This is a genomic window from Gracilibacillus sp. D59, assembly GCF_052246695.1.
In the GTDB taxonomy this organism is placed as follows: domain Bacteria; phylum Bacillota; class Bacilli; order Bacillales; family Amphibacillaceae; genus Gracilibacillus.
This window is the reverse complement of sequence record NZ_JBQQCK010000002.1, coordinates 57672-115342: the sequence shown is the minus strand read 5'-3', so window position 1 is coordinate 115342 and position 57671 is coordinate 57672. Positions and strand designations below refer to the sequence as shown.

The 57671-nt window shown below is 36.0% G+C and carries 48 protein-coding genes, 1 pseudogene and 1 riboswitch (2 of these 50 cut by a window edge); of the genes and pseudogenes, 10 read left to right on the top strand and 39 right to left on the bottom strand.

Going from position 1 to position 57671, the window contains the following annotated elements; genetic code table 11:
• On the bottom strand, positions 1-541 hold the 5' portion of the coding sequence (locus tag ACTWP4_RS03875; protein ID WP_443127453.1) for a LacI family DNA-binding transcriptional regulator. The gene continues 428 nt to the left of window position 1, outside the view; 541 of the gene's 969 nt are visible here — the first part of the coding sequence; it begins with the start codon at positions 539-541; its stop codon lies beyond the left edge, outside the window.
• A 368-nt stretch (positions 542-909) separates the two neighbouring features.
• Between ACTWP4_RS03875 and ACTWP4_RS03870 the strand changes: the two genes are divergently transcribed.
• Positions 910-2211, top strand: coding sequence for a voltage-gated chloride channel family protein (locus ACTWP4_RS03870; RefSeq protein ID WP_443127452.1), 1302 nt, complete (start codon positions 910-912; stop codon positions 2209-2211).
• Positions 2212-2307: 96 nt separating this feature from the next.
• Positions 2308-2919, top strand: a complete 612-nt coding sequence (locus ACTWP4_RS03865; RefSeq protein WP_443127451.1) for a DUF421 domain-containing protein — start codon at positions 2308-2310, stop codon at positions 2917-2919.
• Between the two features lie 214 nt (positions 2920-3133).
• Here ACTWP4_RS03865 and pckA read toward each other — a convergent pair whose 3' ends face one another.
• From pckA to ACTWP4_RS03835, 6 genes are all read right to left on the bottom strand, one after another.
• Positions 3134-4705 carry a phosphoenolpyruvate carboxykinase (ATP) gene (gene pckA, locus ACTWP4_RS03860; RefSeq protein ID WP_443127450.1) on the bottom strand — a complete coding sequence of 524 codons (1572 nt, stop codon included), beginning with the start codon at positions 4703-4705 and terminating at the stop codon, positions 3134-3136.
• A gap of 262 nt (positions 4706-4967) precedes the next feature.
• Entirely contained in the window at positions 4968-6461 is a 1494-nt protein-coding gene (locus ACTWP4_RS03855) for a tripartite tricarboxylate transporter permease (protein WP_443127449.1), read from the bottom strand.
• Positions 6462-6476: 15 nt separating this feature from the next.
• The gene (locus ACTWP4_RS03850) at positions 6477-6935 is read right to left on the bottom strand and encodes a tripartite tricarboxylate transporter TctB family protein (RefSeq protein ID WP_443127448.1); all 459 of its coding nucleotides are present in this window, start codon (positions 6933-6935) and stop codon (positions 6477-6479) included.
• 108 nt (positions 6936-7043) lie between these two features.
• Positions 7044-8090, bottom strand: coding sequence for a tripartite tricarboxylate transporter substrate-binding protein (locus ACTWP4_RS03845; protein ID WP_443127447.1), 1047 nt, complete (start codon positions 8088-8090; stop codon positions 7044-7046).
• 367 nt (positions 8091-8457) lie between these two features.
• A complete protein-coding gene (locus ACTWP4_RS03840) occupies positions 8458-9132 on the bottom strand; it encodes a response regulator (protein WP_443127446.1) in 675 nt (224 codons plus the stop codon).
• Positions 9132-10730 (bottom strand): ATP-binding protein, encoded by a 1599-nt coding sequence (locus ACTWP4_RS03835; RefSeq protein ID WP_443127445.1) that lies wholly within the window; start codon positions 10728-10730, stop codon positions 9132-9134. Before ACTWP4_RS03835 ends, ACTWP4_RS03840 begins: the two co-directional genes overlap by 1 nt.
• 275 nt (positions 10731-11005) lie before the next feature.
• Here ACTWP4_RS03835 and ACTWP4_RS03830 point away from each other — a divergent pair, with 275 nt between their 5' ends.
• Positions 11006-11536 (top strand): hypothetical protein, encoded by a 531-nt coding sequence (locus tag ACTWP4_RS03830; protein ID WP_443127444.1) that lies wholly within the window; start codon positions 11006-11008, stop codon positions 11534-11536.
• Between the two features lie 144 nt (positions 11537-11680).
• On the opposite strand, the gene ACTWP4_RS03825 is transcribed toward ACTWP4_RS03830, so the two are convergent.
• The 5 genes from ACTWP4_RS03825 to ACTWP4_RS03805 form a co-directional block, all read right to left on the bottom strand.
• Positions 11681-12880 carry a DUF819 family protein gene (locus ACTWP4_RS03825; protein WP_443127443.1) on the bottom strand — a complete coding sequence of 400 codons (1200 nt, stop codon included), beginning with the start codon at positions 12878-12880 and terminating at the stop codon, positions 11681-11683.
• A gap of 760 nt (positions 12881-13640) precedes the next feature.
• On the bottom strand, positions 13641-14630 hold the full coding sequence (locus tag ACTWP4_RS03820) for an aldo/keto reductase (RefSeq protein ID WP_443127442.1): 990 nt from the start codon (positions 14628-14630) through the stop codon (positions 13641-13643).
• Between the two features lie 245 nt (positions 14631-14875).
• Complete coding sequence (locus ACTWP4_RS03815) at positions 14876-16108, bottom strand: endo-1,4-beta-xylanase (protein WP_443127441.1); 1233 nt, start codon at positions 16106-16108, stop codon at positions 14876-14878.
• A 507-nt stretch (positions 16109-16615) separates the two neighbouring features.
• Positions 16616-17080 carry a competence protein ComK gene (locus tag ACTWP4_RS03810; RefSeq protein ID WP_443127440.1) on the bottom strand — a complete coding sequence of 155 codons (465 nt, stop codon included), beginning with the start codon at positions 17078-17080 and terminating at the stop codon, positions 16616-16618.
• A 23-nt stretch (positions 17081-17103) separates the two neighbouring features.
• Positions 17104-17373: a helix-turn-helix transcriptional regulator gene (locus tag ACTWP4_RS03805; protein ID WP_443127439.1), complete on the bottom strand. Its 270-nt coding sequence runs from the start codon at positions 17371-17373 to the stop codon at positions 17104-17106.
• A gap of 264 nt (positions 17374-17637) precedes the next feature.
• On the opposite strand from ACTWP4_RS03805, the gene ACTWP4_RS03800 reads away from it, so the two are divergent.
• A complete protein-coding gene (locus ACTWP4_RS03800; RefSeq protein WP_443127438.1) occupies positions 17638-18048 on the top strand; it encodes a (deoxy)nucleoside triphosphate pyrophosphohydrolase in 411 nt (136 codons plus the stop codon).
• A 148-nt stretch (positions 18049-18196) separates the two neighbouring features.
• On the opposite strand, the gene ACTWP4_RS03795 is transcribed toward ACTWP4_RS03800, so the two are convergent.
• The 4 genes from ACTWP4_RS03795 to ACTWP4_RS03780 all read right to left on the bottom strand — a co-directional run bounded on the left by ACTWP4_RS03795 (position 18197) and on the right by ACTWP4_RS03780 (position 25221).
• The gene (locus ACTWP4_RS03795; protein ID WP_443127437.1) at positions 18197-21016 is read right to left on the bottom strand and encodes a DEAD/DEAH box helicase; all 2820 of its coding nucleotides are present in this window, start codon (positions 21014-21016) and stop codon (positions 18197-18199) included.
• Between the two features lie 217 nt (positions 21017-21233).
• Positions 21234-22103, bottom strand: a complete 870-nt coding sequence (locus ACTWP4_RS03790) for a phosphorothioated DNA-binding restriction endonuclease (RefSeq protein ID WP_443127921.1) — start codon at positions 22101-22103, stop codon at positions 21234-21236.
• Positions 22104-22132: 29 nt separating this feature from the next.
• Complete coding sequence (locus ACTWP4_RS03785; RefSeq protein WP_443127436.1) at positions 22133-23401, bottom strand: hypothetical protein; 1269 nt, start codon at positions 23399-23401, stop codon at positions 22133-22135.
• Positions 23398-25221, bottom strand: coding sequence for an AAA family ATPase (locus ACTWP4_RS03780; protein WP_443127435.1), 1824 nt, complete (start codon positions 25219-25221; stop codon positions 23398-23400). The genes ACTWP4_RS03785 and ACTWP4_RS03780 overlap by 4 nt, the downstream gene beginning before the upstream one ends.
• A gap of 493 nt (positions 25222-25714) precedes the next feature.
• Positions 25715-25813, top strand: a riboswitch (purine riboswitch).
• A gap of 64 nt (positions 25814-25877) precedes the next feature.
• Here ACTWP4_RS03780 and ACTWP4_RS03775 point away from each other — a divergent pair.
• Complete coding sequence (locus ACTWP4_RS03775) at positions 25878-27074, top strand: MFS transporter (RefSeq protein ID WP_443127434.1); 1197 nt, start codon at positions 25878-25880, stop codon at positions 27072-27074.
• A gap of 232 nt (positions 27075-27306) precedes the next feature.
• Here ACTWP4_RS03775 and ACTWP4_RS03770 read toward each other — a convergent pair.
• From ACTWP4_RS03770 to ACTWP4_RS03760, 3 genes and pseudogenes are all read right to left on the bottom strand, one after another.
• Positions 27307-28081 (bottom strand): annotated as a pseudogene (locus tag ACTWP4_RS03770) (aldo/keto reductase); the annotation flags it as partial.
• A 334-nt stretch (positions 28082-28415) separates the two neighbouring features.
• Positions 28416-28583 (bottom strand): aspartyl-phosphate phosphatase Spo0E family protein, encoded by a 168-nt coding sequence (locus tag ACTWP4_RS03765; RefSeq protein WP_100358452.1) that lies wholly within the window; start codon positions 28581-28583, stop codon positions 28416-28418.
• Positions 28584-28972: 389 nt separating this feature from the next.
• Positions 28973-29215, bottom strand: a complete 243-nt coding sequence (locus ACTWP4_RS03760; protein ID WP_443127433.1) for a helix-turn-helix transcriptional regulator — start codon at positions 29213-29215, stop codon at positions 28973-28975.
• Between the two features lie 152 nt (positions 29216-29367).
• On the opposite strand from ACTWP4_RS03760, the gene ACTWP4_RS03755 reads away from it, so the two are divergent.
• On the top strand, positions 29368-29772 hold the full coding sequence (locus ACTWP4_RS03755; RefSeq protein WP_443127432.1) for a helix-turn-helix domain-containing protein: 405 nt from the start codon (positions 29368-29370) through the stop codon (positions 29770-29772).
• A 253-nt stretch (positions 29773-30025) separates the two neighbouring features.
• Here the strand turns inward: ACTWP4_RS03755 and ACTWP4_RS03750 are convergent, their stop codons facing one another.
• Together ACTWP4_RS03750 and rlmH are read right to left on the bottom strand one after the other, a co-directional pair.
• Positions 30026-31474 (bottom strand): carbon starvation CstA family protein, encoded by a 1449-nt coding sequence (locus ACTWP4_RS03750; protein WP_443127431.1) that lies wholly within the window; start codon positions 31472-31474, stop codon positions 30026-30028.
• Between the two features lie 114 nt (positions 31475-31588).
• Positions 31589-32068: a 23S rRNA (pseudouridine(1915)-N(3))-methyltransferase RlmH gene (rlmH, locus tag ACTWP4_RS03745; RefSeq protein ID WP_443127430.1), complete on the bottom strand. Its 480-nt coding sequence runs from the start codon at positions 32066-32068 to the stop codon at positions 31589-31591.
• A gap of 159 nt (positions 32069-32227) precedes the next feature.
• Here rlmH and ACTWP4_RS03740 point away from each other — a divergent pair, with 159 nt between their 5' ends.
• Positions 32228-32587 carry a Lin0512 family protein gene (locus tag ACTWP4_RS03740; protein ID WP_443127920.1) on the top strand — a complete coding sequence of 120 codons (360 nt, stop codon included), beginning with the start codon at positions 32228-32230 and terminating at the stop codon, positions 32585-32587.
• Positions 32588-32607: 20 nt separating this feature from the next.
• Positions 32608-33600 (top strand): L-glyceraldehyde 3-phosphate reductase, encoded by a 993-nt coding sequence (gene mgrA, locus ACTWP4_RS03735; protein WP_443127429.1) that lies wholly within the window; start codon positions 32608-32610, stop codon positions 33598-33600.
• Positions 33601-33632: 32 nt separating this feature from the next.
• On the opposite strand, the gene ACTWP4_RS03730 is transcribed toward mgrA, so the two are convergent.
• From ACTWP4_RS03730 to ACTWP4_RS03670, 13 genes are all read right to left on the bottom strand, one after another.
• Positions 33633-35351 (bottom strand): methyl-accepting chemotaxis protein, encoded by a 1719-nt coding sequence (locus ACTWP4_RS03730; protein WP_443127428.1) that lies wholly within the window; start codon positions 35349-35351, stop codon positions 33633-33635.
• Between the two features lie 116 nt (positions 35352-35467).
• The gene (locus ACTWP4_RS03725; RefSeq protein WP_443127427.1) at positions 35468-36583 is read right to left on the bottom strand and encodes a hypothetical protein; all 1116 of its coding nucleotides are present in this window, start codon (positions 36581-36583) and stop codon (positions 35468-35470) included.
• Positions 36584-36585: 2 nt separating this feature from the next.
• Positions 36586-37314, bottom strand: a complete 729-nt coding sequence (locus tag ACTWP4_RS03720; protein ID WP_443127426.1) for a M15 family metallopeptidase — start codon at positions 37312-37314, stop codon at positions 36586-36588.
• A 217-nt stretch (positions 37315-37531) separates the two neighbouring features.
• Positions 37532-38308 carry an AraC family ligand binding domain-containing protein gene (locus ACTWP4_RS03715; RefSeq protein ID WP_443127425.1) on the bottom strand — a complete coding sequence of 259 codons (777 nt, stop codon included), beginning with the start codon at positions 38306-38308 and terminating at the stop codon, positions 37532-37534.
• A gap of 25 nt (positions 38309-38333) precedes the next feature.
• Complete coding sequence (locus ACTWP4_RS03710) at positions 38334-38909, bottom strand: LysE family translocator (protein ID WP_443127424.1); 576 nt, start codon at positions 38907-38909, stop codon at positions 38334-38336.
• Positions 38910-39132: 223 nt separating this feature from the next.
• Positions 39133-40092: a mannose-6-phosphate isomerase, class I gene (gene manA, locus ACTWP4_RS03705; RefSeq protein WP_443127423.1), complete on the bottom strand. Its 960-nt coding sequence runs from the start codon at positions 40090-40092 to the stop codon at positions 39133-39135.
• A 319-nt stretch (positions 40093-40411) separates the two neighbouring features.
• The gene (locus ACTWP4_RS03700) at positions 40412-41647 is read right to left on the bottom strand and encodes a S1C family serine protease (protein WP_443127919.1); all 1236 of its coding nucleotides are present in this window, start codon (positions 41645-41647) and stop codon (positions 40412-40414) included.
• An 18-nt stretch (positions 41648-41665) separates the two neighbouring features.
• Entirely contained in the window at positions 41666-42463 is a 798-nt protein-coding gene (locus tag ACTWP4_RS03695) for an MBL fold metallo-hydrolase (protein WP_443127422.1), read from the bottom strand.
• Positions 42464-42465: 2 nt separating this feature from the next.
• A complete protein-coding gene (locus tag ACTWP4_RS03690; protein ID WP_443127421.1) occupies positions 42466-43419 on the bottom strand; it encodes a two-component system regulatory protein YycI in 954 nt (317 codons plus the stop codon).
• Positions 43400-44758, bottom strand: a complete 1359-nt coding sequence (locus tag ACTWP4_RS03685) for a YycH family regulatory protein (protein ID WP_443127420.1) — start codon at positions 44756-44758, stop codon at positions 43400-43402. The genes ACTWP4_RS03690 and ACTWP4_RS03685 overlap by 20 nt, the downstream gene beginning before the upstream one ends.
• Complete coding sequence (gene walK / locus ACTWP4_RS03680) at positions 44755-46581, bottom strand: cell wall metabolism sensor histidine kinase WalK (protein WP_443127419.1); 1827 nt, start codon at positions 46579-46581, stop codon at positions 44755-44757. Before walK ends, ACTWP4_RS03685 begins: the two co-directional genes overlap by 4 nt.
• Before the next feature lie 6 nt (positions 46582-46587).
• Positions 46588-47292 (bottom strand): response regulator YycF, encoded by a 705-nt coding sequence (yycF, locus tag ACTWP4_RS03675; RefSeq protein WP_443127418.1) that lies wholly within the window; start codon positions 47290-47292, stop codon positions 46588-46590.
• A 184-nt stretch (positions 47293-47476) separates the two neighbouring features.
• Positions 47477-48883, bottom strand: a complete 1407-nt coding sequence (locus ACTWP4_RS03670; protein WP_443127417.1) for a peptidoglycan DD-metalloendopeptidase family protein — start codon at positions 48881-48883, stop codon at positions 47477-47479.
• A 553-nt stretch (positions 48884-49436) separates the two neighbouring features.
• Between ACTWP4_RS03670 and ACTWP4_RS03665 the strand changes: the two genes are divergently transcribed.
• On the top strand, positions 49437-49616 hold the full coding sequence (locus tag ACTWP4_RS03665; protein WP_443127416.1) for a hypothetical protein: 180 nt from the start codon (positions 49437-49439) through the stop codon (positions 49614-49616).
• Positions 49617-49953: 337 nt separating this feature from the next.
• On the opposite strand, the gene ACTWP4_RS03660 is transcribed toward ACTWP4_RS03665, so the two are convergent.
• From ACTWP4_RS03660 to ACTWP4_RS03640, 5 genes are all read right to left on the bottom strand, one after another.
• The gene (locus ACTWP4_RS03660; RefSeq protein ID WP_443127415.1) at positions 49954-51243 is read right to left on the bottom strand and encodes an adenylosuccinate synthase; all 1290 of its coding nucleotides are present in this window, start codon (positions 51241-51243) and stop codon (positions 49954-49956) included.
• A gap of 706 nt (positions 51244-51949) precedes the next feature.
• On the bottom strand, positions 51950-53311 hold the full coding sequence (gene dnaB, locus ACTWP4_RS03655) for a replicative DNA helicase (protein WP_443127414.1): 1362 nt from the start codon (positions 53309-53311) through the stop codon (positions 51950-51952).
• Positions 53312-53629: 318 nt separating this feature from the next.
• Positions 53630-54076, bottom strand: coding sequence for a 50S ribosomal protein L9 (rplI, locus tag ACTWP4_RS03650; RefSeq protein WP_443127413.1), 447 nt, complete (start codon positions 54074-54076; stop codon positions 53630-53632).
• The gene (locus ACTWP4_RS03645; RefSeq protein WP_443127412.1) at positions 54073-56052 is read right to left on the bottom strand and encodes a DHH family phosphoesterase; all 1980 of its coding nucleotides are present in this window, start codon (positions 56050-56052) and stop codon (positions 54073-54075) included. The genes rplI and ACTWP4_RS03645 overlap by 4 nt, the downstream gene beginning before the upstream one ends.
• Before the next feature lie 27 nt (positions 56053-56079).
• Complete coding sequence (locus ACTWP4_RS03640; protein ID WP_443127411.1) at positions 56080-57012, bottom strand: YybS family protein; 933 nt, start codon at positions 57010-57012, stop codon at positions 56080-56082.
• Between the two features lie 347 nt (positions 57013-57359).
• Between ACTWP4_RS03640 and ACTWP4_RS03635 the strand changes: the two genes are divergently transcribed.
• Positions 57360-57671, top strand: partial view of an HAD family hydrolase gene (locus ACTWP4_RS03635; protein ID WP_443127410.1) — the start only. It continues 468 nt past the right edge of the window; 312 of the gene's 780 nt are visible here — the first part of the coding sequence; the start codon lies at positions 57360-57362; the stop codon falls past the right edge of the window.

Here is a 57671-nt window from a genome sequence, read left to right as displayed (position 1 = left end):
CATTAATATGAATGATGTTTCGACAGCCTTTGTTAATTAATAACTGGGTGGCTTGCCTTCCACCATCATAATTGTCACTTGAAACAACAGGAATATTTTCCGACAAATAACGGTCAACTCCAACAACTGGCAGAGTTGGTATATCATATTCCTTTACGCCTCGATTATGAGCTCCAGCTATGATTCCATCCACTTGATTTCTTTGAAGCATCCTCAAATAACTTCTCTCTTTATCTTCTTGCCCTTGACTATTACACAACAAAATCTTATATCCTAAAGACGCCGCAATATTTTCTATATGAAAAATAAGTTGTCCATAAAATGGATTCGTTGTAGTAGGAAAAATAACCCCAATTAAGAATGTTTTCTTTATAAACAACGACCTTGCAACATCATTAGGAAAATAATTAAGTTGTTTCATCGCCTCATCAACTTTTTTTCTAGTCTCTTCTCCTATATATCCTCGATTATTCAAAACTCTAGAAACAGTTGTTGGTGAAACACCAGCAACTTTAGCAACATCTGAAATTTTCGGCTTCACATTAAATTTCTCCTATCGGCAATTTTTCAAAATATTTAGCGGTTACATTTAGCTGAGTCGGTGATAATCTTACCATATTTTCAATTAAAAGTGGTAACCATAAGAAAAGATAGAAAAGGTGGCTTAGTTCAATTTTGCTTCTAACAAATGGGCCAAGTACATGTATATAGAGACATGTGTCCACGTACGGTACTCTTATCCGTATTTAATCGAAAATATTCCTATTTTTCAAAGTGTGGTCTTTAACAATCTCTAGATAGTTAAAAAATAGCGGATAAATAATAAAGAACACATTCCTAATAATTTTAATACGACAGGAAACAATAGAGTGAAATCTCCCAAGAGAAAGAAAGGAGGCAAGTGGGTGAATGCTGTTAAAGTATAAGAACTTTTTTTCCATTCTGGTTCTATGGATTATTTTTGGAAGCATAATTGGTATAGTTGTAGGCTCGACAACCACTTTCCTTTTAGAGACAAACGATTATCTAGGTGATGAGATACGATTAAAAAGAGATTGGCTTATTTTCCTTCTTCCCTTTGGAGGAATAATCATAGGATACATATATATGAACTACGGAAAGGTATTTCTGAATAATACGTTGAATGACACTGCTAAACTAAATAATCTGGTAATAGACTCCGTGCATGGAAAAAAAGAGGTGCCGCTGAGAATGGGGCCAATTGTCTATTGCGCGACTTTTATTACCGTCCTTTTTGGGGGTTCTACGGGTAGGGAAGGTGCAGCTGTCCAAATGGGAGGGAGTGTAGCTGCAGCGGTCAACAAATACTTTAAGATAATCAAATTAGATAAGAAAATTTTTATGATGAGCGGTATAAGTGCTGGTTTTGGTGCTGCCTTTGGAGCGCCCATCACTGGGGCTGTTTTTGGCATGGAGATGGCTACTTTAGGAAAATTTAAATTGGAAGCATTTGTTCCTTGTCTTACCGCAAGCTTTGTTGGCCATTATATAACTACAGCAGCCTGGGGACATAAACATGAAGAATTTATCATACAAACGGTACCGGAAATATCTATTACTACCTTTATAGTAGTTATTCTTCTATCAGTTATTTTTAGCCTAATAAGTGTTTTATACTGTCAGCTGAGACATGGGATAGAAAAAATCTCTGAGAAACTTTTCAAAAAAAACCATATGAAAAGAGCTTTTTTTGGAGGAATTGTCATTGTAGCATTAACATTGATTGTTGGTTCACAAGACTATAACGGCCGGGGATTACAGATGTTGGAACAAACTTTTACAGAAGACGTTCCGCCATTTGCTTTTCTAGCCAAGCTGGCATTTACTGCGATAACCCTAGGCAGCGGCTTTGTTGGTGGGGAAGCTATCCCTTTATTTTTTATCGGGGCAACATTAGGTAATGCCTTACACACGTTCATTGATTTACCTATGTCATTTCTCGCTGCATTAGGCTTAATTGCTGTTTTTTGTGGAGGGGCTAATACACCTATAGCAGCTTTCCTGCTGGCAATGGAGATGTTTGATGGAAAAGGGTTAGAGTACTTTTTTGTTGCTTGTTTAGTCAGCTATCTATTCTCAGGACACCATGGACTATGGCCTTCTCAAAAAATATATGAGCCGAAGAGCAGGTTATATAATACTCCTCGCGCAGAAACTATTGAAAATGTTGAAAAAAAGAAGAAACTTTAATGGTTATCACTTGAAGGATAAAGTAATGGATATCATCCACAATAAACAATAGATCGTACATATATTTTTAGCAAATTTTGAAAAGAGGGGATATTGATGGATTTACATTTCATATGGAAGGCTATTGTCGTCGTTTTAGGAGGTGTCCTAATTTTGCGGTTGGCTGGAAGAAAATCAATCTCACAACTTACGGTTGCTCAGACTGTCATGATGATAGCTGTTGGTTCATTGATTATTCAACCTGTTGGCGACAGGAATATTTGGATTACAATGGTGATAACCTTTTTAATGGTAAGTACTCTTCTCTTTATTGAGTATATCGTTTTGAAATCGGATACGCTTGAGACTTTTATTTATGGTAAATCACTTATAGTAGTCGAAGACGGCCAAATTAATGAAGGCAATTTAAAGAAGCTACGATTAACGGTTGATATGCTCGAAGTACGTCTGAGACAACAAAACATTCAGCATTTTTCTGATCTAAAATGGGCTACGATAGAACCGAACGGTCAGTTAGGTTATATGTTAAAGTCTAGTAAACAATACGCTACAAAAGAGGATATTGAGATGCTCAAATCGCTGATCGAATCAAATCAATCTAATCCTCCAAATGAAGGTCCAAAAAATAAAACAAGTGTGTCAGATAATATATTTACTGAGGTTAAAAATAGAAAGCATAAAGAAAAACCTAAAGACAATTTGGATTAACAGTAAATAAAAGGTTCCAACTAAGCATGATGATTTATATTCTTGAGCAAGGTACATTCTTTAGGCTAATTGCCAAATATTTTTTCTAGCGACAAGCTGGAATCAACTAAAACAAAAAGAAAGGAGCTCAAACCTCTGTGCTCCTTTCTTTTGAAATCATTATTTCGTTTTTAGTTTTTCATTTTTTTGCTTATGAAATCCATTCACTATTTGATTAAATTTGCGGTCCTGCTTGTTTTATTTCTGGTACTACATTAGAAAAGCGTTCGAAATTGGAAATAAACCTTTCTGCTAACTCTTGTGCTTTTATATCATAAGCGTTTTTGTTTTCCCATGTATGACGAGGGTTTAATATTTCTGTCGGCACCCCTGCTATCGTTTCTGGAATAAATAAACCGAAATGAGAATCTTGATTGTAATTAACTTTTTCCAAATCACCATTAATTGCTGCCCGAACCATGGTACGAGTGTAAGTTAATTTTATTCTTTCACCGACTCCATATGCACCGCCGGACCACCCAGTATTTACAAGGTAAACACGTACATCATGGTCATCAATTTTTTTACCAAGTAACTCAGCATAAACATTAGGGTCAAGCGGTAGGAACGGTTCACCAAAACAGGTGGAAAAAGTAGCTTCAGGTTCCGTAATGCCCCTCTCCGTACCAGCAAGTTTCGATGTATATCCGCTCAAGAAATGATACATAGCCTGTTCTTTCTTCAACTTTGAAATTGGCGGAAGTACACCGAATGCATCCGCTGTAAGAAAAATAATCACTTTCGGATGACCAGCAACACTCGGGCTAACCGCTCCAGGGATGTTTTCAATCGAATAAGCAGCACGGGTGTTTTCCGTATATGTGTTAGCATCAAAATCTAACAATCTAGTTTCAGGATCAATCACTACGTTTTCTAAAACAGAACCATATTTAATTGCCCTCCATATTTGTGGTTCTTGTTCCTGAGATAGACCGATACATTTAGCATAACAGCCCCCTTCAAAATTAAAGACACCGGAATCGGACCAGCCATGCTCATCATCACCGATAAGCTGACGATTTGGATCTGCTGACAGTGTTGTTTTTCCTGTTCCTGATAAGCCGAAAAACAAAGCCACATCATCAGGACTGTCACCCATATTAGCAGAACAATGCATTGGCAATATGCCTTCAAATGGCAACAAAAAATTAAGCACACTGAATACAGATTTTTTCATTTCACCTGCGTAGGCAGTACCGCCAATGAGTACGATTCTTCTTTCAAATGAAATAGATATGAATGTTTCGGAATGAAGTTCATCCTTCATTGGATCGGCTTTTAACCCAGGAAGACAAATTATTGTAAAGTCAGATTCCTTTTTTCCTGAATCATGTTGAATGAATAATTGCTTCATGAATAGATTATGCCAGGCTAATTCATTGATTACCCTAATGGAGATCTGGTGGTTTGTGTCAGCACCGGCTGCTCCTTCAAACATAAACAGCTCTCGATCAGACATATAGGCTAACGCTTTTTTGTAGAGTGCATCAAATGTTTGCTCAGAAATCAGTTGGTTGATTTCCCCCCATTTCACCCGTTCTTTTGTAACGGAATCTTTCACAATATATTTATCCTTTGGTGACCTACCTGTAAACTCCCCTGTATAGGCATGAAGCGCCCCTTTCTCTGTTAATATTGCTTCCTTTTGCGTAATGGCCTTTTCGACTAGCTCTGATACAGATAAGTTATTGTATACCTTTTTAGAATAAAGTGCATCCATCTCATTAAGCGTCTTCATATTTCTCATTCCTTTCGTTCTCTTGTTCTATGCCATCCGGGCTCCACATAGATAAAGAGTGGTTACTTTTGAAGAAGGGAACGTTTCTATAACACTTTCACAATATACAGACAACAACACCCCTATTAGGAAGACTTTAGTAATTTCTCATTTTCAATCATCCAGCTACTCGACAGGAGTAAGCCCATTCGTTATCATACCGCTAAAACTTTATCTGATCTTCCCATCACTGCACGAACAATAGCCATAACTTTCTCATATACAATTACCTTTAACTAGCTTTTTTCTTAGACCAGATACCTTTGGCAATTGGGAAGGCAAATGAAAGCACAGATAAAATAATTAAAACGAGTGAAATATTGTTTTCAAACATAATAGAAATACTTCCATTGGAAATCGTCATCGATTGTCTAAATGATTGTTCCATCATACCACCTAGGATAAACGCTAAAATAAAAGGTGGAGCTGGGAATGCAAACATTCGCATCAAGAAACCGATGACACCAAATGCCAATAATAAATACAAGTCAAAAACACTGAAACTAATCGCATATACCCCAATTAAACTAAACATTAAGACTAACGAAATTAAAAGTGGTCTAGGAATGGTTAAAATTCTCGCGATATAAGGAATTAACGGTAAATTTAAGACCAATAGAAAAATGTTACCGATATACATACTAGCAATAATACCCCAGAAAACTTCAGGGTGATCTCCCATTAACATTGGTCCTGGTTGTAACCCTAATACTAAGAATGCACCTAGCATAACGGCTGTCGTACCTGAACCTGGAATACCCAGACTTAATAACGGTACAAACGCACCACTAGTCGCAGCATTGTTAGACGCTTCTGGAGCAGCTAGCCCTTTAACCGATCCTTTTCCAAACTCCTCTGGCTTCTTAGCAATTCGCTTCTCAGCAATATAACTAATAAACGATGCAATAGTTGCACCGGCACCTGGTAAAACACCTAAGAGAAATCCAAGTAAAGATTGACGGCCCACCGGACCACTCATTTCCTTCGCATCCTCTTTAGATATTTTTAAACTGCCAATTTCTTTTCCAGAACCTGCTGAAGATTTATGACGATTCATAACTAAATAACAAACTTCTGCAATGGCAAATAACCCTAGAGCAATGACTAGAAAATCAATACCATCTAATAAATTCATGCTACCAAATGTGAATCGACCTGTTCCTGTTTGAGGATCAATTCCAATTGTTGCAATCATGAAACCAACAACTGCTGAAATCAGTGCTTTAATCGTTGAACCTTCTGATAAACTAGCAATGGCAGTAAGACCTAGTAACATTAAAGCGAAATAGGCAGGTGGTCCAAACGATATCGCCACACTTGCTAACATCGGTGCAAAAATCATCAATAATACAACACTAATGGTTCCACCGGCAAATGAGGAGATAGCCGCAATCGATAGTGCTTTCCCTGCTTTACCCTGCTGCGCCATCGGGTATCCATCAAATGATGATGCAACAGTCCCTGAAATGCCTGGCGCATTCAATAATATAGAGGATGTTGAACCACCAAATACCGCACCATAATAAACTCCTGCCATCATAACAAGCGCTAAAGTCGGATTCATTCCGTACGTTATCGGAATCATTATCGCAATCGCACTAATAGGACCAAGTCCAGGTAGCATTCCTATAAATGTACCTACAAACACACCTAATAATACGAATAGAATACCTTCCCAACTAAAGGCCACTTCAAAACCTGTTAAAATTCCTTCAATAGCTCCCATGCTTCCCCTCCTCTCTTAAAACGGTAGTATTCCCTGTGGTAGTTTAATTTGAAGCATAAAAACAAAAATACTATATAGAGCTACCGGAAACACAATTGATACGATTGCATTCACAATATGGTTTTTATAACCTAAAAACCATGAACAAAAATAAACGAACAAAACGGTCATAATGATAAAACCAAGTGTTTCAAATAATATAATGTAGATTAAGAGTAATGCACCTACACCCAATAAGGCTTTAACATCTGTTTTAGGAATTCGACGCTTGGCCTTTTGCTCTTCTGAATCACTATCTTTAGAAAAAATTAGAGCAATCGATAATACTAATAAAACCCATCCCAATGTCTTTGGAACGGCATCAGCATCTATTGGAATATAAGGATAGGTTGGCAATTGATAACTCATATATAAATAACCTATTGATAATAGAGCTAAGATTAAGCCAATTTTACGATTAACCCCTTGTAACATTGGAATTCACCCCTTCCTAGTCAAAACCCGCTCGGAATTATTTTGATTTAACAACTCGCTTAAAGTATCAGAAGTCAACAAGCATCCTGTTGACTTCCATTAAAGACATTATTTTAATAAACCTAATTCTTCAAGAATACTTTGTAGATTCTCTTTTTCTTCATCTAAGAATTGTTTGTATTCTTCACTGCCCATGTACATTTCGTTCCAACCATAATTAGAACGAACATCAGCGAACGCTTCAGAATCACTTAACTCTTTAAATTTATTCTCGTAATATTTAACAGCTGCCGGGTCCATATCTTTTGGACCAAAGAAGCCTCTCCAGTTTACGAATGTTTCATCGATTCCTTGCTCTTTAGCCGTTGGGAATGTTGAAAGTACTTCACCGTCTAAACGTTCTTCAGATGTTACGGCAAGAACTTTAAGTTTATCCGCGCGAACTTGCTCAGCAACTTCAGCTACACCTGTTGAGAATACATCAGCACTTCCGTTTAATACTTGAGTGACACCGCCAGCATCTGGAGCAGAAACATATTTAATTTTTGTAATATCTACACCTGCTGCTTTAGCGAAGCGCACGAACTGAATGTGGTCCATACTGCCAGGAGCAGATGTACCAACAATTGTTACACTTTGCGGATCTTCTTTCATATCCTCAAATAGTTCATTTAAATTATCCCATTTTGCATCTTTAGCAACTGCAAAAGCACCGTAGTCAGCAATCACGTTTGCAATTGGAGTAAAATCTTCATGTCCATATTCAGACTGGCCATTTAATGGTACTAATAAAATTGGTGAAGATGATACGAATAAGTTGTGGTTACTACCTTCTTGTTCAGCCATGTAAGCCCAGCCGATAGCACCTCCGGCTCCTTCTTTGTTAACAACACCCATGTCTTGATCGATCATACTTTCTTCAGTTAGAACTTGTGCTGACATACGAGCCGTTGTATCCCAACCGCCACCAGCACCTGCTGGAGCAACAATTTCGATAGACTCTGAAGGTGTCCATTCACCATTGTCTTCACCTGAGTTTTCTTTAGTATCTTCGTCGTTTGCATTGCCATCATTTGATGACGTGTCTTCACTGCCACATGCGGCTAAGAACGTTAACATTAATACAAATATTAATAATGCTAATAATTTCTTCATGATAAACCCCCTAATAAATTTTAATTTTGATAGGGAAAACCCGACTTAACGAAAAAGAGCAATGCTAAGTCGAGGTATCCCCCCTCATGTTACAAAGTGTTGATTACTATGATAATTGTTAATTTTCTAAATGTAACCGTTTCCAAAACAACTCACATTAAAAACCTTAAATGTTTTTTGTTCATTTTGTTCACGAGATGAATATGTAATGATCAACTAATAAGGGGTCACGGTCTACTCATTGCCCAGAATAACCTGGGATTCATTAAGGTGAGATACAACGGAAATCTGCCAACCCTATCTGGTCAACAGTAAGTAAGTTTGGTCGGCAATTTTTTCAAAAAAAAAAAGAACCATATAAATGGTCCTAGCTCTGATAATATTTCCGTTCGGGTCTGCCAACAATTCCGTATTCTAATTCCGCTTGGCACTCACCCTCTGAGATTAAATATTCTAGATACCTTCTAGCTGTTGTTCGAGATGCCCCCATTTGACACCCCATTTCTTCAGCTGTAACACCTTTAGCTTCCTTTAGAATCTCTTTTACTTTTTTCAATGTTAAGGGATCGATTCCTTTAGGAGTATTTTGATCAGGTTCACTTGAGACTGTGCTACTTCGCCCGAAATACGTATCCAGTAACTTTTGGTCAACCTCGTCCTTTTTGTCTATCTCTTCATAAAACTGTTTGAACTTTTTAACCGTATCAACAAAACGTTCCAGAGTAACAGGCTTAATAATATAATCGAATATGCCTTTTTTTAAGGCTTCTCGGACAATTCCTTTATCAGTTCCTGCACTAATCATAATAATCCCGACGTCTGGTTTAATTTCTTTAATTTCCTCAATAATTTTAGTTCCCAATCGGTCAGGCATATAAGTGTCGAGTAAAATCAAATCAACATCCGTACCCTGTAGTTTGTCCAATGTATCGCCAGCTGTCAGTGATTTAAAGACCACTTCACAGTCTTCAATATGTTTAAGAAAACCTTCATGAATAGACGCTACACGATAATCGTCTTCCGTAATCGCTACTTTCAACATTACAAATCGTCACCTTCTTCCACTTGCTTTGGTAAGTAAACAGTGAAAACCGTACCTTCTCCTTCTTCACTTTGTACTTCAATATTTCCACGTAGTTCTTCTACAACTTCTTCCACAATAGATAATCCATAACCTCGGTCATCAGCTCCCTTAGTCGAAAACCCTTTCTCAAAAATTAGACGCTGTAGATCAGCTGGGATGCCATAGCCTTCATCGCTTACTTCAAAAATAATATCATTCCCTATATCTGTCGCAAAGAAATTAACCTTCTTATTACCACCGTCACTTACCGCTTCAATGGCATTATCTAGTAGGTTGCCTAGGATTGTTATCATTTTAGATGTATTGATGTGTTTAGGTAACGGAGATAATGAACTATTTTCATCAATGATTAGTTCTACTTTTTTCTCTGATGCCTTGCCTATTTTCCCTAAAAGAATAGCTTGGACCGTTTGATCCTCAATATATTTGAATAGTGCTTTCGTTTGGTGTTGATGTTGTTCATACTCCTCTTGAATTAAATCAATCGCTTCCTGGTAATTTCCAAGCTGTAATAACCCAGATATAACGTATAGTTTATTTGTATATTCATGTGTTTGAGCACGTAAGTCCTCGGAATAACTTTTCACTTCAGATAGAGCATTTAACATCTGTTGGATTTCAGTTTTATCTCTAAAACTAGCGACCACCCCAACCGCTTCTCCATTTTCATAAATTGGCGTGCGGTTAACGATTACTACCCGATCCCTTAGTATCATCTCATCATCTACATCTGCTTTTCCTTCATGAAGTACTGTAAACATTTTGGTATTTGGTAGAACTTCGTTAATATGTTTAAACTTCACATCTTCAGTCAAACCTAACATTTTTCTAGCTGAATAATTTAAAATCGTAATAATACCCTCAGAATCAATTGCAATAATGCCCTCTTTTACTGAGCGCAATACGGCTTTACGTTCACGATATAAAGACACAATTTCATGAGGTTCTAACCCTAAAATATCATTACGTATACTTCGGGTTAAAAATACTCCTCCGATAATCCCTAAGCCTAAAACACCTAAGCCGGTTATATATAAAACTTTCAGCCGATCATAAATCGTTCCACGAATATCTTCCAGCATAAACCCAACAGAAACAAGACCTATAATCTCACCTTGATCGTTAAAAATAGGTGCCTTACCTCGAAGTGATGGACCTAACGACCCTACGGCTTCAGATTTATAATACTTACCATGTATAAGTGCCTGATCATTATCGCCTCCGACCATTTTTCGACCAATTTTAGACTCTTGTTGATGTGAATAACGAATACTATTCTTGTTACCAACAACGATAAATTCTGCACCAACCTTGGCCCTGATTTTTTCTGTTATCGGCTGGATGACTTCAGATGGCTCATCTAATGCAAACGCGTTAATAATTTCAGGCATTAATGAGATAGATGTTGCAATACCTAAAGCACGCTCTCCCATGGTGTTTTTCGTCTGTTTCCATTCTATATAACCATGAATTCCTGTAATTAAAAAAGTTACAAATAGTAAAAGCGAGATGATTAAGGTTAGAATTTTTGTTTTTAATGAAAATTTTTTAGCCATTTTGTCTTTCCTCCGTGAAAGTGTCTATTACTTATGTACAGAATAACATGAAATGATGATTGCTATTCAATCAAATGTGGAATTAAAAGGTGGCAGGCAGAAAAATTTAAAACAGACATCCGTGAAACTATTGTTATGCAAGAAAATATATGGAAGCATTTGACCTTGCTCAGACATTAACATTTATTCACATACTTTATCGTGAATCAGCTAACACAGAGGAAGATTCCTCATCAATTCCTAAAGATGTGGCAAATGAAGCTTAAGGTGATTCATTGTTTGAATATGAACTATACTTATTAGACTTAGTAACAAACGATGTGGAGAAATTAACAAACTTAGAAAAGTCTATCGTATCCCTTGTATTTTTCCATAGCGAAGACAAAATCGCATTCTTGGAGTATACAAACTGGGCACAAGACCCTGCTGATTATCAACTGATGACGATCGATTTAACATCTCACCAAGTCAATAAAATCGAACTGGACGCACCTGTGTCAGCAGGTAAAAATCAATTAATGCAATTGATAGATCAATCAGTCAATAGCTTCACATTAGCGATTTTGTATATATTACTAGTAGGATTATTAAGTGTGTTTTGTCACTATTATTATCCTAAAAAAACCTACTTACCTTCCATCGTTAGCTTTGCTATTGCTGTCTTAACATTTTTGGGTAGTATTTTGGCAGCTACAACGATGAATCCATGGTACGGAATTGGAATCGGCATGTTAGCTACAGGAATATTTGTCTGTTCTGTTGTTGTTGTCTTGTTCGTATTTATCTTCAAACGTATTGTAAGGTGAAAAATAGATTTGTACTGGGTTTAAGAACACCTTTTGACAAAATAAACAAAGCCCCAAATCAGCTGTTACGGCTGTTTGGGGCTTTTCTATTGTGTGTTATGGCCAACTTCTGCCAAACGGTTTCCGATCATTCGGTCAACTAGCCTATCCTCCTACAATCATCCGTGCTAGTTGCCCACACAGTAAAGCTGCATAGGTTCCGACAATGTTACCTAAAATACCCATCAATAGTCCAACAGGCGCTAATGCCGGCTGGAATACCGATGCAACAATCGGAGCCGAACTTGTCCCACCTATATTACCTTGGGATCCCACCGCCACGAAAAACAACGGTGCTTTTAGTAATCTGGCAGCAATAAAGATACAAATAATATGAATGGCTAACCAAACAGCTCCCATTAGGATAAACTGAGGTGCCTGCACAACGTCTGCTAAATTCGCTTGTGCACCAATACCAGTTAAAAATAAGTATATGCCTAGATAACCTATTTTACTAGCACCATAGTATTCTAGGTTTCTTACTTTTGTAAAGGAAAGAGCAATTCCAACAGCGGTAATTAGAATAAACGTCCAAGTGGAAGTATTCATCACATCACTTTTCGGAATAAAATTCATATCTGCGAAGACACGAATAATATAAGAGCCTGCCACTCCAATTCCTAAAATTCCGAATAGCTGTGGAAGTTGTAACGGTTTAGCATTTTGTTCTATATCTGTTGCAATATCTGCATTAACCTGCTTAATAGTAGAATTATCAGCACCATTCCAGCTATTAAACTTATCTTGGAAATTGGCTAATGCGATCATGACGCCCATCCAGCTAATTCCGACTAATGTATCTGTCAAAATAATCGGACTTAATATATCATCAGGTGTATGAAATGCTTCAATCATGGCACCCATATTGGCTGATCCACCAATCCAGCTTCCAGCAAGCGCACCAACTCCACGCCAAGCTTCCTCGGGCAACATCCCTTGGAAGAGGGCAAATGCAATCGGTCCACCAATAACAACACCGAATGTCCCTGCCAAAAATAGTACAACAGCTTTCCCGCCAAGTTTAAATGTTGCTGGAACGTTCGTACTTATCATTAGTAATAACAAACCTGCCGGAAGGATATACGTACTGAGAAAACTATATAAATCCGAACTCTGCGGAATAATACCAAATGTCGTAGAAAGCATTGGTAAAAAGTACATCCAGATTAAAGGTGGAGCATATCGAAAAAATGTACGTAGAAATTTATTATCAATAGTAGATAACATAAATACAATCCCGACAATTGCGCTTAAATAAGCGAAAATCGCCATAGGATCTTGAATTAACACCATATCCTTACTCATGATGATAAACACTCCTTGTTGTTTTTTTGAAAATTTTCAGATAATTGGATAGTAAACACTTGAAGAATTTTATCACTTTTCAGCAAAAATTCAAACGAAAAATATTGTAAAGTCTACCGTTCAACGCCAAAGCATTAAAATAGGTATCTCTCTATACAGATTCCATCTACAAGCAATGGCTGCCTAATCATTCAACAAATGGAGTATTTCGATCATTACTCTCTTATACGCATATACCAACAATGTAACTTCAAAGACGCCGAATAAAGAAAAAGCCTAATCCCTCCTGTTTTTAGCGAGGAATTAGACTTATGGACTTCTACAAAGATAACTTTCTTGTTTAAAAGTGCGCCCGTTAATGGAATATCTATCTAGTATTTACTAAGAAAATAGTTTGCTTGCTTAAATGGACGATTGAATTGATAAAAATTGTCAGCTGCATGTGATTAAAAAATGTGGTTCGTACACAGAGTATGTGACTTCAATTGCTTTTTATGATATAATTTTAGTAAGAAAAGCATATAATAATAATCCGTAGCAGACACTACGGGTTATGGATAAGCGGTTCCCCTAGAGGATCGGCTATCGATTGTGATAGACCTCTCCTACTCACTTTGTCGGTTAATAGGGAGGTCTATTTTCTATTAATCATCGATTTGGCTTGCCCAAAAACAAAGGCTGGCCTTAACTAAAAGTGTTGGAATCAAGTACAATAATCCTTATAAAAATAGATTGATAACTTATTTTATAAAACCTGCCGTTATTTAGTCGGTAACGGTGCATGTGGTGAAATAAATCCTTTTCCCACTAATTCACTCCAGAAAGATTGTGGGATATCCTTCTTAATCATCTCTACATCTTCTGCATTATGTTCTGGGCGTGTTGAACCTGGGATTACAGCTCTCACAGCTGGGTGTGCAGTTGAAAATTGTAAGGCTGCTGCTTTTAAGCTTACATTATGACTTTTCGCAATTTCTTCAAGTTGTTTTACTTTATTCAATATATCAACATCGGCTTTAGCATAATTAAAATGATCTCCTCCAAGCAACACACCAGAATTGAATGGACTGCCTACAATGATATCTATACCTTTATCTACTGCTTTCGCCATCATACGCTGTAAGGCATGCTCATGCTGTAAAAGGGTATACTGGGTAGCAGATAAACATACATCAGGCTGAACTTCTTCTAAATCCATCATTAGTTCAATAGGTTCGGTTGTATTTACACCAAGTCCCCATGATTTAATCACTCCTTCTTCACGAAGGCGACTTAAAACACGAAAAGCCCCATTTCTCGCCTCATCAATTTTTGTAATCCATTCATCTCCATGAAAATCAGGGGAAACATCATGAACATAAACCATATCCAAGCGGTCCGTTTTTAACCGGTCTAAACTTTGTTCAATTGATTTCATGGTGGCTTCCTCTGTATAGTCTGTAATTACTTTATTTTGACGGCCATCCTGGAATATGCCTTCTTTTTCTTCTTTTTCATCAGTAATATAACGTCCGACTTTTGTTCCTATTAAATAATCATCTCGATCATACTTCGATAACGCCTCGCCTAAACGCATTTCTGCTAAACCTGCTCCATAAAAAGGTGCAGTATCAAAATAGCGAATTCCTTGGTCCCAGGCGGTTTGTATTGTTTCCTGTGCTTCCTCTTCGGGAACGTCTCTGAACATATTGCCTAATGGTGCGGTTCCAAGACCTACTTTATGTTTAAGTGCTTGCTCTAGCGACTTCATCAAAATTCCTCCTTGGATTATAAAGCTATATTAATATTTTTCCGCTTTGAACCTGCACTAAACATGAAGGGCTTGGATACGTGGAATGAAAACATCCAGGAGGAATAATCATTTAACGGCAAATCTTAAAAATTTATCATATGTAATTGCAGATCTTCTTCATTAGATTTCTGTGTGTTTTAGATGCTTCCTTTACATACAGTTCTTTACGCAAAAAAAAGGGACAAGAAACCCGTCCCCACGATTCACACTACCAACTGTATAGTACCTTCACTCTTATCTAATGTAAAGCTTACCTTTTTACCATCACATAAAAGGTCATAATCTCCAAGGAATCCTTCAAATGTTACCATACCGTTGTCATCTGTTTTAGATTGCTTATTTGTATACCAATCACCTTTAATTAGTTTCTTTAATACCTCATAAGATGGTTTCGTGCTGTTATCCTTCCTAACAAATCCTGCTGGAGCCCCAAGCCATGCACCATCATCACTGAAGGACCATGTTGTGATCGCTTCTACAGAAGGATGTTCAAACAAAATAGAATACATTTCTTCAACTTCTTTTGCCTGACGTTCTTCGAATTCTGGTGTAGATGGCCACTCTGGAATCTGATAATCATTTAAATCCTCTATTTCAGACGGCATCAAGTGTCCAGATGTTAATGTATTTTCTGTAAAGTGAATTGGAAGACCGAAATGTGAAAAGCGATCTAATACTTCTTCTAATTTCTCACGTCCCCAATATCCTTGATGTTGATGTGACTGAATACCAATCGCATCAATTTCGATACCTGCGTTTAAGCACCCATCAATTAATATTTCATAGTTTATCGATGTATTGAAGTCATTTAATAATAACGTCGCATCTGGATTATATACGCGTGTCTTCGCAAACATTTCTTTTATAATACCGACACGACCTAGATCTTTACTTATTTTTGTAATACCATTATCATACTTATCAAAAATCGGCATTATGACAACCTCATTAATAACATCCCACATATCGACTAGCCCTTTGAAATCTGTTACCTCTCGTTCAATTCTATCAAACTGTGCTTGCAAAATTTCCTCATTGCTCATATCGAGAAGCCACGGAGCAGTTACGGTATGCCAACAAAGTGGATGTCCCTTCACAGTTACATTCCTTTCGTTTAACCATTGAGCTGCTGCCTTTAATTCCTTCGTTTGTGGTTTACCTTTTTCAGGTTCAAACCTTCCCCAATAGAAAGGTAATGTACCAGCGTTAAATACATCTAAAAATTTATCTAGTTTTTCTTCTTGAAATGCAAGTCTGTCTGCTGGCACATTTTTGTTTGCTACATCGATTACATCAAAAATCCCGGCACCAAATAAAAATTGATGATTCGTCTGTTTCAGCTCCACGTTCTTTCCTACAACAGGATTACCTGTTTTATCAACGAGTTTAATCGTTTTGCTCGCCATTCGATGTGCCAATTTATTAGTTTGTCCCATTTTAATACCTCCAAATTCATAGTCGTGCGGCCTTGTTTAGAAAACGCTTTCTTTTCTGTATATTAAATTTTAGCAGAATACTTTTGATATAAAAACTAAGTAAGTTATAGATTTTATTGTAGAAATTAAAGGTATTGTTGCATTTACTTCGAAAAGCTTTGGAATATTTGTCCACTTTTTCAGAGCGTTTTGTGATAAATCTAAGGCCATAAACATTTCTTTCCGTACATCAAATAGCGCTTATTTAAACTTTAACAGTATCGTATACATTAAAACTCGTTGTACTCATCTACTTTACAAATATTGTAGTCATTTCAGGTGTATTTAAGCCACTTAATAATCCATCTCGTATATGATCTTATTTATGAAAAAAGACAATGATCAAGGCAAGACTTCTATTTGAACATATAATCAGTATAGAGGCTTTTGAAGAAAGTAATTGTCACTAAAAAAAGTGATCGACACGAATCGGAAAGTAGTAGAATATGTCTTTTAATGTTTTTAGCGTTATCTCAGGTCATTAGTCGTTCCATTTTCAAAAATCACTTTACACATACCAGTTCTATCATACTGTTTTTGTAACGTATAAACAGAGTCCCCTACTTGTAATTCTTGTCCATTCTTAAATTCAATAACTACACTTTCATTTTTAGTGATGATTTTTTCAATACTATGGAAAAAGAGCCAACTGCAGTTTATATTTTTTGGTGATTTGGTTGGAAAAGCATATATACCATAAGAAATGTTAATAGGTATAGGAGTTTTTTGGTGAAAAGGTAAGTGATGTGTGACAGCTTTTTTGCGACCTTCATAGGCGGCACCACCTACTAAACAATTTGATTTAATAATTTGTAGGGGAGATTCTGTGAAGTATTTTGTCGTGTCTACTTCTATTATTTTCGAGCTATAATCCATGTGAAAAGCAGGCAATATAGCCATCGTCTTATTTGTGATCTTATAATAATCTATCATGATAACCACACCCATTATCAAGATTATTTTTTCTGTTTTTCTAATTCATTATTAATCTTTTCTGATAGTTCATCTATGGAGAAATCTAATACCTTTGATAAATCTCTAATAGTGGAAAAGTGAGGATCTGGATAATACCCTCTTTCTATCTTTCCGTAGTGCTTTTCATCAATGCCTATTTGATCTGCGACATATTCTTGTGTCCACTTAGAATCTTTTTCTTTTAGTTTTTCTCTGTATTCTCTGATGCATGAGCCTAGAATAATTCCATTCATTTCTCGCTTTATCGGCAAGGACAATACTCCTCATTACTTTTTAAGCTCATTATCAATTAATCTAGGAAACTAGAACACGTGGTAGACCACGCATTAGGAAAAACATGTAACAAAATGGTATTTAAGCAATGATAAAGTCAAATATACAGAAAAAAGAGAACCTTACTTGGCTCTCTTTCCTTTGCAACACGACTTTTTTATGTACGTATATTTCAATTCCCTAGTCGATCTATCCATTCCATGCTAAAATTAAATTACTATCAAAAAAGTCGGGGGGTTCATATGAAAAAGAAGGTAAAAGTAGTAGCTGCTGTAATAGAAAACAATCAAGAAGAAGTTCTCTGTGCACTAAGAGCACATGATATGTCTATTCCAAACAAATGGGAGTTTCCTGGTGGGAAAGTAGAAGAAGGCGAGAATTTGCAAGAAGCTTTAGAACGTGAAATTCATGAAGAATTGAAATGTGACATTAAAGCAGACGATGTAATTTATGATCACACACACGAATATGATAGCTTTATTATCAATTTAATTGCATTAGAAGCTTCTATTATCTCTGGAACACCCGTTGCAACCGAACATACTAAATTAATTTGGTTGCCAAAGGAAAACCTTGATTCGATTGTTTGGGCTCCTGCAGATATTCCAGCCGTTGAAACGTTAATTAAACAGACAAAAAGAGCACATCCATAATAGAAATGTGCTCTTTTGATTACCCTACAATTCCATGCAGGTAATAATAGATTCCTTAATCGACACTACATTGAAAATGAATAAACAACTGGGATCTATTTGCAGTTTTTATTAGGCATCGTGTATCTTCTCTCCAATAAAGAGAAGACTACACTTTTTCTGTAAATTCCGTATATAGTCTAGCTGGTATTTCCTGCTCTAATTCAATCTTTACTTGGATAGGTTGTTCTCCTTCATAATCCACAGTATTTCCTTTTCCAATGTAAATGAAAGGCTCTGTTTTACTTTTTTCAATTTTCTTATACTTTCGAACAAACAAATGCAGGTTAATCCCACGTTCTTGGTTAAACATAATATTTTCTCCACGCTCAGATGACTGCTTTGTATTATTTGGTGTCTCCCATTGAAAAAATTTCTGGTCGATAAACTTATCATTATAATTAATACTATCCTTGATATCTTCTTCTTTGTGTAAATCGACAAATAGGAAATATTCCTTTCCGTTAGCTAGCAACCCCTGTCCCCTAAAGGAGCTATGTATTTTCCGGAAGTTCGATAATAATGCTGCATCCACCATTTTATATTGTTCATAGAGCTTTAAGAAAGGTACACCATAATATTTATTTCGAAATTCTTTTCTGTATCGAAAAATACCATAGTGAATAACATCTTCTATAAATTTTCCCATTTCCTCATTTTCCGTGATCAATCTTTGGAAGAGATCTGATCTCTTCAGTATGTGTTTCTCATGAATACTTAACTTGGGACGATTGTTGATCTGCACATTATCATAAAAATCTTGATTTAAACATTGGAAAGCATGTAAAACACTATCACCATCTACAAACTCTATTTCTTTCTGTATTTCATGTTGAGCCCTCTCTAATGAAATCTCATGATGTGTTAACAAGTAACGCAAAATAACAAACTCATAAACTCTCTTTAATGGCAGCATACTAGATAACTCTTTTAATACACCTTCAAAACCTTCATTATATAAAAGTAGCTTTAATTGCTCATCCTTTTCAACTTTGGCAACAAAACCTATGTATGTCTTCGAGTTTTCGATGAAATTAATTGGATCAGGCGAACCATCAAACTTTATATAATCCATTAGATATAAAGGTGCTCTGCCACTGTTCATCTTTTTGAACTCAAAATATTCTTCCTTTAAATACTTCATCGAATAAAAGTTTTCCTTATCGATTTGGGCTAGAATTCTTTCCTGAGATATTTCATCAAGTTGTACATGAGTATTACCAGGTATATTTGCAAAACCGGTAGAAATAGCTACCTTAATACTTTCTTTGTCATAATATCGATTTCCATTTAAAGCTAAGGCAATTAAGAAAGTTTTACTGTGGTTACCAATGAAATCTAGAACAGTCAAGAAATTTTTCAGCGGATGCTTTCTTAATCCTCTTCCAAGCTGTTGAATAAAAACGATAGGCGAGTTAGTCGGTCTTAACATGAGAACAGTGTTTATTGAAGGAATATCTACACCTTCATTAAAAATATCTACAGTAAAGATCACAGTTAATGGATCGTTATTGTTTTCTAACCTACTTATAAATGTGTTTCGTTTCTCACTAGAATCACTTCCATCTAGAGCAATACTATGGTAGCCTCTTTTATTAAACTCTTCTGCCATGTAAGTAGCATGATCTCTACTTGCACAAAAACCGATACACTTCCGCTTCTCTGTGTCATGACCATAAAACTCCATATTTTCGATAATGAAGTCGACCCGTTCATTCAGCTTTAACCTTTTAGTAATTTCAGTGATATCATCAATGTCCACATCACTAAGATCAATAGAATCAATATCCGTTACACCAAAATAATGAAAGGGTATGACTAATTCCTCTTCAAGTGCTTCGTGTAACCGAACTTCTAACCCTACATTATTATCAAACAAATCGAATACATTTTCATTATCGGCACGTTCTGGAGTAGCTGTCATACCTAACGTGAATCTTGGTTTAAAATGATCCATAACTTTTTGATAACTTGGACTTGTGGCATGATGTGCCTCATCATAAATAATATAATCAAAAGTAGTTGGATCAAATGCTAAATAAGATTTAGACATGGTATTAATGTTCGCGAACAAATAGTCAGCATCGCTATCTTTATTTTTTCCTGTCAATAATCCGAATGTTACACTTTCATTCGGCAGTAAAGATTCATAAGTTTCTTTTGCTTTACGAAGTATTTCCTCTCTATGTACTAGAAAAAGCAATCGTCTCGGCTTTACATTTTTCACATCAAAAGCAGACATATAGGTTTTCCCAGTACCTGTAGCTGCAATTACCAACGCTTTATTCTCACCAAAGCTTCGCAGTCTTTCCAAATTCTCGATAGCCCGTCGTTGCATATTGTTTGGTACAATATAGTTCCCTTTTTCAGCGACGAATTGTTGTTGAGTTGTAACAATATGTTCGATGCTTTGTAATAGCTCTTCATAACGTTTTATAAATTCAAAATCAGCAACTGTACTTTGTTCCCATACAGAGTTATATTCTTTTAATACTTGTTTCACAAACTCATCATTATGCTTAGAGATGATCTCCACATTCCACTCTACATTACTCTTTAATGCACTTTGAGTTATATTAGACGAACCAATAATAATTTTATAAAAATCTTCATATTCAAAAATATAAGCCTTCGTATGAAAACCTATTTCTCTTTCATCCGTGACAAATACTTTTAAATCAATATTTTCAAAGGTATTAATTTTTAATAAAGACTTGGTGTCTGTAAAATTCAGATAAGTCGAGGTAATGATTTTACCTTTTATTCCTTTCTTATTGGCTTGTTTAAGCGGATCTAACAGAAGTTGAAGGCCACTGAAATTAATAAAAGCTACGCTGAAATAAAAACGCTGACATTCTTGTATGCTTTGTGCTAGCTCTTTTAATAGATTTCCGGTATTGTTATTTGTGATTAATCTTTTGTCGATCATTGAGCCACTCCTTGTTGTGATTTGAGTTTTTTTAGTGGAATAAATATACTTTTAATTTAAAAACTTGCTAACAATTAGAATTGCTCATCCTTCATATTTTCGGTATCTTGCATAAGTGATCCGTCTCTTTACGTGGTCACTGTCTTTATAAATGGTTTGACCTTTTCTTCAATACTTTTTCTATCACTTTGCGTAGTACCAAACGACCATTAAAAACTTATATAATATCCTCCACATCCCCCTTATACACTTCTTTCACATGCCAATAAATAAATTCTTCCTTCGGGAAATAGCTTTGCTGTGTTGGCTTGCGAATGGATTGCTTGTCATATCGCTTTACATAATCATAAAATGTTTTATTTCCTACCGCTTGCTCTGACACATGTATTCTATAATCAGCTGTAACAGCAAATACGCCTCGGTCAAATAATTGATGATGCAGAGAACATAACGCTAATCCATTCTCTTCTTTATCAGGTCCACCAATATTGTGCCACTTGATATGTGCCGCCTCAATACCAATCAGTTGTTGATTAAGCTTTACTTGAAACCCACATATTGCACATTGATGTTGATAGGCATTGAGGACTCTTTCTCTAAATTCCGGATCTCTTTTTCTTCGACGATAGTACGTTAATTGTAAGTCAACTGCTTGTAAAATCTCATTATGTAACGTTTCAGGAAAATGCAGCTCTAATAATGGATTAGCGATTTGATCAATTAGGGCACGATCTGTTTCTAGAAGGTGATAGACCTCTTCTGTAAATCCACCTGATACACTATAATCAATCAAAGCTTTATTAAATGAACTACTCATAAGTATAGGTTTATCTAATTCCCAAATGCCATCACGTTCTAATCTAACAAAAGGTTGTTCCGGATGATAAGATTTACGCTTCGGGCCATATTCAATCAGTAATTCTACTAATTTTGGCCTAGCATTAGCGTATAAAAAGCGTTTCTGACCTGTTAACTGCCATTGACCTAATGCATATAAAATAAGCAGTGGCTTATGCGGTGCACGTTGGTCGCCTTTTTTCCACACTACCAAATTCGATATGCGCTCTAATAATTCAGACTTATTGATAGATAATACCTCCTCTCGTCAGAATTAGATTACTTCCTCTTACTCCTACTTAAAACTTCAACCATCCCAAAATCACTATCATCAAACTCCACCTGATCTAAACATAAAACCCCTTGTACATTCACTTCACTACTCAACAAGTATCTTCCCTTACGATCCTTCACCAAATAAAGATACTCAACAAGCTCTTCTAACCCAGTAGTTGCATACTCAATCCTTGACGTATTCTTAACCTCACCAATAGTGAGCTGTGTTAATTTATTTGTTGATCTTTCATAGGTTTCTATAAGAAAATCTGGTCTCCCTTGCCATAGATTACTAGTAATATTACGCCCAAATATATTTTTTGCTAAGCCTTTTGTTGTTTCTAAAGATTGATATTTTTGTTGAAGATAAGGGTGTTGACTGCCTTCGATTTCACTAATTGGTACATGAAAGATAACAGAGTCAGATCCAGTGGAATCATGATACAAGTGATGAATATGGGAAGCATCCTCCCATGTTGCTACTTTATTCTGTCCACCATCCATTAGGTGTAGTTGACTTTTGTCTGTATGTTGCTTAATAATTTTTATAATCCAATATAATTCAAATAACACATCTTGATTTTCAGGTGCGATAAAGGTTTCACGTAGTAAAATTTTTAAATCATCTTGGTTGTACTGTCCATGGGTTATTTTGCGATAGGACAATAATAATCGTGCTGCTTCTCGATATAATTTATTTCTATGATTCAAAGTTTTTTGAACAGTGCGATCACTAACATACGCCTGATTTACCCGTTGCAAATAAACATTGTGTTTAAATGCATATTCTATATTCGATTTTAATTCTTGCCATCCTGAGAACCATGCTGCTTTTTCAAACCCTTTAAGGTAAGAATCTTTAAAAAGAAGTTTGTAAAGAATCCCTAGTAATTCCTTCAACACTAGATTCTCTGGTGTATCGTAAGACCGAACACTTTCATTTGTTGTAAATATTGTCCGATCTTTATAATTTCTTGCTAAACGACTCTTCATCGTTTCCGACCAATCAATTTGCCCTTTTACTTCCCCCATATTTGTTTCCTTGTGCGTAACTGTTGTGGTTTTAAAATGCTTGAGTAAAAAGGGTAATCTTTTTACAAAGTGCTTTGTTTCAGATAATAAAAGAAAACGTATTGTTAATAATTGCTGCAGATTAGAAATATTGACATTCATCTTGGATAAGAATGAATGTATTCTTACATTGCCTGATTTCAAATATCCATGAAGATATCCCGAAATCTCCTCTAGTATTTCATCTTCTTTTCCACTCATTCCAGCCCACCAGCTTCAAAAAAATCACTCACAAAATCATGTAGATATTCTTTGTCCATGATAATGTCCGTTTGTTCATCTATCTTGGTAATAAACTCATTCATCTTATATAATGGTAACCCTTCAAATTGTGGCAACACATATAAGATAATCGCTGAAGTAAAATCATCATTAAACTGTGTATGCTTGGCTATGTCCGAAACAATAGCAGGTCCAATATTTCGATAGTTATTAATCAACTTCCATATGATCGTTAAGGTATCAACATGTGGATAAGTATCCATGTTCCAAACATTTAAATATTGCTGAATTAAGTCTGACGTAATATTTTTCGGTATAGTCACAGGGATAAAAGCGAAACGACGCATAAATGCATAACTCATTTCATATAAGGATGCCTTATCAACCGTATTCATTGTTGCAATAATTCGCCAATCATTTGGAATGACATAGGTATGGCCATTTGTTTCAAGCCCATCTTCTTTGCCTTCTGGTTTAATAATGATAGAACTACCGTCTTCCGACTCAAATGGTAGTGCTACTTCATCCCCAGTTAATACAGAGAACAAAGAACCAAACGCTTTATCGATATCCGCTCGATTTATCTCATCAATAATTAACCATTTATTTGTAGGCTTATTGGTATTTGTATCCTTGACACACTTCAAGAAGATACCCTCATTAAAATGTAAATTACCTTCTTTATCTGGCAGATACCCACCGATCGTTTCATACGTTGACCAATTAGACGATGCTGTTACCATTGTTGACTCCACCCTATACATGTCGCAAATCTTGCTCGCTAGCTTCGATTTACCTGTGCCTGGAGGTCCAGTAAGAATAATATGTTTTCCGTTCTGAATAGCTGTCATTACTTGATCAAGTAGAAGTTCAACATTTTCAAATACTAACCCTTCCAATTTATTTTCAACACTATCAAAATTCACACGGGAGGTATTGATTTTCTTCTCATCCATTTCTTTATTCCTTATTTTTGGTTCTGGGGTAGGCTTTTCCTCTTGCCAAACCTTCGCAATTTCAGGCATTCTATAAAAATTAATTTGCTCATCTGGATAGTGTTCTTGCAGCTTTTCTCTAATCATCAACAACTTTTCATCTGTATCTTCAACAGATGAATCCGTTATATAATTGGAATAGGCCTTTACAATTTTCTCCTTATGCCCCCAACTAGCAATCGATTCGAAGTAATCCGGTAACAATAAGTGTAAAAATATATGTAGTGCTTGCACTCTCTTACCAAGCCTTTGTCGTATTTCATCAGCATGTCGTTTCAGTTGTTTAGGATTATGTAATATATCTTTTCGAATATCTAATGAAAATCCTTTTAGCTTCTCCACTACTAAAAACAGAAAGGATACTTCAAAATATTTACTAGTATTATAGAAAGTTCCCGTAGCTCCAAGGCCATCTTTTAATGCACCAAATACTTTCCACGAACGATCAAACTCTACTCCTTTCCATGAAGCGATCATTTCTAGCTTTTCTATCTTTGTTTTAAAACTAACTGATTTTCTATATGGAAACATATAATAGATATACAATAACTCAATAGCAAATTTATAAACACTCTCGGATTCATTTTCTAGTTGTTTTTTTAACTTGCTATCAAAACTATCTCCTGATGCATCAGGGTTCTCTATAAAGATAGCTCGAAAACGATTCATATTTTGCTCTGTCCAAATATTTTCTCCGTCCCATATAATAGACTTACCATCTAATAAACACTCATCTTTCCATTTCTCAGCTACATCATAGATTTTTTGTCTGTCATCTGTATGATTTTCATAGAATATCGCCATTTTTACACCCTTTTTGTTTATCATGATATAAAACAAATAAAACTATTTACCTATAATCAATATACCAGAAAATTGGATATAAAAGTAGTGATACTACATCTGTATATTTTATACTAATTTCTATAATAAAAAAGGTGTCTAATGTGAGACACCTTTTTGACATCTTGCTTAACTATAGAATGACATAGGAGAGTACTTCTCCTATCTACTATACATTTCAGAATCAACTTACAACTTTATTTCTTTTCATTTACTTAGAAGCCTCCAGAATCTAACCGAACATTCACTCTATTTAATAAATGAACTATTCATCTTCTCATTGGATATTCCTAATGAAAAAATAATAGAAATAGCTGTCGCTTGTATTGAAAATGCTACTAATAAAATTCTATATGCCATACGTTCCCATCACATGAACCTATCTAATAATTGGGAGTTCCCTTATTTACCACTTGAAAAATTACCAAATTGCTAGTAAACTATTCAAAGTGTTTATAAATAAAATAATACAACCTGTATAACCTCAGAATATGGCTTGAGGGTCTCTACCAGGAACCTTAAAATCCTGATTACAGAAAATGAATGATTCGTTTTCTGTAATCAGGATTTTTTTATTTCCTAAAAATATTTTTACTAGAAAGGACGTAAAACAGAATATGAATGTAAAAGTTTTTATATTAGCATTATCCACTGTAGCGGTTGGACTGGTTGAGTTGATTGTTGGTGGCATCCTTCCAACTATTGCAGATGACCTAAATATCTCTTTAAGCTCAGCAGGACAACTTATCACGATTTTCGCACTTATTTATGCTATATCCGGTCCTGTGCTATTAGTCTTAACTAGCAAAATGGAGCGTAAGAAATTATATCTCTTATCTTTATCTGTTTTCTTCATTGGTAATATCATGACCTATTTCAGTCCGAATTTTACCTTTATGATGATTGCAAGAGTTATCACCGCAATGAGTACAGCGCTTATCGTGGTACTATCCTTAACGATAGCTGCCAAAGTTGTTGCACCAGAACACCGAGCGAAGGCTCTGGGTCTGATTTATATGGGTATTAGCTCATCACTTGTTATGGGTGTGCCACTAGGAATTTTGATCTCTGATAAATTCGGCTGGCGTGTTATTTTTCTTGGGATAGCAATTTTATCTGTAGGCTCGTTTGTACTTATTTCCATCTTTATAGAGCGAATATCTGGAGAAAACACCGTTCCACTTTCACAGCAATTAAAAGCAGTAAGCAGCTTAAAAATAGGTAGTGCACATCTTGCGACTATGTTTATGCTAGCAGGACATTACACACTTTACGCGTACTTTACTCCATTTTTAGAAACGGAGCTTCATCTAAATTCTAGTTGGATCAGTATCTGTTATCTATTATTTGGAATTGCAGCAGTAAGTGGCGGAGCATTCGGAGGGACTCTTTCCGATTCAATTGGAGCTCAAAAAAGTATCATTGTCGTCATTGTTTCTTTTGCTGTAGTGTTATTCATCTTACCATTCACTACTTTTTCGCTTATTGTGTTTATTCCAATTATGATGATTTGGGCAACATTAAGCTGGAGCCTAGCTCCTCCACAACAAAGCTATTTGATTCAAACAGATCCTGCTACATCGGATATTCAGCAAAGCTTTAATAATTCAGCCTTGCAAGTTGGTATTTCGATTGGATCAGGTTTTGGTGGTATTGTGTTAAGTCAAACCGGAACTGTAGCTCATACGTCTTGGTTTGGTGGAGTTCTTATTATCGTATCTTTAGGGTGTGCGGTTTTTTCTTTAACAAGGAAAACGACTGCAAGAGAAAATAATGGTGCGACCATAGCTTTTCAAAAACAAATACATGATTAACCAGAAGCAAAAATAGTAGACAAGAACAGAATTCCCCTTTGCGAATAGGGGATATTCACTAGTTCTGCTCTTCAGGTCTGTTATCTTAATGAACTTCTTTTTATGACTTACATCGGGTGCATTTATACTTCAGTAATGCACCCGATTTTTAATAAGTGCTTAAAGGTGACAAATCTCTCCTCGAAAAAACTTCGTTATCTAGTTGGCAATGGTGCTCGCTGAGAAATAAATCTGGGTGTGCCGTTGAAAATTGTAAGGCTGCTGCTTTCAAGCTTACATTATGATATTCTGCAATTACTTTTAATTGCTTTACTTTATTTAATATATCAGCACCAGCTTTAGCATAATCAAAATGATCTCCTCCAAGTAACACACCAGAATTAAATGGACTTCCTACAATGATATCTACACCTTTTTCCTCAGCTTTTGGCAGCATGCGCTCTAAGCATGCTCATGCTGTAAAAGCGTGTATTGATTGGCAGATAAGCAGACATCAGGCTGAGCTTCTTCCAAATCCATCACTAGTTCAATAGGTTCGGTTGTATTGACACCAACTCCCCATGATTTGATCACCCCTTCTTCACGAAGGCGACTTAAGACACGAAAGGCGCCATTTCTAGCCTCATCAAACTTTGTAATCCATTCATCTCCATGAAAATCAGGGGAAACATCATGAACGAAGACCATATCCAAGCGGTCGATTTTTAACCGGTCTAAACTTTGTTCAATAGATTTCATGGTGGCTTCCTCCGTATAATCCGTTATGACTTTATGTTAACGACCATCCTGGAATATGCCTTCTTTATCTTCTTTTTCATCAGTGATATATCGTCCAACTTTCGTCCCTATGAAATAATCATCACGATTATACGCTGATAACGTCTCACCTAAACGAATTCCGCTAAACCTGCTCCATAAAAAGGGGCAGTATCAAAATAGCGAATCCCTTGATCCCAGGCGGTTTGTATGGTTTTTTATGCTTCCTCTTCGGGAACGTCTCTGAACATATTCCCTAATGGCGCGGTTCCAAGACCTACTTTATGTTTAAGTGCTTGCTCTAACGATTTCAACTAAACACCTCCTTATCATGAAGTTATAATATTTCATTTTCCACTTATACTCTGCACTAAACATGAAGACTTGGATATTTAAATGTTAAAACGTTTTAGGAGGAATAATCGTTTTAAGTTGTAACCTTACTAACTTCTAGATAAGCTTGAACACTTTATTCTATGTATATTGAAAGGCAACCCACGATTGTTAGAGGAAAAATGTAGTAGAGGGTTATAAAGTTCCTTGACTTTGATGATAGATATCACTTATCTAAAATACCTTATATTTCTATTTCATTAATTTTTGATAAATTTTTATTTGTTCATCTAATAATTCACTATATTTTAAAGTAGAGGGGGCTGTTAATCCCTCTCGTAATCCTATGTCTACTAATTTTTCTCGCATTAATTCAATTCGTTCTAATAATGAGTCGACATCGACTTCACTATTATTCATATGGAAACCTCCTTATTCAACTGTACATATTGATTTGAATGAATTGGGAAAGGAAAAATATAGTAGGAATATTTCGTGGAAATACATCAAGTACCTAGTAAAGCGAGGAGAGAGTCAATATTTTGTCTTAATCTTTTGGTATGTTCAATCTCCTAATTAGGTTCAACTATTTATTCCAACCTGCATCACCTTGTAACCCATCATTAATTCATCAACGCTATTAATCAGAACAATAATTTAAATATACGAATGAGATTCAACAAAAAATCTTCATAGTTATACGTAAAAAATCCTCCTTTATGTTAGTGCTCAAATCATGTCCTTATTTTCCTGTTTATCTTTAAATTTAGCTTATATGCATCTTGAAATAATTGCATATCTCATAGCTCTCACCGCCTTTTCAAATTCCGACTTGGATTACTGGACATTTCGTTCAAGCTCTCATTATAGAAAAGCTCATCAACCGTACAATTTAATACATCCGCGATTTTTTTAGCCAAATCAACACTAGGTGTTCTTTTTCCTTGTTCAATTTTGTAATAATAAGATGTTGAAATACCAACCCTTTGTGCGATTACATCAACTTCTTTATAACCTTTACTAATTCGAATATGCCTTAAGTTTCTTCTCATAGAATCACCTTCTTTATTAGACGCTATGTCCTGTTAAATAATACTATAATGGACATTACGTCCAAAATCAATCCCTTTTTCCCCATTTTGTCTAAATATATTTTGTGTTTTGGACAAATAGTATAATATATGAGTTATATGGAGGCTGACTAATGAGTAAATTCAGTAATAGATTAAAAAACATTAGATTAAAAAGGAATATTTCTAGAAAAGCATTAGCTCAAAAGGTTGATCTATCTTACTCGACTATTGCTAAGTATGAAAATGGAGAAAGAGAACCAGATATTTCTACATTAAATAAATTAGCATTATCTTTGGAAGTATCAGTTGATTACTTGGCAGGAAAATCTAATAATGAAAACAGCGACGATTCCAACCCAATTTCAGAAGTCAACTGCCTTCTTAAAGAGTTTGGCATAGAATATTCGGGCTTTCACGATATCGATCGTTGGAAGGCCTTGGGACCAGAGGAATTAAAAGAACTGGAGAATTACTTTAAATACATCACAGATATGGCTATGAGAAAAAAAGAAGAAAACGATGATGATCCAACTTAGACTATAAATAAAATTACTAACCTTCAGATAAAGAATAGACAAGGGTAATGATTATAGTTAGCTTTTTGTTTCTTAATTACGAAAACAATAAGAGATTATGTTACAGAATCTAGCTTGGGTGAAAACTGTTCATTCACTAGCTGTATCTCTCTAAAACTGGCTTATAAAAAGTAGCACCATTCTATATTTAGAGTGGTGCTACTTTTGTTATGGCTTACCGTTATGTTCTAAATGGAGTTAGCAATGCCCAGCACTACCCTACTTTCAGCTCCGAATCTTCATAATTGCTGGCTCTTTTATGTTTAATAAGTTGCGATACAAACCAAGCGAGTACAGCCAACCAAATAACCATTCCTAAAACTAGAGAAATACCATAGTCCAGATTAAAGCCTTCTGGTGCATAGAAGAAATACGTACTTACTACCGCTGTCATGAACAAAGCCGGAATACTGCAGATCCAATGAAACTTGTTATTTTTCACTAGGTACATGGCTGCCGTCCATAACATCACCGTAGCAATAATCTGATTCGATCCACCAACATAGCGCCAGAGGAAGCTATAATCAATCGTAGTTAAATATAGCGTTGTTCCAGTCACAATTATGATAAGGAAAGCTAATTTCCCTTTCCCATTAAAGTCTTTTTTCGTCAGTTGAGTCAATAATTCTGCAAGCATCATTCTAGAGGAACGCAATGCCGTATCACCCGTGGTAATTGGGAGAACAACAATACCTAAAATGGCGATGAATCCACCAAATGCACCTAACGTTGTTATACTGATTTCATTAACAACCCCAGCTGGACCTCCTGCTGCTAATGCTGTTTGCAATGCACCAGTACTACCAAAAAAGGTCATCCCTGCTGCTGCCCAAATCATAGCAATAACGCCTTCTCCGATCATTGCTCCATAGAAAACTTTTCTACCTTCATTTTCTTTTTTTAATGTTCGAGCTAAAATGGGACTTTGTGTACTATGAAATCCAGAAATCGCTCCACAGGATATGGTTACCATTAATAATGGCCAAATAGGCATTTCCCCAGGGTGTAAATTACTTAATGTTAAATTCGGGATCGGATGATCAAAGAAGAAGAGCATTCCAACACCGATTGACACGGCCATGAAAATTAAGATTGCTCCAAAGATAGGATAGACTCTTCCGATTATTTTATTAATTGGTAGAATCGCTGCAAGTATAAGATAAGCAAAAATAATCACCAACCAAGTCGTAGAGTTAAGTGGTGTTATTTGCGTAAGTAACTGCGCAGGTGCTGCAGTAAATGCTGCTGCCACCAAAACCATTAATATGATCGAAACAATCGTTGTAACGAATTTCATTTTACCGCCCAAATATTTACCGACAAGCGTCGGAAATTGAGCTCCATTATGTCTAAGCGATATCATCCCCGAAAAATAATCATGTACCGCCCCAGCAAAAATACAACCTATAACAATCCATATAAATGCGACTGGGCCATATAGCGCGCCCATTATTGCACCAAATATCGGTCCGGTTCCAGCGATATTCAAAAGCTGAATTAAACTCGCTTTCCACCAACTCATTGGCATATAATCAAGACCATCATTGTTTGTATAGGCAGGTGTTGAATTCTGGTCATTAATGCCAAAAATCCTTTCAACCACCTTCCCGTAAACAATGTAGCCAACAATTAACAATACAATAGATGCTATAAAAGTAACCACCGCTGAACCCTCCTTTTATTTGAAAAGTAAATATTATAATAATATAGTATGGGAGGAAAAAGCAATGGTCTTTTCAAAATTTTCAGATATTTCCTACTTTTTTTAGAACCTCATTTACTTGTGATACGGTTCCCCCTTCACAATCCTAAACCCCCGATAAACCTGCTCCAACAAAACCAACCGCATCAACTGATGAGGAAACGTCATCTTAGAAAAAGACAGCTTATAATCACTCCGCACACACACTTCCTTACTCAACCCCAACGAACCACCAATGACAAAAACAATTTTACTCTTGCCATGAATCATCAATTGTTCTATTTTTTCGGCAAATTTCTCGGAGGTTGGCGTTTGTCCCATTATTTCCAGGGAAATAACGTACGCATCTGGGGAAATTTTCGACAGGATTCGTTCGCCCTCTTTTCGTTTTACTTCCTCTTGTTCCGCTTCACTCATATTTTCTGGTGCTTTCTCATCTGGCACTTCAATTATTTCCATATTGGCATAAGCGCCCAATCTTTTCATATACTCTTGTATACCCTGTTTTAAATATTTCTCTTTTAACTTTCCTACCGCTACAATCGAAATCTTCATGTGTGTCATCCTTCCGAAAACTATCATTATTACTATTTTACCAAATCCATTAACATGATACGAGTTGTTCTTAATTGATTTACTAAGCCTTTTACCTTAACATTAAAAAAGGGGATGTTTACACCTTTGTCTCTATCCTTACTATTTGGAGGCGATTTCGTGGAAAAAATCATATTTATTGAAACAGGAACTGGAATAGATGTACATGGACAAAATGTGACCAAAGCCTGTCTTCGTGCTGTTGAAAATGCCATTCACTGCAATTCCATGCCAGGAATTGCAGAATACCTACCAGAAAACAACCTTCACAACATGAAAGTCAATGTTAGACTAGCCGTTCCCATCGATAAAGAAAAAGTAGATGTGGAACTAGTTAAACAAGAAATACCATATGGAACAGTGACAGTTGAAGTGATTGATGGCGGTATGGCGACCACATCGGGTATTGTTCTCGAAGAAAAAGAAGACAAGAACGATCTGATGTATATTGTCAATGCAGCTGTAGAAGTAGGCTATTAAAAATATTAGGGAGGAATTTTATGACGTTTATTGCTAATCCAAAACGTTACCATGAAATACCGTATAACCGTTGTGGTAACTCAGGTATCAAGCTCCCGGCCATCTCCTTTGGCCTTTGGAACAACTTTGGTGGAGAGGATACATTAGAGAATCAGCGTAGAATGTTAATGAAAGCATTTGATTTAGGTATCACTCATTTTGACCTTGCTAATAATTATGGGCCACCTCCAGGGGCAGCAGAGAAAAACTTTGGACGCATTCTCAACGAGGATTTCTCTCAGTACCGCGATGAAATGATCATTTCAACAAAAGCGGGCTTCAGAATGTGGGATGGGCCGTATGGAGATTGGGGATCTCGGAAATATTTAATCTCAAGTCTTGATCAAAGCTTACAACGCATGAACCTCGACTATGTGGATATATTCTACCACCACCGTCCTGATCCAGAGACACCTCTTGAAGAAACAATGGCCGCTCTCGATCAAACCGTCCGACAAGGAAAAGCACTTTATGTCGGCATCTCCAACTATAACGCTGAACAAACAAAGCAAGCGATTGACATATTAAAAGCACAAGGTACACCTTTTATCATCCATCAAGCCGCTTATTCCATGCTTGACCGTACTATAGAAAACGGTTTAACAGATGTACTAGCTGAACATGGTATTGGCTGTATCGCCTATGTACCCTTAGCACAAGGGCTATTAACAAACAAATACTTAAATGGGATTCCAAGAGATTCCCGTGCAGCAAAGGAATTTATTCCATTTTTAAATGAGCGTGATGTTTCTTCTGATAAGCTACAGAAGATAACAGCATTAAATCATATTGCACGGGAACGTGGGCAATCCTTAGCACAAATGGCACTCGTCTGGGTATTACAAGAAAAATCCGTTGTTTCTGCATTAATCGGTGCCAGCCAAGTTAGTCAGATCGAAGAAAATGTTAAAGCATTAAATAATACTACTTTTACACAAGCAGAGCTTGATGCGATTAATGATATTTTAAAGTAGAAGAACTCGAGTGAATTTTCACTCGAGTTCTTTTATACCTTGAATTCGGCAACTTTTTGATGTAATTGTTCACTAGAGTTGGTCACACGGTCGAGTCCTTGATCTACTTCCTCTACCGTTGCATTCATCTCCTCTGATACAGCTACCAACGATTCGGCATTTGTTACATATTGCTCTGTCGTTTGCTTCATTTCAAGGATAAACGTTAATACTTCTTTTAACCTGGAGGTCATCGTTTCGGCTAGTGGGACAATATTATTACTTTGTTGTTCTATTTTTTCTGTCACTTCACTCATAAAGTAAAAATGTTGCTGAGAATCATGTAGCAAATCTTTTGTTTCATGTGTTTGTTGTCTTGTTTGATCGATTTGACTGTTCACTTTCGATTTTTGTAATTGAATCGATGCGATCATTTCACTTATTTCCTGGGCAGCATTCTTGGACTGATCTGCTAATTGGCGAATTTCATTTGCTACTACACCAAAACCTTTTCCATACTCACCCGCTCGTGCTGCTTCTACTTGTGCATTTAACGACAATAAATTCGTTTGTCCGGCGATTTGATCAATTGTTTGGACGACCTGATCCATCATTTTCATCTTCTCTTCTAAATAACGGAGTTCTGTTACAGATGCTTGCATACTTTGATCCATCTGATCTGTTTTTATTTGTATATGTTCCATTTCTTCTACACCAGCTAATGCTTTGTGGTTTGCATCGATACTTAACTCATTCATACCGATTGTCATGTTCTTTACTTTATCCAGCATTTGATCAGCATCGCCTAAATAATCTGCTGATTTTTCTATCCCTGCTAATTGTGTATGGGATTGTGTTGCGAATTCACTGACAGAAGCAGTTACCCCTTCAATCCCACTTACAGTATCCTTCATTTGTAGTGTGAGATGCGTACTAGTGTCGGTTGATTCCTTACTATGGTTAAATACCGTTAAAAAAACGGATTGCATGGAATTTTTTAAGAAATTCATACTTTTTGTTAAACGTCCCAGTTCATCTTTGCTTTTATGTGTTAATTCAGGCATTGTCAAATCACCATTTGCCATTCTGTCTACATAATTAGCAATTTGAATAATAGGTTTTCGTATATAATTTTGTGTTAGAAAACCTAATATACATGCTAACAAAATAGCTACGATTGCAATAATGATACTTGATTGAATCGCTTGTTCACTTCTATTAACTGAGGAATCTGTTTGTGCTGAAATATATGTATTCAATTGCTCCTGCATATGAGACATTTCCTGTGTGGAACGTTCGAAAAAGGCAATACTCTTGTATAACTCATCCTGTGCTACCGTTGTTTCTTTATCTTCGGCAGCCTGGATTACACGATCTGCCACTTGCTTATACTGTTGCCATGATTGAAGATAATTTTGGTAACTATCCAGCATTTCCTGACGTTCAAGGTTATCGATATATGTCTCTATTTGTGTTAGGTCTTTTTCAAGTAAATCAAACGAGCCTTGTATTTCTTTTTTAAAATTATTTAACGAAACACTCATGGTAGTTGTCGATATTTCCTGCAATGTATTGTGGATCTCATACATTAATGTATAGCTGTCTGTAGCCGTTTGCAACATAGGTAAATGTTCCTCATCGATAGCACGATTGCTTTCTGAAATAAGTTGAAAACGGGTAAAGTTCCACGTACTGCTTGCAAGAAAAAGGATTAAAAATATCACAAAACTCAAAAATATTCTTACCTTCAATGGTATTTTTCTTTTTCTCAATTTGATTGTTCCCCCTTCTATGGACCCATGACCATTTTACATAATGTCACATAGAATAGGAACATATACTGACATTAATTAACACTAACTTTACATTGAGAGAAAAGGAGACCTTGTTATTTTTGTCTCTGATCGTTCCATACGAATACAACTCCTGCACGTGGTAATATCCAATCATGGATATCAATTTTTATCGTGTCATTCGGCAGACGAGTGATTGACTCCGCTTCATTTAAGAATGGAATTGCTTCTACATCCATCTCATTTTCCAAATGCATGAACATGATTTCAACATCTTCGGTAGGCTCTGAAATCATCACGATAAACTTCTTTTGACTTTTTAGTTGTGGCATTTGAAAACGCAAGTGTACCTTGGATAAAGCTCCCGCTGGTATTTCTTTCGGAATATCTAATAATAAATGAAAGCCTTCATGTCCTTCGTTATTTACTACACTGTAAGATATCGGTTGTCCATTAATTTCGATCGTGAACTGTAAAAATACTTGAACGAATTCTTCCAGTTCCTGATCAGATAACTCCTTCAGTAATGCATTATGCTCATCATTCACCCATAAGTTTTCACGGAATAAAAACTCTGCCCGCTGATATAACCCATCGAGAGTACTTTCTTTATAGGAGAAACCGATGCGTACATCATTACTCTGCTGGTAGTTTGTTAAATCCCTTTCAAATGATAAATCCTGTCTGATGCAATAATAAGTATCTTTATTAAATACAAATTGCTTGTTCTGATTTACCTGATAGGTCATATCAGCCTTTGTATCCAAATAGGAAATATAATATTTAAACCGGTGCCGATACTGATAAGATTTGGTTAAATAAGAATGGATTAATGTTTCATACAGCATATTACCGACCGTTTTACCTAAAATAGATTCTGTCGACTTTTGAATAAATTGCTTCTTGGATTCAGTCGAAAACTTATCAATTACTTCCTGATTTAACATCATCGTTTCTGTCATTTTCTCAGAAAGTTCACGGTCTTTATGTTTTTGAGTGAAATAATCATAAAGAAAATTAAAAAGTACCAATGGAATCATGACACTGACTAATGAATTAACAATATCAATATAAAGACGATCCCACGAATAAATACCTAACAAAACATTGACTAAAATAACGATAAATAATAGTAATAAGACGACGAAAAAGAATAGAATACTGATATTTTTAAAGGACCGCGTCAGTAAAGTGTTATCCTCGTTTTTCACAATCATTCCCCCTTAAATTGAGCGACACCGTATATGGCAGCAGGTTTCTCTGTATTTTGTGCCCACCATTGATTCCCATAGTCAAAATGCCACCATTCCTGATGATAGTTGGTGAATCCTTGATCAATCAAAATATGGTATAACATGCGACGGTTTGCTAAAATCTCTTCTTCTTGCTTAGTTAACAGGCTTGTCTGTTTCTTCTTCTCATAGTAAGCGGTATTAGCTTTTGCAGAAAAGTCATCAAATGCTGTGCCGAAATCCAATAATGTATCTTGATCATTTCTAATCGTTAAGTCGACGGCCCCACCGGTAATATGGGGAGCTGGATGTGCGGCATCTACAGATGGATATGACACAAATTGCTCTGTTTTTTCCTTCCAATCCGCTTCTGAAGCTTGCGGGTATTGCTGTTTTATTTGGTTATAAAATTGATCATATATCGCCTTTTGTACTTGAAAAGGGCGATAGCCATCCCATATGACAAATTGATAGCCATCAGGGAGATGGTATGCAGCTTTTTCCAGAGCATGCAATACCGATTCTCTGAGATAACAATGAGGCAATGCTCCATTTATATTCCATTGATGGTACATTGGATGTTCCGTAATTCGTTTGGAATTGTATTCACTAACTTTTATTAAAGGTTCACCACAGTCTTTAATTGGAATATCTTTTTGTTTGAAATCTGGATGAACCTGTTGAGGAATGGGATTATTCGTGTTCTTCATTCTTATCGTCTCCTCTGCCAATTCTTATCTTTATCATATCAAAAGATTACTCAAAAAGGGGAAAGGGAGTTCCTAAAGACTCATCCATTATTGATGGCACGTACCTAACTGTTGAAGAACTATCAAAAAAAGACGACCTATTTAACGATCGTCCTGCCGAATTATTGCTACCCTTTAGCGAGTATGATATTGATAAGATTCTTCAATTTCATCCCTCCTAATGGAAATGTGACATATATTCAAATGCTGTTGTTCCATATACGCTTTTAAAATGTTTATTTAAATGCGTTAAATCAACGAAACCACATTCAGCTACGGCCGAATAAATATCTCCATTCTTTTCTATTATTTGCTTCGCACGTTCAATCTTGCAGTTAAGAAAGTACTGATATGGTGAAATATCAGTATGAGCCTTGAACAATCTAATAAACTGAAATTTCGATAAGTCAAGTTCTGCACTTATCTCGTCAAGTTTAAGTACACTTTCTAAGTTGGCATGAAGCATATCCTTAGCTTTTCTAATTAGAGTGTTATCCTTTTTATCGTCTGTAGATAGATTAGTATGAATAAGACTGTCTGTAAGGGATACGAGCAATTCACTGCACAACGCTTCATCTTTTTCACGTAATATCGCATTAGAGAAACGTACTATTTTTTGTTCAAGTTGTGTGTCATATACAATAGGGGTTGAGAAACGTACTATATCCTTTTTTTCAATTATTTCTAAAAGCAATATTGGGTCTATATATAACATAACATAGTCAAGACCTGCCTTATCATGTGCCATGCCGTCATGTACTTGTTCCGGATTAAAAAGCATAACACCATTCGGATATGATAATTGCAGGCTGCCATCCAAGTTGAAATGTTGAATACCACGCAATGTTACACCTATGGCATACTCCTTGTGAGCGTGTTTTTTATAAGTAAAATCGGTTAATCTTGCTGATAACGCAGTAACACCTGCTGATTTTTTATAGATAAATTTGTCCATTAAATTCACCTCAGAAACAGCTTATCTACATCCAGATCATTACTCCAGAATAAGCTAAAAATATTGCCATTAATACATTAACAATCTTATCATACCTCTGTAAAATCGCCTTGAAGATTGTACCGAAAAGAACCCATGTAATAAATGCTAAAAATCCAATAATAGTTATAACGATAACACCTATTGTCACAGCAGACACTTCATTATAGTACGGCATGATGAAACTAGGAATGACAGTCATTGTGAATAATACTACCTTTGGATTTAGGAACTGCATTAGGAAACCTGACATAAAGGTACCGTTTTGACTTATAGTTGGTTTGGATCTATCTGCTTTGTAAATCTGATAAGCGAGATAAAACATATATATGCTTCCAATGATCTGCATTACAGTTAAAATTTTTGGTATTATCTCTATAAGCACGGAATTCAACATAGCTGAAATAGCAAGTAATAAACCAAAAGCAATCGTTGCTCCAAACGTATATTCCATTGCTTTTTTGGTTCCAAGATGATGAACTGTGGATAAGATAACGATATTAGTGGGACCCGGCGTAAAAGTAACAATCAAACAGTATATTAAAAAAGATGCAATATTCATGAGAAAAACTCCTTTTCAAAGTATTCTCCTATAGTTATACATCTTAAAAGTAATTCCATATAGTATATTATTGCAGGCTCAGTGAGGGGTTTTGCGGACGATTAACACCGGGATAAAATCAAATAGCATACCAATCAGTAAGATTTGGTATGCTATTTCCCTTATAAATTTATTTTTTCGCTATGAAAGTGAATGGTTAATGCCCTTTCCAGTGCCTCTATTATTAGGAAGTATGGGAAACGATGAATGACGCATTCCCGTTTAGTTTATAGTTTTGAATAGTTGCCGGGATAATGAAGTGATCACCTTTTTGGATTTTATGTGTTTGGTTGTCTGTCGTAATGGTAGCCTCTCCGTCTATGATACTTACCTGTAGGAAGTCTGCTGTTCTTTCTAGCTCTGCTTCGCCATTTAGATCCCAGTGATAAACAGTGAAATATTTTTCTTCTACTAATTTTTTCTCTGTTAGTCCTTGTTTTTCCACAACTTCTTGGGTTAATTGCGGTGTTTCATGTGGAACAGTCGTCACTTCTTTCGCTTCTTTTAAATGTAATTCTCTTGTATTACCCGCTGCATCTGTTCGATCATAGTCATACACTCGGTAAGTAATATCCGAGCTTTGCTGTGTTTCTAAAATGACGATCCCTTTTCCAATCGCATGAATCGTTCCACTTGGTACATAAACGAAATCGCCTGCTTTTACTTTGACACGACGCAAGAGATCATCCCACTTGCCCTGATCAATCATGTTCTCTAATTCTTCTCTTGTTTGTGCATGGTGACCGATAATTAATTCGGCATCTTCTTCCGCACTTAATACATACCAGCATTCTGTTTTTCCATAAGCTTCATTAGCAACTTCTCTAGCATATTGATCATCTGGGTGCACTTGTACAGAAAGATTGTCATTTGCATCCAAAATTTTAATTAACAGTGGATAAGCTTCAAGGTTATCCACAGGCTTATTAAATAATTCACCATGATGCTTCCATGCATCCAATAATGTTTGACCTTTTAATTCACCATTTATAATTTTACTCGGCCCATTCTCATGAGCTGAGATTGCCCATGCTTCACCTGTTTTCTCATAAGGAATGGTATAGTGAAACTCTGTATGTAACTTCTGGCCACCCCATATCCGTTCCTGGAAGATTGGTTGAAGAAATATTGGTTCTTGATACATAAATAGCTCTCCCTTATCGTTTCTTTAGTGTACTTCCTAAAAGATACTATCTTCTACATGTAAAATCAAACTATACCTCATAATTTATCCACAATTTTGTTCACAATGCACGAATTTTATCACTTATTCACAGCTAAATAGCTCTGCAAACAGTTTATCCACAAATTTATTCACATACTCACATTTTTCGTATATATATCGTATAAGAATTTATGTTCTACACCATATATAGACATTTATCCAGAACTATATCCACAGTATGTGAATAACTAACAAAAAATGTGGATAAAAACTCCTATGAGTTCCTATCCACATCGATTTAGTACGATAATGACGTTAATTCTACCGTTGTTTGATTTTGTTTACCCTCACGATAGTACGTAATCGTTAATTTATCCCCGACCGTTTTTTCTGAATAGAGATGTTTTCTTAAATCCACAATATCGTGAATCGGTTCTCCGTCAAGCTCGGTAATGACATCGTAAGGCTCTAAGCCTCCTTTGTCAGCAGGTGACAAAGCTTCAACATTGCGGATATAAATACCGCCTACGACACTATCTGGAAGGTTCAAGCTTCGTTCCCATTCTACTTCCGCTATATCATTTAACGAGTAAGCTTCAATTCCTAAGAAGGCTCTTGTAATTTCTCCATTACGTTCTAACTCATCAATGACAGGAATCACATCATCAACTGGAATCGCAAAACCGATACCTTCCACCGCAGACTTGGCAATTTTCATTGAGTTAATTCCAATTAACTGCCCTTCCATATTTAATAATGCACCACCACTATTACCAGGATTAATCGCAGCGTCTGTTTGAATAACTTCCGCTTGCCAATCTGCTCGACCATCGTTATTAAAATCTTGTGGAATCGCACGTTGTTTTCCACTAATGATCCCTTGGGTAACTGAACCAGACAAGTATAGCCCTAACGGATTACCAATCGCAATCGCTGGTTCTCCTACATGGACATCTTCTGATTGTCCGATTTCAATGACTTTACTTGCATGGCTTGCATCCATTTCGATGACAGCTAAATCAGTATACAAATCACTACCAATCAGTTTAGCCTTTACTTGTGTCTCATCTGGTAGAAGGATTTCTACTTGATCTGACCCTTGTATAACGTGATGATTTGTTACAATAAAGGCTTTATCACCCTCTATCTTATAAATGACACCAGAGCCTGTTCCTCCTTGACCAGCTTCTTCTTCTTGTTGCCAAAAATCTGACTGACTTTGCACATTAATGACACCTACAACAGCTGGAGACGCTTCCGCAACTATCTCTGAGATTCTGGTAGAAATATCAACTTGTACATTACGAACATCTGAAGGTTGTAAGTTATCTCCTGCATTATCTGATTGGTGTTGATTGGCTGTTGTATCATCATTGATCACTATTTGGTATGGTAAAAGATTATTATTTACTAGCGATGGCAATATGACGGCAAACAGAAAAGCGCCTAGAACCAATCCAATGACAAAAGGCGTCTGCCAACTTCTCTTTTTCGAGGCTTGCCTCGGCCTGTAATGGTCATCATAATAGCCCATTACTTCACCTTCTTTCACTTATACTACATCATAAATAGGTGTCGGTGACTTAGGATCCGTATCATGCAAAGTAACGTGATCACCCACGGTAAAACCAAAATCGTTTAAACCATTTTCCACTGACATTCTTGCTAAATCCTTCATGTTATTATCTTTGCTTAAATGTGCTAAATAAATACGTTTTGTTTCATTATCAATGATATCTTTTAATGCAACCGCACAGTCATCGTTAGAAACATGGCCATTGTCGCCCAATATACGCCTTTTTACACTCCATGGATAACGACCCATTCTTAACATTTCCACATCATGATTTGCTTCAAAAATAAGAGCATCTGCTCCTTGTACGGTTTTCTTAATTCGTTCTGAAACATAACCTAAGTCGGTTACCAGTGCTACTTTCTTGCCATTATGATGGAAGGTATAAAACATTGGTTCTGCTGCATCATGAGACACAGCAAAAGACTCAACATCGATATCTCCAAAGGTTTTTGTTTCTTCCGTCTTAAACACAAATTTCTGATCAAGCTCAATTTTACCGATTGCACCATCCATCGCTTTCCATGTTTTTTCGTTAGCGTAAATCGGTAAATTATACTTTCTAGCAAATATCCCTAAACCTTTAATATGATCACTATGTTCATGAGTAACTAATATTTTGGAAAGGCTGTTGGGATCAATGTGGATCTCTGAGAACAAACGAGTCATTTCTTTTCCACTCAACCCTGCATCTACTAAAATCTTCTCTTTTTCCGTTCCTATATAAAAAGCATTCCCCGTACTACCGGATGCTAGTACACTAAAATGTAACGTCATTTTTACTCCACTCCATTTGTTTCTCCAGTTTCTTTTTGATTTTCTAAAAGCTGTTCTATAAATAAATTCAGATCCTTTTCGTCCCATTCTTCTTTATTTGTAATCTCAAATGCTGCTGTACCGCTTTGCGTATAGTAATCATTAATTTGCTTCTTCATGTCCCTAATGAATTCATTAGTATTTCTAGATGTTAAGTGACTTTCAATTGCATTTACATAATAATATTTCTCATCGTTTACTTCAAATTCCCATGTCGGTGCCAACACTTGAACGCCATTTGGTAATGGAAGTAAGTTGTGGTAACCTAATGTTACTTCATCGGTTATTTCATCATCAGAACCGATAAAACCGTCTTGCAAATATAGTCCTGTCAATGCATTGAACGGACTGTTAATTTCCTCCGGGTCGGACTCTGGTTGTTCATCTGCTTTTTCCAGAATGGTTTGTACATATCTCGTTACTTCATCCTTTTCATTCACTTGTACTAATAACACGCCACTAAGATTAAAATAAATAGGACGATCTAACTTCTGGAAAAAAATAAACGTATTAGATTTTTCGTCTTTGCCAAAATATTGATACTGATCAAAGTTCCAGATATGCTCACCTAATGCTTCCGTGTTTTCTTCCACATTAATCGCTAATGGCAGATCAAATTTGGATATGATAAGGTGATTGTCAACAATTATACTTTTCTGATTCGGCAGTTCTCCTATTTCTGTTACCTCTGACTCTGAAAATTCTCTTCTCTCGGCATTTAACACAGCCTCTTCAGTAGGATATTCTTCTGGTAAATTATCTAAGCCATTGACATTATTCCGAACATTCTCTTCTATTGGAACTTCTTCTGTATATTCATAACCCGAGTTTGAATTATTAATGAAATGATGTAACAGGAAAATGTCAAGGACAAGAAAGCAAAGGATAAACAGTGTTTTAATTTGATCCCATTGCATTTGTTTCCCCTCCTTGTGTACTACTTTCATTACCTGTTACATATTCCCAACCTGAAAAAGTCTTGATACACCAAGTTGGAATCAAATCAAATACTTGACCACCTTGTTCAATTCGGTAACCTATTTGAATATCTAATATCTCACTAAATGAAATTTGATCTGAATTCTGAAGGTGATTTATCAATTCTTGACTGGTCATTAACTTAGTTGGTGCACGCTCATATGAAAATGTTAATTGCATTAATGGTCGGTTATATTGATACTCGTCTAGGTTTTGGTACTCGACAGACATTGATGCTAGTCCATTGTTTGAAAATATCGGATAATTTTGATACATCATTCGGTATTCCACCAAATTAGAAATTTCGCTTAAGTTATCCAAGCGGTATTGAATCCCTTGATTAACAAACCAACCATCATGTGAATTAATATACTCAATTGAGCTGGAAATCAGGAAATCACCTAAATTGCCGGTCTCTTCAGGTATAGAGTCCTGCTCTTGCTGATTTTCAGATGTAGAAAAATCAGTGAATTCCATTGCATAACCTCTAACTAAGACTTCACGCTGATCATCACCATATACGTGAGCTCCCTCTGCATTCATCGAGCTTGCAATAGTGGTAGGGTCACGGAAAAAGATTGATTGAAAAGTATTGGTATCTGGATTGATCGTCTCATAACGAAATTTCCACCCTACAATATTAGTCTCTTTTGGAATATATATCTGTCTCTCATTCTCAAGATCTACTTTCTCATAATTAATGAAATCATGGTCTAATTGCATCTGTTCAAAATATTTCACAACCTGTGCCATGTTCTGCACATTTGCCCGAATATCGATTCCATCTTGACTTATATTATCAAATATGATCTGTTGATTTTGCCTGTTTTCATCAGCAATTAAATAAATCCGTTTGAATTTACTATCAATCATCATATCATCTGTCGTAAAAATTTCTTTGATAAGTGTAGATGGAATCGAAGTCGGGAAAATAATTTCCATTATATGATCCGCTTCATTTACATTCATATCTTCATTTTCCGAAATCATGTTAAAGTTATACAATGACCATTCTGACATATCCTGGAAAACTTCTAATTCCACCTGCTTATCGCTAAATCCTAATAGTGATTCACCGTCATGAATGACTATTTGTGAAGGCTTAATTAGATTTTTCTTTGTTTCGTCTGAACCATTTAATTGTGCATCTCTTGCTAAATCAGTATTGGAAGGCTCATACTCACCTTGATAATTCCAAATACCTAATGTTAATAACAAGCTTAATGAAACTAAGAACACAAGTAAGATCGTTTTAATAATCTCAAAATCTATTCTCATTTTCTACTACCTCGCTTTCGTTTCATAAGCGGTAGCGTGAAATAAATGGTGGTTCCCTTTCCCTCTTTACTTGAAGCCCAAATCTGACCATGATGATCTTCAATTATTTCCTTGGAAATTGCAAGTCCTAAACCAGTTCCACCTAATTCTCTTGAGCGTGCTTTATCAACACGATAAAAACGCTCAAAAATCTTTTCCACTTTTTCGCGGGCAATACCTAACCCTTGATCACTAATACTGATCCGCAGACGATGAGATTCTTTCACAACCTGGAATATAATTTTTCCACCTTCTGGAGAATACTTGATCGCATTAGACAAAATATTATCTGTCACTTGGGTAATTTTATCTTGATCTACCCAGACAAAAATTCGTTCATTCGGAATTTTACGCTCGAAATGTATTAATTCTGTCTTATTCATCTCAAATCGATCCAAGATATGATGGAATACTGGAATAATATCAATTCTTTCCTTATATATCACACTTTCTTTATGATCCATCTTTGATAATTGCAGTAAATCATTAACTAAGCGGATCATTCTTTCCGTTTCATTTTGTGTAACTTGTAAAAATTGCGGTGCTAAATCTTTATCTTCCCACGCACCACCATCTGTTAATGCTTCGAGGTAACTTCTCATCGTGGTTAGTGGTGTTCTTAATTCATGCGATACATTGGAGACAAATTCCTTACGCTCCCTGTCTACTTTCTCCTGTTCGGTTACATCACTAATCACCGTAATAAGCCCCATAAAATTTCTCTCTTCATCCTGTACAATAGAAAAGTTAGCTTTAATTAAAAAGAGTTGTTCTTCATCACTAAAATCTACTGTAAGTGAACCTAATTCTTCTAATTCATTAACATCCACTAATTTATCTTCAATCTGTAATACCTCCGCAATAGGCTGTCCTTTAGCCTCATGCAAGGACATCCCGATTAAGTGAGTTGCAGGGTCATTCATTAACGTAATTTTTCCTCTTTCATCAGTAGCAATGACACCATCAGACATATTGGATAGTACAGAGCTTAATTTTCTGCGCTCTTCTTCCGTCGTTTGATTTGCCAGTTTTAACCGGTCATTCATATCGTTAAAGGTGGTAGCTAATTGCCCAATCTCATCCTGACCATATACATTTACTTTCTTGGAGAAATCTCCACGAGCCATACCCATAGCTTGTTTCCGCATTTCAGTAATAGGCTTAGTGATCGTTCGTGCTACCAGAATACCTAATACAATCGATACAATAACTGCTAGGATTGTCCCATTTAAAAATATCTGATTAATTTCCCGTAATTGATCATACACTTCCTCAATAGATGCCTCAGAATAAATCGCACCGACAGCTACATCTCCATCCATAATCGGTAATGTACGGACAAATACGCGATCTTGTGTATATATGTTTCGTCTTGTATCTGTGTATGGCTGTCCATGTAACAAGGCAAGACTTATCATATTGTTTCCCGAAATCTTTTTACCGATCATATCAATTCTATTCGCACCTAAAACTCGGAATTGTGAATCAATTACTTTTAAATCAGAGAAAATTTCATTAGAATATCTGGCTGTAATATCTCTAACTTCTTCCTGTAATGTTAATCCTTCGCCATCATCTGATCGATCTTTACGAAATGCTTCCTCTACATTGGTTCGTAAGACCTGTAATCGATCATCCACACTCTCCTTGTGGCTTGCTAACAAAGTAGTTTCTAATTTTTGGCCAAAATACGTACCAATTACTTGGACTGCCAATAAAAGAAACAAAGAAAGTATCACAATAATTTTTAACCGAATCGATTGAAAAAAGCTAACTTTATTCATGTAACATTACCCCTGTTCAGGATTTCGTAAATAATATCCGACACCTCTTCTTGTTACAATCCACAATGGATTACTCGGATTATCCTCAATTTTCTCTCTAAGCCTTCTTACCGTTACATCGACCGTACGGACATCACCATAATAATCATAGCCCCATACCGTCTCTAACAAATGCTCTCTAGTCATGACCTGACCAATATGGCGAGCAAGATAATGGAGTAATTCAAATTCCCGGTGTGTTAACTCGATATAGTCACCATCTCTTGTAACCGTATATGCATCGGGATGAATCACTAGCGAACCGATCGTAATATCACTTGTTTCGTTCTTTTGGTTAGCTGGTTCTACCTGCAAACGTCTTAAATTTGCCTTCACCCTAGCAGTTAACTCTCTATTACTGAATGGTTTTGTCACATAGTCATCCGCTCCTAGTTCAAGGCCAAGGACTTTATCAATTTCTGCATCTTTTGCAGTAAGCATAATAATCGGCATACTATGTGTTTTTCTTACTTCCCGGCATACTTCATTTCCATCTTTTTTTGGTAACATAATGTCTAACAAAATTAAATCAGGATCTTCATTTGTTGCGAGTTCGATTGCTTCGTCTCCATCATATGCACACAATACTTCATAGCCTTCTTTTTCTAAGTTGAATTTTAATATATCTGCAATTGGCTTTTCGTCATCTACCACTAATATTTTTTGACTCATTAAAAGCACGTCCTTTTTTCATTATATTTTTACTTATATCCTTATTCTAACCGAAATTAACAAAAATGTCTTATTGCTACTATATATAGTAACAATCATCCTATCATATTCGCAAAAAACCCTTGCTACAATGCTGCAACAAGGGTTTGTTTCTATATAATTTTGAGTTATATTGTATAGGTGTTTAGAATAAGTTAGCTGGGTTTACTAATGACCCGTCTTTATATACTTCAAAGTGTAAATGGATGCCTGTTGAGAAACCAGTTGTTCCCATTACACCAATTTTTTGTCCTTTTTCTACCGTTTGACCTGCTGAAACACTGATTGATTTTAAGTGGGCATAAACTGTACGATAACCGTTGTTATGATTAATGACAACTTTGTTACCATAACCACCACTATCCCATCCGGCTGAAGCAACTGATCCGTTATCGGCAGCTGAAATCGTGCGGTTACTTACACCTGCGATATCAATACCTTTATGGTAAGAACCCCATCGTTGACCTACATGGCTTGTAATACTTCCACCGACCGCTGGCCAACTGAGTTGTCCAGTTCCTCGTGAAGAAACAACTTTTGTACCTTTAACGATTATTTTCTTGGTAGGCTCTTTCGTTACATTTTCTTCTAAGACTTCTGTGTCTACCGTCTTTCCGTTAACTTTTTCAACACGGTAATGTTTTTCAACGGTACCATTTTCGCCTTCTTGTTTCACTTTTTCTTCGCCTTTGTACATCTCTTCTGATTCTTCTATTTCAGTTTCATAGGCAATTTCTTCTTCGTCCAGTTTTTCTTCTGTTACGACAACTTGGACATATGGTTCATAAGCAGTGACATTTAATTCGTCACCGATTTGAATGAGTGATTCCTCTGTCAAACCTGGATTTAGTTCAAGTAACTTGTCCAATGAAAGGTCATACTGACTGGCAATACTTCCTAAAACATCTCCAGCTTCCACCACATGCTTTTTGTTTTCTAATGTGCCTTTTTCCAATAATGTAATACCTTCTTCAACAGTTAAAACTTTGTCTTCTGGAACTTTTTTAGGTTTTATTGAAACTTCTTTTGTTAGTGAAACGTCTATAATATGAGACTCCCCTACTGATAATGGTTCAGATGTTTCTTCTGAATCATTATCTATCTTTTTTAATACGTCTGCACTAACATATTGCTCTTTATACTTTTGGATGACTTGTTCTGCTTGTTCTTTTTCGGGGAAATAACCAGCTACTTCGTCACCAATCATTAAACCTTGTGCTTCTACAGCTACGCTTAGTTCCTCTTGCAAATAATCTATTACTTCCTGATTATCTGCTTCAGAAGAAAAAACTGTTTCTGGAACATAGTCAATCTCTTCATTTACAGTATAAGTAAAGTTCTTCTTATCTTGATGATCAGAGATTTTTTCAGAAATGTAATTCTCTACTACTGCCTTGTCTTCTACAATACCTACATGCTCACTGTCTACATATACATGGTAGACTTCGTTTAGTTCGGTATCTTCCGCTAAAGCAACTTGTGACGAAAAGCCTAATGCTACAACACCAGCAACTGTCAGATGCTTCACGAACCCCTTCATACTTTCTCGCATACTAACTTCCTCCTATAACCCCAACTACTATATATCTCTATTTATCTTTAATTCAAATCTTCTACCTTACCCAATCTACCATAAAACAAATTAGCATTAAACATTTTTAATAATAATGTAACAAAACTGTATAATATAACCCATAAATTTACATCGATTGTAACAAAAGGGTAAGAAGAAAGGAGAAATGTTCCTTTTTTGTGTTTACATACACTTTTTTGTCATAGCATTTTAGGAGTAATATTAGTAAGGCAACATCCGATGCATTAGATATAAACTCCTTTTTAAAATTCAGTTTGATATAAATCTAAAAGAGGCAAATTCAGATTGAGATTGGAAATCTGAATTATACTTTACTTTAATAACGAAGGAGGTAGGATAGATTGAAAAAAATAATCATATTTTTATTTATTATTGTAGTAATAGGGGCAACTTTTTTCTTAGCGCTTAGTACAAAATCTTTTCAGGGTACAGTAGTTGATAAAAACAATGGTAATGTATAATAGATAGCTGTCCTGTTTTACAGTTTGGTAATGGTGAAGATGTAGCCTATATGTGTGAAGTCAAAGTTAATAAGAAGAGTGTTATTATTGATCAATCTAATGAGGAACTATCATTAAATGATATTGAGGAAGGCGATTCTATTTCAGTAGTATTAGCAAAACGAAAAGTCATAAGAAAAGATAAACATAGTAGAGAAGTTATAGCTAAAAAAATGACATTATTAGATTAAAATAAACCTAAATAGGAAGTAAAATATGTAATTGAGAGTATAATTTCTTCCATTTCACAGTTAATTATAAAAATGAATAATGTAATACAAACAATCCCTCATCTTCTAAACCTCTTACCCCTCTCGTTTTAATCTCGTCAAAGAATTGCATCCTGGTTTCATAGTCATCGCGAATGGTAGCGTAAAGGCAGTCCAAAAAGTATAACTTCGCGGTTTATGTTTTTTGTGCACCATTAAATACATTCCTCACTTTAAAAAAGGTATAAACCCGTTCCATTATAGACGAAAAGGGTTTATACCTGTCTGATACTATCTTTTATAACAGTGGTTTTAATGATTAGTTACTATAAACACTTCTTACAACATTTGTTTGTGAACGGTCTGGTCCTACTGAGAACACAGATAATGGAATACCTGTTAATTGAGAAATACGCTCTAAGTAGTGACGAGCATTTTCCGGTAATTCATGCAATGTTCTTACACCGGTAATATCTTCTGTCCACCCTGGTAATTCTTCATATACAGGTTCACATTCTGCCAGCACTTTTAAACTAGCTGGGAATTCTTCCATGATTGCACCTTTATATTTATAAGCTGTGCAAATCTTTAATGTTTCAATTCCAGTTAATACGTCGATGGAGTTTAACGATAAATCTGTAATACCACTAACACGACGAGCATGTCGTACTACAACACTGTCAAACCAGCCTACACGACGTGGGCGACCTGTTGTTGTTCCATATTCATTACCTACTTCACGAATTTGATCTCCGATTTCATCGTGTAATTCAGTAGGGAAAGGTCCATCACCAACACGAGTAGTATATGCTTTTGACACACCTACTACATGATCAATTTTAGAAGGTCCAACACCAGATCCGATCGTAACACCACCAGCAATTGGGTTTGATGAAGTAACAAAAGGATAAGTACCTTGGTCAATATCAAGCATAACCCCTTGTGCCCCTTCAAACAGCACACGGCGGCCTTCATCTAACGCGTTATTTAATACAACAGATGTATCTGCCACGTATTGTTTCAATTGTTGCCCATATTCGTAATATTCCTCTAATATATCTTCTACTTCTATCCGTTCCGTTTCATATACTTTTTCAAAGAAACGATTTTTCTCTTTCAAATTGCTTTCTAATTTTTCACGGAAAGCGTCTTTATCTAATAGATCGGCGATACGAATCCCAACACGAGCTGCTTTATCCATATAAGCTGGTCCAATTCCTTTACGTGTTGTACCGATTTTATTTGCACCTTTATCTTCTTCTTGTAAAATATCTAATTTTAAGTGGTACGGTAGAATGACATGTGCACGATTGCTAATACGCAAATTGTTGGTGCTGACATCTTTATCATGTAAATATTTTAATTCCTCAACCATTGCCTTTGGATCGATAACCATACCATTACCTAATACACAAGTTTTGTCTTTAAAAAATATTCCTGAAGGTATTAAGTGTAGTTTATATGTAATACCATCAAATTTTATGGTATGACCTGCGTTATTTCCACCTTGATAACGTGCTACTACCTCTGCGTTTTGTGAAAGAAAGTCTGTAATTTTACCTTTTCCTTCGTCTCCCCATTGTGTTCCAACAACGACTACTGAAGACATAACGGCACCTCCGCCTTATCAATTTATTCATTCCGAACTAATTCTACCAATCTTACCGAGCAATGTCAATTCAATTACGAACATTTTTATCAATTCAGTTATTATTGTTCGTGAAAATACGTTGAATACCTTCTCCTATTGTGAACATTATAACCAATCTATACAAATTCTAATTACTATAGAACCGAAAATCCGTCACCCTCTTATTGGTGGTACTTTCCTTCGCTCCTTCATGAATATTGCTGTAATATACTTTTTCATTAGGTGTGACAGTATAAAAAGGAAATGAATAATCAGGATTCACGCTCTCCAACTTAACACGAATCCCTTTTATATACGGATAATCGGGATTCACGCTCTTTAACTTAACGCGAATCCCTTTTATATACAGATAATCGGGATTCGCCGCTCTTAACTTAACGCGAATCCCTTTTATATACAGATAATCGGGATTCACGCTCTTTAACTTAATGCGAATCCTCTTTATATACAGATAATCGGGATTCGCCGCTCTTAACTTAACGCGAATCCCTTTTAAATGCGGATAATCGGGATTCACGCTCTCTAACTTAACGCGAATCCCTTTTATATACGGATAATCGGGACTCGCCGCTCTTAACTTAACGCGAATCCCTTTTAAAAGCGGATAATCGAGACTTTAATAGAATGCAAATAATTTATAAAAAAAGATAAGGATGCAATATCCTTATCCTGGTGGTATATCACTTGACTGGTAACGGTGATCTAAATCTACGAATTTATTATATTCTTTTACAAAGGCTAATTCTACGTTTCCAACCGGACCGTTACGTTGTTTAGCGATAATGATTTCAATAATATTTTGTTTTTCAGACTCCTTGTCATAGTAGTCATCACGATATAGGAATCCAACAATATCGGCATCCTGCTCAATACTTCCTGATTCACGCAAGTCGGACATCATCGGTCGTTTATCCTGACGGGATTCTACACCACGAGATAATTGTGATAATGCGATTAAAGGTACATTTAATTCCCTTGCTAATCCTTTTAATGATCTAGAGATTTCTGATACCTCTTGTTGTCTGTTTTCTTGTGAACCGGCACTACCTTGAATTAATTGCAAATAATCTATCAAAATCATACCAAGACCGTGTTCCTGTTTTAAACGACGGCATTTGGAACGAATTTCACTTACTCTAATACCAGGTGTATCATCGATAAAAATACCGGCATTGGATAAGCTCCCCATTGCCATCGATAATCTTCCCCAGTCCTCTTCTTCTAGAGAACCCGTTCTTAATCGTTGGGCATCAATATTTCCTTCTGCACAGATCATACGTGATACAAGCTGATCTGCCCCCATCTCGAGACTAAAAATGGCGACATTTTCATCTGTTTTTATCGCTACATTTTGTGCAATATTTAAGGCGAAAGCTGTTTTCCCGACAGAAGGTCTTGCTGCAACAATGATTAAATCATTACGCTGAAAACCTGAAGTAATATGATCTAAGTCACGGAACCCGGTGGCAATTCCGGTAACTTCACCGTTATTTTTATGCAATAAATCGATATTATCATAGACTTCCATTAAAACATCTTTGATATTTTTAAATGCAGAAGAGTTCTTTCGATTCGATACTTCTAATATTCGTTTTTCAGACTCGTTAAGCACTTCTTCAACTTCATCTTCTTTGGAATAACTATCCGTTACAATATCCGTTGCTGTACGAATAAGTCTTCTGAGGATCGATTTCTCTTCTACAATCTTGCAATAATAAACAATATTTGCAGCAGTAGGTACTGCATTAGCTAAATCACTTAAATAAGAAACACCACCAGCATCATCTAACTGTTGATTATTTGCCAAAACAGTTGTAGCAGTGACAATATCGATAGGCTCCCCTTTATCAGACAGCTCTAACATCACTCGATAAATCAGCTGATGACTTGCTCGATAAAAATCTTCCGGGATCAATAATTCTGAAGCGCTGGAGATAGCATCCGGCTCTAGAAAAATGGCTCCAAGTACCGCTTGTTCTGCTTCTATATTATGAGGTGGTGTTCTCCCTTGTATCATTTCAGCCATCTAAATTCCCCCTTTCTCACCATACGTACAAAACCAGGCATTATCCGCCCGGTTCCTAAGATAGATTATCTTATTTTTATATTGGAAACGGACATTCGTTCCGCTATTTGTGACAAAATGAATGATTTTAGGAGGCATGAGGACATTTATTCCGTTATTCATTCAAAATAAAGCTAATTTCTAGCTATTTTCGTTTAATAAGGGATTATATGTCCGCAAACACCTAAAAAGGAGCATTATTCTTAGAAATAACGTACTAAATGTCCGCCACAACTCCTTTACTTTAAAAAAGGGAAGCATTGTAAACTTCCCGTTGTTTTAGGCTTCCACAACATGAACTCTTATTGTACCTGTTACTTCTGGGTGAATTTTAACCGGTACGTTTGTATAACCTAATGAACGAATTGGTTGATCTAATTCAATTTTACGCTTGTCCATTTTAATCTGATGGTCTTTCTTTAATGTTTCTGCAATTTGTTTACTTGTAATGGAACCGAATAAACGGCCACCTTCACCAGATTTTGCAGTTACTTTTACTTCTAAATTTGCTAACTTTTCTTTTAATTGCTCTGCTTCTTCTACTTCTTGCTGTTCCAATTTCTTTTCTTTATTTTTCTGTGCATTTAGTGCTTTCATGTTTGCCTGGTTTGCTTCGATAGCAAAGTTATTTTTCAACAAGTAATTACGTGCATATCCATCAGACACGTTTTTTACTTCTCCTTTTTTTCCTTTACCTTTTACATCTTGGGTAAAAATGACTTTCATTCTGTTTCTCCTCCTTCATAATACTCATCTATAATTTCTTTCAACCATTCATAAGCATCGATTACAGCCATATCATCTAATTGCGTAGCAGCATTCGTTAAATGACCGCCACCATTCATTTTTTCCATAATTACTTGGACATTTATTTCACCAAGTGACCTTGCACTTATACCAATACGCCCATCTTCTCGCACTGAAATCACAAAAGATGCTTCGACTCCGGTCATCATTAGCAAAGTATCTGCTGCTTGAGCAATAACGACAGGACCATATTTTTCCCTTGAGTTCCCAACAGATATTGCAATATTACCACGATAAATGTTTGTGTTTTCAATTAATCTGCTTCGTTTTACGTAAATATCTAAATCTTCTTTTAAAAACTTCTGTACTAAAACGGTATCCGCACCTTTAGATCGTAAATAGGAAGCAGCATCAAAGGTTCTTGAACCTGTTCTTAACGTAAAACTATTGGTGTCTACAATAATACCTGCTAATAATGCAGTTGATTCTAACATATTTAAAGAAAGCTTACTAGGCTGATATTCCAGCAGTTCTGTTACTAACTCCGATGTCGATGATGCATAGGGCTCCATGTAAACAAGTGTCGGATGATCGACAAACTCTTCGCCTCGACGATGGTGGTCAATCACTACCACATGCTCTGTCTTATGGATTAATTTTTCTTCTTGTACCAAGGATGGTTTATGTGTATCTACAACAACTAAAAGGGTATCTTTTGTCACAATATCTAGTGCTGAATCTGGATCGATAAAATTTGACCATAATTTCTCACTTTCTTTCATTTCATCCACTAAACGTTGTACCCCTGTATTGATATCATCCTCATCTAATACAATAAAACCTTCTACATCATTCGCTTCTGCTATTTTTAACACACCGATGGAAGCACCAATTGAATCCATGTCCGGAGCTTTATGACCCATCACTAAAATTTGGTCACTTTCTTTAACTAATTCTTTCAAGGCGTGAGAAATAACCCTTGCTCTCACTCTGGTCCGCTTTTCCATTGGGTTTGTTTTACCACCATAGAAACGGACTTTTCCAGTGTCATCATCTTTAATAACAACTTGATCTCCACCTCGACCTAATGCTAAGTCAAGACTCGATTGTGTCAATTCACCTAACGCTGGTAATCCTTCATTTCCTAACCCTATACCAATACTTAAGGTTAATGGAACATTCTTATCAGTAATTAATTCACGAACTTCATCTAAAATCTCAAATTTCGATTTCTCTAAATCAGACAGGATTTTCTGGTTCATCACTGCCATAAACCGTTCTTGAGAGGTTCGTTTTAAATAGATACCGTGCTCATTCGACCAATTGTTTAATATAGACGTAACCTGTGAATTAATTTGACTTTTGGCTGTATCATCCATGTTTTGCGTGATTTCCTCGTAGTTGTCTAAAAAGATGATACCAAGCACCGTTTTTTCATTCTGATAAAGCATATGAAGTTCGGTTTGTTTCGTTCGATCAAATAAATATAATAATCTTTCTTCTTTTTTGTTATATACTTGAAAATCATGTTGGCCAATTGTAATCCAAAAAGTGTCCTTATCATCCTTCAAATAAGAAGGGATATCGTCTGATAGGACATCCATCTTTTCTCCTAGTAATGAATCTGCTTCGGTAAACTGGCTCATATACGGATTCGCCCACTCTATCTGATCATCATCCCCGTATAATATTATTCCGATCGGCATCTCTAATAGGGCTTCTTCGCCGACTTTTTTGACACGATACGAGAGTGTTGAAATATATGCCTCAGTCTGGTTCACCAGTTGTCTTTCTCGTACTAAACTGTAATACAATGATACAGAAAACAGGACGGTCATCACGATACCAATAATCCAATGGAAATAAAATAGAAATACTAATAGTATAAAGGATATAACATATATTCCTATTATGTGCCCTCCCATTGCAACTGGTTTATCTTTAAATCTTGGCATGTTGTCAGCTCCTATCTTAAGTACCCTTTACTTTGCCATTCTTTTTCTCATCTCAAACCCTAAATCAATTATACCTAAGATTCTTATCAAATAAAGACCTAGAAACGGAAAAAATATAACGAAAAGGATACTAATAACTGGTAATGCAAGTGATTGCTTCTTTACATGTGTATAAAAGAAAACGAATGCCAATCCTTGTAAAGCCATCAATATTCCTGCTAAATGATACACATTCCATATTATAACAGAAGATAGTGTCGAAAAGTCTTCTTCAACAAAAAAGGAAACAAGTAACATAAGGAAATAAATCCACAAAATTATTTTAGGTAGGTTGAAACTGTGAAATGGTGGAAAATAATAACTTCCTTGTTCTACTTTATTCATTACTTTATAGCATATCCACTGCGTTAAAATCGCAAAAGCCATAGAGGCAACTACCAATATTACTGGCATCAACTGTAACATATTCATCATTTGTTCTCGTATCAGATCGAAATCCTGTTGCCCCATGCCTACTGCCTGGAATAAATCCTCTGTCATTTGCAGGGATTCATCCATAGTATTTTCGAGGGAATTCATAATTGAAAACTGGAGTACCACTTCTATGTAAGCGTAGATAAGAACCAGTCCTAAAACAAAACCAGCCGTACCTTTCGACCAGGTTTCATAAGGATGTTGATCCTCCTTAATAGACCATCCCATCATAGCTCCACTTATCAAAGCTAACATTGTTATTGGAAATGAAAAGACAGGTACTACAAATAAAGAAAAAGTTAACAAAAGAAGCAAGCCTAATATGGTCCACTTTATTGCATAATTTTTCATTAACAATATAACTGGAATGGGCAGCAAAAATATGGTAACTATTTGTAAAACCGGGATAAGTATCGTTACTAATAAAAGAAGTAAAAAAACACCTATATATATAAAGAAATCCTTCCTTACAGGTTGCTGATTCATGAAAAACCACCTTTACTCACTCTATTTGATTGAAAAAGCACAGCAAGAAAGCGCTGTGCTTTTTCATCGTACACTTTTTTCTATTCTAATTATATACGAACAGCATACCCGCGACAAATTAAAGAACTTTAAAAACAAGGCAACCCTCGCTCTGTCCTGCTCTGATGACAGATTTAAAAAAATATAAAGTGAGAGTCTTACAGACGGTTAGCATTGTGATAAAAAACGCGACACAGTGAAACATTCCCATCGATGACGCTTGATCACTCGTTCGTTTTAAAAAAGCAATGCGGGAACTTCTATAATCCAGTATAATGTAAGGAGAATTATTAGAGGAGGAGCATCAGATGATTAATACGATTATTTTTGACCTTGACGATACCCTTTTGTGGGATAAAAAAAGTGTCAAAACTGCTTTTGAAGAAACTTGCCAATTAGCAAACGAAAAATATGGAGTGGATCCTGAACAATTAGAAGAAGCTGTTCGTGAGGAAGCTCGTAAGCTATACCAAGGATACGAAACGTATGAGTTCACACAAATGATCGGGATTAATCCTTTTGAAGGACTTTGGGGGAACTTCTTAGATGATCATACATACTTTAAAAAAATGGCAGAGATTGTGCCAGATTACCGCAAGGATGCTTGGACAAATGGCTTA

What these genes read in the sequence shown, in the direction of transcription:
- ACTWP4_RS03755 (WP_443127432.1), top strand. Translation starts at nt 29,368, where the DNA reads ATGAGTAAATTCAGTAATAGATTAAAAAACATTAGATTAAAAAGGAAT.
- ACTWP4_RS03665 (WP_443127416.1), top strand. Translation starts at nt 49,437, where the DNA reads ATGTGTGAAGTCAAAGTTAATAAGAAGAGTGTTATTATTGATCAATCT.
- yycF (WP_443127418.1), bottom strand. Translation starts at nt 47,292, where the DNA reads ATGAGTCAAAAAATATTAGTGGTAGATGACGAAAAGCCAATTGCAGAT.
- ACTWP4_RS03825 (WP_443127443.1), bottom strand. Translation starts at nt 12,880, where the DNA reads ATGAGTAAGGATATGGTGTTAATTCAAGATCCTATGGCGATTTTCGCT.
- pckA (WP_443127450.1), bottom strand. Translation starts at nt 4,705, where the DNA reads ATGAGAAATATGAAGACGCTTAATGAGATGGATGCACTTTATTCTAAA.
- manA (WP_443127423.1), bottom strand. Translation starts at nt 40,092, where the DNA reads ATGTATCAAGAACCAATATTTCTTCAACCAATCTTCCAGGAACGGATA.
- ACTWP4_RS03780 (WP_443127435.1), bottom strand. Translation starts at nt 25,221, where the DNA reads ATGGCGATATTCTATGAAAATCATACAGATGACAGACAAAAAATCTAT.
- ACTWP4_RS03710 (WP_443127424.1), bottom strand. Translation starts at nt 38,909, where the DNA reads ATGAATATTGCATCTTTTTTAATATACTGTTTGATTGTTACTTTTACG.
- ACTWP4_RS03835 (WP_443127445.1), bottom strand. Translation starts at nt 10,730, where the DNA reads ATGGCTAAAAAATTTTCATTAAAAACAAAAATTCTAACCTTAATCATC.
- ACTWP4_RS03700 (WP_443127919.1), bottom strand. Translation starts at nt 41,647, where the DNA reads ATGGGCTATTATGATGACCATTACAGGCCGAGGCAAGCCTCGAAAAAG.
- ACTWP4_RS03715 (WP_443127425.1), bottom strand. Translation starts at nt 38,308, where the DNA reads ATGGACAAATTTATCTATAAAAAATCAGCAGGTGTTACTGCGTTATCA.
- ACTWP4_RS03850 (WP_443127448.1), bottom strand. Translation starts at nt 6,935, where the DNA reads ATGTTACAAGGGGTTAATCGTAAAATTGGCTTAATCTTAGCTCTATTA.
- ACTWP4_RS03840 (WP_443127446.1), bottom strand. Translation starts at nt 9,132, where the DNA reads ATGTTGAAAGTAGCGATTACGGAAGACGATTATCGTGTAGCGTCTATT.
- rplI (WP_443127413.1), bottom strand. Translation starts at nt 54,076, where the DNA reads ATGAAAGTCATTTTTACCCAAGATGTAAAAGGTAAAGGAAAAAAAGGA.
- ACTWP4_RS03795 (WP_443127437.1), bottom strand. Translation starts at nt 21,016, where the DNA reads ATGATCGACAAAAGATTAATCACAAATAACAATACCGGAAATCTATTA.
- rlmH (WP_443127430.1), bottom strand. Translation starts at nt 32,068, where the DNA reads ATGAAGATTTCGATTGTAGCGGTAGGAAAGTTAAAAGAGAAATATTTA.
- ACTWP4_RS03785 (WP_443127436.1), bottom strand. Translation starts at nt 23,401, where the DNA reads ATGAGTGGAAAAGAAGATGAAATACTAGAGGAGATTTCGGGATATCTT.
- ACTWP4_RS03640 (WP_443127411.1), bottom strand. Translation starts at nt 57,012, where the DNA reads ATGAATCAGCAACCTGTAAGGAAGGATTTCTTTATATATATAGGTGTT.
- ACTWP4_RS03800 (WP_443127438.1), top strand. Translation starts at nt 17,638, where the DNA reads ATGAAAAAGAAGGTAAAAGTAGTAGCTGCTGTAATAGAAAACAATCAA.
- ACTWP4_RS03685 (WP_443127420.1), bottom strand. Translation starts at nt 44,758, where the DNA reads ATGAGAATAGATTTTGAGATTATTAAAACGATCTTACTTGTGTTCTTA.
- ACTWP4_RS03815 (WP_443127441.1), bottom strand. Translation starts at nt 16,108, where the DNA reads ATGGGACAAACTAATAAATTGGCACATCGAATGGCGAGCAAAACGATT.
- dnaB (WP_443127414.1), bottom strand. Translation starts at nt 53,311, where the DNA reads ATGGCTGAAATGATACAAGGGAGAACACCACCTCATAATATAGAAGCA.
- ACTWP4_RS03865 (WP_443127451.1), top strand. Translation starts at nt 2,308, where the DNA reads ATGGATTTACATTTCATATGGAAGGCTATTGTCGTCGTTTTAGGAGGT.
- ACTWP4_RS03855 (WP_443127449.1), bottom strand. Translation starts at nt 6,461, where the DNA reads ATGGGAGCTATTGAAGGAATTTTAACAGGTTTTGAAGTGGCCTTTAGT.
- ACTWP4_RS03820 (WP_443127442.1), bottom strand. Translation starts at nt 14,630, where the DNA reads ATGAAGTCGCTAGAGCAAGCACTTAAACATAAAGTAGGTCTTGGAACC.
- ACTWP4_RS03810 (WP_443127440.1), bottom strand. Translation starts at nt 17,080, where the DNA reads ATGATAGATTATTATAAGATCACAAATAAGACGATGGCTATATTGCCT.
- ACTWP4_RS03645 (WP_443127412.1), bottom strand. Translation starts at nt 56,052, where the DNA reads ATGCCAAGATTTAAAGATAAACCAGTTGCAATGGGAGGGCACATAATA.
- ACTWP4_RS03720 (WP_443127426.1), bottom strand. Translation starts at nt 37,314, where the DNA reads ATGAAGAACACGAATAATCCCATTCCTCAACAGGTTCATCCAGATTTC.
- mgrA (WP_443127429.1), top strand. Translation starts at nt 32,608, where the DNA reads ATGACGTTTATTGCTAATCCAAAACGTTACCATGAAATACCGTATAAC.
- ACTWP4_RS03775 (WP_443127434.1), top strand. Translation starts at nt 25,878, where the DNA reads ATGAATGTAAAAGTTTTTATATTAGCATTATCCACTGTAGCGGTTGGA.
- ACTWP4_RS03845 (WP_443127447.1), bottom strand. Translation starts at nt 8,090, where the DNA reads ATGAAGAAATTATTAGCATTATTAATATTTGTATTAATGTTAACGTTC.
- ACTWP4_RS03690 (WP_443127421.1), bottom strand. Translation starts at nt 43,419, where the DNA reads ATGCAATGGGATCAAATTAAAACACTGTTTATCCTTTGCTTTCTTGTC.
- ACTWP4_RS03760 (WP_443127433.1), bottom strand. Translation starts at nt 29,215, where the DNA reads ATGAGAAGAAACTTAAGGCATATTCGAATTAGTAAAGGTTATAAAGAA.
- ACTWP4_RS03660 (WP_443127415.1), bottom strand. Translation starts at nt 51,243, where the DNA reads ATGTCTTCAGTAGTCGTTGTTGGAACACAATGGGGAGACGAAGGAAAA.
- ACTWP4_RS03695 (WP_443127422.1), bottom strand. Translation starts at nt 42,463, where the DNA reads ATGACGTTACATTTTAGTGTACTAGCATCCGGTAGTACGGGGAATGCT.
- walK (WP_443127419.1), bottom strand. Translation starts at nt 46,581, where the DNA reads ATGAATAAAGTTAGCTTTTTTCAATCGATTCGGTTAAAAATTATTGTG.
- ACTWP4_RS03870 (WP_443127452.1), top strand. Translation starts at nt 910, where the DNA reads ATGCTGTTAAAGTATAAGAACTTTTTTTCCATTCTGGTTCTATGGATT.
- ACTWP4_RS03765 (WP_100358452.1), bottom strand. Translation starts at nt 28,583, where the DNA reads ATGAATAATAGTGAAGTCGATGTCGACTCATTATTAGAACGAATTGAA.
- ACTWP4_RS03670 (WP_443127417.1), bottom strand. Translation starts at nt 48,883, where the DNA reads ATGCGAGAAAGTATGAAGGGGTTCGTGAAGCATCTGACAGTTGCTGGT.